This is a genomic window from Streptomyces sp. NPDC058457 (assembly GCF_042720695.1).
Lineage (GTDB): Bacteria > Actinomycetota > Actinomycetes > Streptomycetales > Streptomycetaceae > Streptomyces.
On sequence record NZ_JBHXLU010000027.1, the window covers coordinates 1 to 55,775 of the forward strand.

53 protein-coding genes, 1 tRNA gene, 1 pseudogene and 1 riboswitch (1 of these 56 running past the window's edge) are annotated in these 55,775 nt (G+C 70.5%); of the genes and pseudogenes, 25 read left to right on the forward strand and 30 right to left on the reverse strand.

Annotated features, from left to right (window positions below; all coding sequences use genetic code 11):
- Nucleotides 1-91 precede the first annotated feature (91 nt).
- The 4 genes from ACFWPS_RS22090 to ACFWPS_RS22105 form a co-directional block, all read right to left on the reverse strand.
- Nucleotides 92-445, reverse strand: a complete 354-nt coding sequence (locus tag ACFWPS_RS22090; protein ID WP_383707619.1) for a DUF952 domain-containing protein — start codon at nt 443-445, stop codon at nt 92-94.
- A gap of 9 nt (nt 446-454) precedes the next feature.
- The gene (locus tag ACFWPS_RS22095; protein ID WP_383707621.1) at nt 455-664 is read right to left on the reverse strand and encodes a hypothetical protein; all 210 of its coding nucleotides are present in this window, start codon (nt 662-664) and stop codon (nt 455-457) included.
- A gap of 175 nt (nt 665-839) precedes the next feature.
- Entirely contained in the window at nt 840-1,940 is a 1,101-nt protein-coding gene (locus tag ACFWPS_RS22100; RefSeq protein WP_383707623.1) for a family 2 encapsulin nanocompartment cargo protein polyprenyl transferase, read from the reverse strand.
- A 113-nt stretch (nt 1,941-2,053) separates the two neighbouring features.
- The gene (locus tag ACFWPS_RS22105) at nt 2,054-3,460 is read right to left on the reverse strand and encodes a family 2B encapsulin nanocompartment shell protein (RefSeq protein ID WP_383707625.1); all 1,407 of its coding nucleotides are present in this window, start codon (nt 3,458-3,460) and stop codon (nt 2,054-2,056) included.
- Between the two features lie 318 nt (nt 3,461-3,778).
- On the opposite strand from ACFWPS_RS22105, the gene ACFWPS_RS22110 reads away from it, so the two are divergent.
- Entirely contained in the window at nt 3,779-4,369 is a 591-nt protein-coding gene (locus ACFWPS_RS22110) for an N-acetylmuramoyl-L-alanine amidase (RefSeq protein ID WP_383707627.1), read from the forward strand.
- A gap of 33 nt (nt 4,370-4,402) precedes the next feature.
- Nucleotides 4,403-5,284, forward strand: a complete 882-nt coding sequence (locus ACFWPS_RS22115; RefSeq protein ID WP_383707629.1) for a 1-aminocyclopropane-1-carboxylate deaminase/D-cysteine desulfhydrase — start codon at nt 4,403-4,405, stop codon at nt 5,282-5,284.
- Here ACFWPS_RS22115 and ACFWPS_RS22120 read toward each other — a convergent pair whose 3' ends face one another.
- Nucleotides 5,285-6,004 carry a tetratricopeptide repeat protein gene (locus ACFWPS_RS22120; RefSeq protein WP_383707631.1) on the reverse strand — a complete coding sequence of 240 codons (720 nt, stop codon included), beginning with the start codon at nt 6,002-6,004 and terminating at the stop codon, nt 5,285-5,287. It lies immediately after the preceding gene.
- A 263-nt stretch (nt 6,005-6,267) separates the two neighbouring features.
- On the opposite strand from ACFWPS_RS22120, the pseudogene ACFWPS_RS22125 reads away from it, so the two are divergent.
- A pseudogene (locus tag ACFWPS_RS22125) lies at nt 6,268-6,882 on the forward strand (transposase); the annotation flags it as partial.
- Nucleotides 6,883-6,892: 10 nt separating this feature from the next.
- Here the strand turns inward: ACFWPS_RS22125 and ACFWPS_RS22130 are convergent.
- Nucleotides 6,893-8,488 (reverse strand): Na+/H+ antiporter, encoded by a 1,596-nt coding sequence (locus ACFWPS_RS22130; protein WP_383707633.1) that lies wholly within the window; start codon nt 8,486-8,488, stop codon nt 6,893-6,895.
- A gap of 61 nt (nt 8,489-8,549) precedes the next feature.
- Between ACFWPS_RS22130 and ACFWPS_RS22135 the strand changes: the two genes are divergently transcribed.
- The 3 genes from ACFWPS_RS22135 to ACFWPS_RS22145 all read left to right on the forward strand — a co-directional run bounded on the left by ACFWPS_RS22135 (nt 8,550) and on the right by ACFWPS_RS22145 (nt 10,605).
- Nucleotides 8,550-8,810: a UBP-type zinc finger domain-containing protein gene (locus ACFWPS_RS22135; protein WP_383707784.1), complete on the forward strand. Its 261-nt coding sequence runs from the start codon at nt 8,550-8,552 to the stop codon at nt 8,808-8,810.
- A 272-nt stretch (nt 8,811-9,082) separates the two neighbouring features.
- Complete coding sequence (locus ACFWPS_RS22140; protein WP_004925829.1) at nt 9,083-9,496, forward strand: anti-sigma regulatory factor; 414 nt, start codon at nt 9,083-9,085, stop codon at nt 9,494-9,496.
- The gene (locus ACFWPS_RS22145) at nt 9,493-10,605 is read left to right on the forward strand and encodes an RNA polymerase sigma factor SigF (protein ID WP_383707635.1); all 1,113 of its coding nucleotides are present in this window, start codon (nt 9,493-9,495) and stop codon (nt 10,603-10,605) included. Before ACFWPS_RS22140 ends, ACFWPS_RS22145 begins: the two co-directional genes overlap by 4 nt.
- A gap of 112 nt (nt 10,606-10,717) precedes the next feature.
- On the opposite strand, the gene ACFWPS_RS22150 is transcribed toward ACFWPS_RS22145, so the two are convergent.
- Nucleotides 10,718-11,161, reverse strand: a complete 444-nt coding sequence (locus ACFWPS_RS22150; protein WP_383707637.1) for a hypothetical protein — start codon at nt 11,159-11,161, stop codon at nt 10,718-10,720.
- 137 nt (nt 11,162-11,298) lie between these two features.
- Between ACFWPS_RS22150 and ACFWPS_RS22155 the strand changes: the two genes are divergently transcribed.
- Together ACFWPS_RS22155 and ACFWPS_RS22160 are read left to right on the forward strand one after the other, a co-directional pair.
- The gene (locus ACFWPS_RS22155) at nt 11,299-12,267 is read left to right on the forward strand and encodes a diacylglycerol/lipid kinase family protein (RefSeq protein WP_383707639.1); all 969 of its coding nucleotides are present in this window, start codon (nt 11,299-11,301) and stop codon (nt 12,265-12,267) included.
- Between the two features lie 320 nt (nt 12,268-12,587).
- Nucleotides 12,588-12,845 (forward strand): WhiB family transcriptional regulator, encoded by a 258-nt coding sequence (locus tag ACFWPS_RS22160; RefSeq protein ID WP_010353616.1) that lies wholly within the window; start codon nt 12,588-12,590, stop codon nt 12,843-12,845.
- Between the two features lie 182 nt (nt 12,846-13,027).
- Here the strand turns inward: ACFWPS_RS22160 and ACFWPS_RS22165 are convergent, their stop codons facing one another.
- Nucleotides 13,028-14,503, reverse strand: coding sequence for a sensor histidine kinase (locus ACFWPS_RS22165; RefSeq protein ID WP_383707641.1), 1,476 nt, complete (start codon nt 14,501-14,503; stop codon nt 13,028-13,030).
- Between the two features lie 621 nt (nt 14,504-15,124).
- Between ACFWPS_RS22165 and nagB the strand changes: the two genes are divergently transcribed.
- Together nagB and ACFWPS_RS22175 are read left to right on the forward strand one after the other, a co-directional pair.
- Nucleotides 15,125-15,910, forward strand: a complete 786-nt coding sequence (nagB, locus tag ACFWPS_RS22170; RefSeq protein ID WP_383707643.1) for a glucosamine-6-phosphate deaminase — start codon at nt 15,125-15,127, stop codon at nt 15,908-15,910.
- Between the two features lie 119 nt (nt 15,911-16,029).
- Nucleotides 16,030-16,566, forward strand: a complete 537-nt coding sequence (locus ACFWPS_RS22175; protein ID WP_383707645.1) for a GNAT family N-acetyltransferase — start codon at nt 16,030-16,032, stop codon at nt 16,564-16,566.
- A 36-nt stretch (nt 16,567-16,602) separates the two neighbouring features.
- On the opposite strand, the gene ACFWPS_RS22180 is transcribed toward ACFWPS_RS22175, so the two are convergent.
- From ACFWPS_RS22180 to ACFWPS_RS22195, 4 genes are all read right to left on the reverse strand, one after another.
- Nucleotides 16,603-18,093, reverse strand: coding sequence for a glycoside hydrolase family 3 protein (locus tag ACFWPS_RS22180; RefSeq protein ID WP_383707647.1), 1,491 nt, complete (start codon nt 18,091-18,093; stop codon nt 16,603-16,605).
- Nucleotides 18,094-18,102: 9 nt separating this feature from the next.
- A complete protein-coding gene (locus tag ACFWPS_RS22185; RefSeq protein ID WP_383707649.1) occupies nt 18,103-18,945 on the reverse strand; it encodes a carbohydrate ABC transporter permease in 843 nt (280 codons plus the stop codon).
- Nucleotides 18,942-19,916 (reverse strand): carbohydrate ABC transporter permease, encoded by a 975-nt coding sequence (locus tag ACFWPS_RS22190; RefSeq protein WP_383707651.1) that lies wholly within the window; start codon nt 19,914-19,916, stop codon nt 18,942-18,944. Before ACFWPS_RS22190 ends, ACFWPS_RS22185 begins: the two co-directional genes overlap by 4 nt.
- 226 nt (nt 19,917-20,142) lie before the next feature.
- Nucleotides 20,143-21,429, reverse strand: coding sequence for an extracellular solute-binding protein (locus tag ACFWPS_RS22195; protein WP_383707653.1), 1,287 nt, complete (start codon nt 21,427-21,429; stop codon nt 20,143-20,145).
- Nucleotides 21,430-21,788: 359 nt separating this feature from the next.
- Between ACFWPS_RS22195 and ACFWPS_RS22200 the strand changes: the two genes are divergently transcribed.
- The 6 genes from ACFWPS_RS22200 to ACFWPS_RS22225 all read left to right on the forward strand — a co-directional run bounded on the left by ACFWPS_RS22200 (nt 21,789) and on the right by ACFWPS_RS22225 (nt 28,912).
- Complete coding sequence (locus ACFWPS_RS22200) at nt 21,789-22,553, forward strand: GntR family transcriptional regulator (RefSeq protein ID WP_089098851.1); 765 nt, start codon at nt 21,789-21,791, stop codon at nt 22,551-22,553.
- A 174-nt stretch (nt 22,554-22,727) separates the two neighbouring features.
- Complete coding sequence (locus ACFWPS_RS22205; protein ID WP_383707655.1) at nt 22,728-23,003, forward strand: DUF3311 domain-containing protein; 276 nt, start codon at nt 22,728-22,730, stop codon at nt 23,001-23,003.
- A complete protein-coding gene (gene mctP / locus ACFWPS_RS22210) occupies nt 23,000-24,610 on the forward strand; it encodes a monocarboxylate uptake permease MctP (RefSeq protein WP_383707657.1) in 1,611 nt (536 codons plus the stop codon). Before ACFWPS_RS22205 ends, mctP begins: the two co-directional genes overlap by 4 nt.
- A 110-nt stretch (nt 24,611-24,720) precedes the next feature.
- A complete protein-coding gene (locus ACFWPS_RS22215) occupies nt 24,721-25,227 on the forward strand; it encodes a GNAT family N-acetyltransferase (RefSeq protein ID WP_383707659.1) in 507 nt (168 codons plus the stop codon).
- Between the two features lie 45 nt (nt 25,228-25,272).
- A riboswitch (cobalamin riboswitch) is annotated at nt 25,273-25,405 on the forward strand.
- Between the two features lie 124 nt (nt 25,406-25,529).
- Nucleotides 25,530-27,899, forward strand: a complete 2,370-nt coding sequence (locus tag ACFWPS_RS22220; protein WP_383707661.1) for a ribonucleoside-diphosphate reductase subunit alpha — start codon at nt 25,530-25,532, stop codon at nt 27,897-27,899.
- The gene (locus tag ACFWPS_RS22225; protein WP_383707663.1) at nt 27,899-28,912 is read left to right on the forward strand and encodes a ribonucleotide-diphosphate reductase subunit beta; all 1,014 of its coding nucleotides are present in this window, start codon (nt 27,899-27,901) and stop codon (nt 28,910-28,912) included. The genes ACFWPS_RS22220 and ACFWPS_RS22225 overlap by 1 nt, the downstream gene beginning before the upstream one ends.
- Here the strand turns inward: ACFWPS_RS22225 and ACFWPS_RS22230 are convergent.
- Nucleotides 28,825-29,067, reverse strand: coding sequence for a hypothetical protein (locus ACFWPS_RS22230; protein WP_383707665.1), 243 nt, complete (start codon nt 29,065-29,067; stop codon nt 28,825-28,827). The genes ACFWPS_RS22225 and ACFWPS_RS22230 overlap by 88 nt on opposite strands.
- A 93-nt stretch (nt 29,068-29,160) precedes the next feature.
- Here ACFWPS_RS22230 and ACFWPS_RS22235 point away from each other — a divergent pair, with 93 nt between their 5' ends.
- Complete coding sequence (locus ACFWPS_RS22235; protein ID WP_383707667.1) at nt 29,161-30,126, forward strand: helix-turn-helix domain-containing protein; 966 nt, start codon at nt 29,161-29,163, stop codon at nt 30,124-30,126.
- Between the two features lie 39 nt (nt 30,127-30,165).
- Here ACFWPS_RS22235 and ACFWPS_RS22240 read toward each other — a convergent pair whose 3' ends face one another.
- The 10 genes from ACFWPS_RS22240 to ACFWPS_RS22285 all read right to left on the reverse strand — a co-directional run bounded on the left by ACFWPS_RS22240 (nt 30,166) and on the right by ACFWPS_RS22285 (nt 40,460).
- Nucleotides 30,166-31,545 carry a cytochrome P450 gene (locus ACFWPS_RS22240; protein ID WP_383707669.1) on the reverse strand — a complete coding sequence of 460 codons (1,380 nt, stop codon included), beginning with the start codon at nt 31,543-31,545 and terminating at the stop codon, nt 30,166-30,168.
- Entirely contained in the window at nt 31,542-32,627 is a 1,086-nt protein-coding gene (gene cyc1, locus ACFWPS_RS22245; RefSeq protein WP_383707786.1) for an epi-isozizaene synthase, read from the reverse strand. The genes ACFWPS_RS22240 and cyc1 overlap by 4 nt, the downstream gene beginning before the upstream one ends.
- A gap of 295 nt (nt 32,628-32,922) precedes the next feature.
- Nucleotides 32,923-33,573: a peptide deformylase gene (gene def / locus ACFWPS_RS22250; RefSeq protein ID WP_383707671.1), complete on the reverse strand. Its 651-nt coding sequence runs from the start codon at nt 33,571-33,573 to the stop codon at nt 32,923-32,925.
- 156 nt (nt 33,574-33,729) lie between these two features.
- Entirely contained in the window at nt 33,730-34,710 is a 981-nt protein-coding gene (locus ACFWPS_RS22255) for a hypothetical protein (protein ID WP_361290439.1), read from the reverse strand.
- Nucleotides 34,711-34,824: 114 nt separating this feature from the next.
- A complete protein-coding gene (locus ACFWPS_RS22260; RefSeq protein WP_383707673.1) occupies nt 34,825-36,156 on the reverse strand; it encodes an HD-GYP domain-containing protein in 1,332 nt (443 codons plus the stop codon).
- A complete protein-coding gene (locus ACFWPS_RS22265; RefSeq protein ID WP_383707675.1) occupies nt 36,156-37,601 on the reverse strand; it encodes an HD-GYP domain-containing protein in 1,446 nt (481 codons plus the stop codon). Before ACFWPS_RS22265 ends, ACFWPS_RS22260 begins: the two co-directional genes overlap by 1 nt.
- A gap of 138 nt (nt 37,602-37,739) precedes the next feature.
- The gene (gene rsrA, locus ACFWPS_RS22270; RefSeq protein ID WP_383707677.1) at nt 37,740-38,066 is read right to left on the reverse strand and encodes a mycothiol system anti-sigma-R factor; all 327 of its coding nucleotides are present in this window, start codon (nt 38,064-38,066) and stop codon (nt 37,740-37,742) included.
- Nucleotides 38,063-38,746 (reverse strand): RNA polymerase sigma factor SigR, encoded by a 684-nt coding sequence (sigR, locus tag ACFWPS_RS22275; protein WP_189267612.1) that lies wholly within the window; start codon nt 38,744-38,746, stop codon nt 38,063-38,065. Before sigR ends, rsrA begins: the two co-directional genes overlap by 4 nt.
- Before the next feature lie 256 nt (nt 38,747-39,002).
- Nucleotides 39,003-39,635 (reverse strand): alpha/beta family hydrolase, encoded by a 633-nt coding sequence (locus ACFWPS_RS22280; RefSeq protein WP_383707679.1) that lies wholly within the window; start codon nt 39,633-39,635, stop codon nt 39,003-39,005.
- Between the two features lie 9 nt (nt 39,636-39,644).
- Nucleotides 39,645-40,460 (reverse strand): SOS response-associated peptidase, encoded by an 816-nt coding sequence (locus tag ACFWPS_RS22285; protein ID WP_383707680.1) that lies wholly within the window; start codon nt 40,458-40,460, stop codon nt 39,645-39,647.
- A 51-nt stretch (nt 40,461-40,511) separates the two neighbouring features.
- On the opposite strand from ACFWPS_RS22285, the gene ACFWPS_RS22290 reads away from it, so the two are divergent.
- The 4 genes from ACFWPS_RS22290 (at nt 40,512) to ACFWPS_RS22305 (ending at nt 44,244) form a co-directional block, all read left to right on the forward strand.
- Nucleotides 40,512-41,234 carry a M50 family metallopeptidase gene (locus ACFWPS_RS22290; RefSeq protein ID WP_383707682.1) on the forward strand — a complete coding sequence of 241 codons (723 nt, stop codon included), beginning with the start codon at nt 40,512-40,514 and terminating at the stop codon, nt 41,232-41,234.
- A gap of 259 nt (nt 41,235-41,493) precedes the next feature.
- Nucleotides 41,494-42,822 carry a 3-phosphoshikimate 1-carboxyvinyltransferase gene (gene aroA, locus ACFWPS_RS22295; RefSeq protein WP_383707684.1) on the forward strand — a complete coding sequence of 443 codons (1,329 nt, stop codon included), beginning with the start codon at nt 41,494-41,496 and terminating at the stop codon, nt 42,820-42,822.
- Nucleotides 42,823-42,833: 11 nt separating this feature from the next.
- Nucleotides 42,834-43,844 (forward strand): ribosome small subunit-dependent GTPase A, encoded by a 1,011-nt coding sequence (rsgA, locus tag ACFWPS_RS22300; protein ID WP_383707686.1) that lies wholly within the window; start codon nt 42,834-42,836, stop codon nt 43,842-43,844.
- A 76-nt stretch (nt 43,845-43,920) separates the two neighbouring features.
- Nucleotides 43,921-44,244: a DMT family transporter gene (locus tag ACFWPS_RS22305; protein ID WP_383707688.1), complete on the forward strand. Its 324-nt coding sequence runs from the start codon at nt 43,921-43,923 to the stop codon at nt 44,242-44,244.
- Between the two features lie 27 nt (nt 44,245-44,271).
- Here the strand turns inward: ACFWPS_RS22305 and ACFWPS_RS22310 are convergent, their stop codons facing one another.
- The 3 genes from ACFWPS_RS22310 to ACFWPS_RS22320 are packed head-to-tail and all read right to left on the reverse strand — an operon-like array spanning nt 44,272 to nt 47,980.
- Complete coding sequence (locus ACFWPS_RS22310) at nt 44,272-46,071, reverse strand: dipeptide ABC transporter ATP-binding protein (protein WP_383707690.1); 1,800 nt, start codon at nt 46,069-46,071, stop codon at nt 44,272-44,274.
- A complete protein-coding gene (locus ACFWPS_RS22315; RefSeq protein WP_383707692.1) occupies nt 46,068-46,997 on the reverse strand; it encodes an ABC transporter permease in 930 nt (309 codons plus the stop codon). The genes ACFWPS_RS22310 and ACFWPS_RS22315 overlap by 4 nt, the downstream gene beginning before the upstream one ends.
- Nucleotides 46,994-47,980 carry an ABC transporter permease gene (locus ACFWPS_RS22320; protein ID WP_383707694.1) on the reverse strand — a complete coding sequence of 329 codons (987 nt, stop codon included), beginning with the start codon at nt 47,978-47,980 and terminating at the stop codon, nt 46,994-46,996. The genes ACFWPS_RS22315 and ACFWPS_RS22320 overlap by 4 nt, the downstream gene beginning before the upstream one ends.
- Before the next feature lie 134 nt (nt 47,981-48,114).
- Here ACFWPS_RS22320 and ACFWPS_RS22325 point away from each other — a divergent pair, with 134 nt between their 5' ends.
- Nucleotides 48,115-49,809: an ABC transporter family substrate-binding protein gene (locus tag ACFWPS_RS22325; protein ID WP_383707696.1), complete on the forward strand. Its 1,695-nt coding sequence runs from the start codon at nt 48,115-48,117 to the stop codon at nt 49,807-49,809.
- Here ACFWPS_RS22325 and ACFWPS_RS22330 read toward each other — a convergent pair.
- Entirely contained in the window at nt 49,802-50,422 is a 621-nt protein-coding gene (locus tag ACFWPS_RS22330) for a TetR/AcrR family transcriptional regulator (RefSeq protein WP_383707698.1), read from the reverse strand. The two genes, ACFWPS_RS22325 and ACFWPS_RS22330, sit on opposite strands and share 8 nt — an antisense overlap.
- Before the next feature lie 227 nt (nt 50,423-50,649).
- Between ACFWPS_RS22330 and hisN the strand changes: the two genes are divergently transcribed.
- On the forward strand, nt 50,650-51,450 hold the full coding sequence (gene hisN, locus ACFWPS_RS22335) for a histidinol-phosphatase (protein WP_383707700.1): 801 nt from the start codon (nt 50,650-50,652) through the stop codon (nt 51,448-51,450).
- A 192-nt stretch (nt 51,451-51,642) separates the two neighbouring features.
- Nucleotides 51,643-52,035 carry a cyclic nucleotide-binding/CBS domain-containing protein gene (locus ACFWPS_RS22340; protein ID WP_089098874.1) on the forward strand — a complete coding sequence of 131 codons (393 nt, stop codon included), beginning with the start codon at nt 51,643-51,645 and terminating at the stop codon, nt 52,033-52,035.
- Nucleotides 52,036-52,124: 89 nt separating this feature from the next.
- Here the strand turns inward: ACFWPS_RS22340 and ACFWPS_RS22345 are convergent, their stop codons facing one another.
- Nucleotides 52,125-53,597: a catalase gene (locus tag ACFWPS_RS22345; RefSeq protein ID WP_383707702.1), complete on the reverse strand. Its 1,473-nt coding sequence runs from the start codon at nt 53,595-53,597 to the stop codon at nt 52,125-52,127.
- Between the two features lie 127 nt (nt 53,598-53,724).
- Here ACFWPS_RS22345 and ACFWPS_RS22350 point away from each other — a divergent pair, with 127 nt between their 5' ends.
- On the forward strand, nt 53,725-54,144 hold the full coding sequence (locus ACFWPS_RS22350; RefSeq protein ID WP_089098876.1) for a Fur family transcriptional regulator: 420 nt from the start codon (nt 53,725-53,727) through the stop codon (nt 54,142-54,144).
- A gap of 135 nt (nt 54,145-54,279) precedes the next feature.
- Here the strand turns inward: ACFWPS_RS22350 and ACFWPS_RS22355 are convergent.
- Both ACFWPS_RS22355 and ACFWPS_RS22360 read right to left on the reverse strand, forming a co-directional pair.
- Nucleotides 54,280-54,353, reverse strand: a tRNA-Met gene (locus tag ACFWPS_RS22355).
- 85 nt (nt 54,354-54,438) lie between these two features.
- Nucleotides 54,439-55,775: the 3' portion of a sel1 repeat family protein gene (locus ACFWPS_RS22360; RefSeq protein ID WP_383707704.1), read on the reverse strand. 505 nt of this gene lie beyond the right edge of the window; 1,337 of the gene's 1,842 nt are visible here — the last part of the coding sequence; the start codon falls outside the window, past its right edge; it ends in the stop codon at nt 54,439-54,441.

A 55,775-nucleotide genomic window follows, 5' to 3' on the forward strand; every position in this document is an offset into this window, starting at 1 on the left:
GCGTCCGTGAGCTCGTGTCGCCGCACCATATGGGCCTCCTGCCCGGCAACCCACGAGATCCACCAGCCCACCAAGAGCCATCAGAAACGGCCTAGGCGCCGGGAGCCGGGGGCTGGACCCAGGGCTCCACGTCCACCACGGCCGTGGCCGGTATCGGTCCGTACACGTGCGGGAACTCCTCGCCGCCCGGCTCCGGCGCCTCCCACTTCACCGGGACGCCGACCCGGGCCGGGTCCACGACCAGGACCACCAGCTCGTCCGGGCCGTCGTAGGAGCCGTACAGGAAGGCCGCCACGCGCGGGAGCTGGTCGCGGGTGGAGCAGTGGATGAAGCCCTCCTCCCGGAGGGTGCGGCCGCGGGTGGACATCTCGTAGCCGCCCCGCGCGCGGGCCTCCTCCCACAGGGAGCGTTCGGTGATGTGCAGGATGTTCGGGAGTCCGGTCATGCGCACACGCTACGGTCTCCGCCCGGCCGACCCGGGCGGCGGGGGCCGGGGCGGTGACGCCTCCTGCGGGCCCGGCGGGCCGGTGTGCTCGCCGCAGTGGGGGTTGCGGCAGGGACCGGGTCCCCAGACCGGAACCCAGGCTCCCAGGGTCTTGTGCCGCCGCACCACGCGCTCGACAGCCTGTCCGCAGACCGGACAGACCTGGTCCTGGCTGTCCATGCCCCCAGCGTAGGCCTGGCCCGGCAACCGCGCCCGCCGCCCGGCGGGAATCGGCAGCCCCGGAGGGATGCGGCGGGCCCCGCGCACCGTGGGGATGCGCGGGACCCGTCGGGCCGGAGCCCCCGGAGAACCGTGCGGGGTCAGGAGCCGCGCGGTCCCGGGGACTCCGGGGTCTTCACCTGCTGCGCCGGGTCACGAACTCGGCGAGCGCGAGCAGCCCGCCGGCCCCCTCCGGATCGGGCACGGCACGGGCGAGCTCCTGCATCGCCCGTGCCATCCGGTCGGCCGCCTCGGACTGCGCCCAGTCACGGCCGCCCGCCCGCTCCACAGCCAGTGCGGTACGCGCGATCTCGTCGGCGTCGGCCCGCACATGCGGCTTGGCGTACAGCTCGGCGAGTTCGGCGGCGGCCGGGGTGCCGGAGGTGAGGGCCGCGACGACCGGCAGGGACTTCTTGCGGGCGGCCAGGTCCGCGCCGGCCGGCTTGCCGGTGCGCCGTGGATCACCCCATATCCCGATGACGTCGTCGATCAGCTGGAAGGCCAGCCCGGCCTGACGGCCGAAGCCGTCGAGCGCCGCCACCTCCGCCGCTTCCGCCCCCGCGTACAGCGCGCCCAGGGCGCAGGCACAGCCGAGCAGTGCCCCGGTCTTGGCCTCGGCCATGGTGAGCACCTCGTCGAGGGTGACCTCGTCGGGCGCCCGGTCCTCCATGGCCGTGTCCGTGTGCTGTCCCGCGCACAGTTCGAGGACGCAGTCCGCGAGCCGGGCGGCGGCCGTCCCGGACGCCGGGTGCGGGTCCTCGGCGAGCAGCCTGAGGGCCAGCGCCTGGAGGGCGTCCCCGGCGAGGATCGCGTCGGCGTCGCCGAACACGGTCCACGCGGTGGGCTGGTGCCTGCGGGAGGTGTCCCGGTCCATGACGTCGTCGTGCAGCAGCGTGAAGTTGTGCACCAGCTCCACGGCGGCCGCGGCCCGTACGGCGGCCGCGCGGGCCGCCGGTCCGCCGAGCGCGTCGGCGGCGGCGAGGACCAGCGCGGGCCTGATGGCCTTGCCCGCGTTGCCGTCCGCCGGGGTGCCGTCCGCGTGCTCCCAGCCGAAGTGGTAGCGCGCGATCCGCCCCATCGACACGGGCAACGACGCCACGGCGGTGCGCAGTTCGGGGTCGACGGACGCCCGGACCCGCTCCAGGATCGCCGTCGCCTCGGACCCGTCGAGCGGTTCCGGACTCCCCGACGGCAGCTGCGTGGCACGCTGCTGCCGCTCCGTCACGAACTCGGCCATGGCCTCCCCTTCGCGGAGTGCGCGTACCGTGGCGTCTCCGCCCCGGCTCGGCACGTACCCCGAGGGTGTACCCGCCCCGGAGGGCGGGAACACGGCCACCAAGTGCGGAAACGTCACCTCCAGCGGCCGATCTCGACGTTCTCCAGCACACCGAGGGCGTCCGGAACCAGAACGGCGGCCGAGTAGTAGGCCGTGACCAGGTAACTGATGATCGCCTGCTCGTTGATGCCCATGAAGCGGACCGAGAGGCTCGGCTCGATCTCGTCGGGGATCCCGGACTGCCTCAGGCCGATGACGCCCTGGTCGTTCTCACCGGTACGCATGGCGATGATCGAGGTGGTCCGGGCCTCGGTGACCGGGATCTTGTTGCACGGGTAGATCGGTACTCCGCGCCAGGTCGGGATGCGGTTGCCACCGATCTCGACGGTCTCCGGGACCAGCCCGCGCTTGTTGAGCTCACGGCCGAAGGCGGAGATCGCGCGCGGGTGGGCGAGGAAGAGCTTGGTGCCGCGCCGACGGCTGAGCAGCTCGTCCATGTCGTCCGGGCTGGGCACGCCGTCGTGCGGCTGCAGCCGCTGGTCGTACTCGCAGTTGCTGAGCAGGCCGAACTCCCGGTTGTTGATGAGCTCGTGCTCCTGGCGTTCCTTCAACGCCTCGACGGTGAGCCGCAGCTGATGCTCGGTCTGGTTCATCGGCTGGTTGTAGAGGTCGGCCACGCGGGTGTGGATGCGCAGCACGGTCTGGGCGATGCTCAGTTCGTACTCACGCGGCCGGGCCTCGTAGTCGACGAAGGTGTGCGGGATGTCGGGTTCGCCGCTGTGGCCGGCCGCGAGGGCGACCTCCTTCTCGCCGTACTTGTTGGTGCGCTGCTCGGGGATCGCGCGCAGCTGCTGAAGGTGCTCGCGCAGCGAGTCGGCGCGCTCGGCGACCTGCTCGAAGTCCTGCCGGGACAGGGTCAGCACGGTGCATGCCGTGTCCGCGCGGGCGGTGTACTCCCAGATGGCGTCCGGGTCCAGCAGGCCCTGCTCGCCGAAGTAGGCGCCGTCGGCGAGGACACCGAGCACCGCGTCGTCGCCGTAGGGGCCGGTGCCGATCTTCTCGACGCGGCCGTGGGCCAGCAGATGGACCTCGTCCGCCCCGTTGCCGAACGAGGCGATGACCTCGCCCGGGGCGAAGTCGCGCTGCCGGCAGCGCTGGGCCAGCTCTGCCAGTACCTCGTCGTCCTCGTACGACCGCAGGACGGGCAGCTCGCCCAGCTCCGCGGGGATGACCTCGACGCGGTCGCCGGTCTTCAGGAAGGTGATACGGCCGTCGCCGACCGTGTAGGTGAGTCGCCGGTTCACCCGGTACGTGCCGCCCTGGACATCGACCCAGGGCAGCGTCCGCAGCAGCCAGCGGGAACTGATCTCCTGCATCTGTGGCGCGGACTTGGTCGTGGTGGCCAGGTTCCGCGCTGCCGCCGTGTCCAGAGACTGCTGCGGCTTGCCCTGATCCGTGCGGACCTCTTCGCCTACCGACATAAGGAAATGCCCTCCCATACCTGCGCGGGCGCCGAACTGCCCACGCATCGGTCTCACGGGTCACCCTTTCATCACGGAGCGTGCCTGGACCATTACCCGAAAGAGCGGGAATAGATCATCGGACTACTGGGCATGCCGACACATCCCGCCATCGAACACCCCTCGATATGGCGACTTGTCCGGATCGACTCGCACGAGATCCGAACATGTTCGAGCGAGGCTGGCCCGGAAAGCCCGACTTCTGTAGAAAGCCCAGAAGATCTGGAAGATCCAGATAGTTCAGGTAGGTCAGACAGTTCGGATGCGAAGGAGGCGGTCATGGCCCCACCCATGTCCGCGAGCACTTTCCTCGACGTGCTGCGGGACGAGGGCGTCACGGTCGTCCAGGTCGGCGACTGGAGAGAACACAACCGGAACCACAAGGGCCCCTGGGGGCCCGTCCACGGCGTGATGATCCACCACACGGTGACCCACGGCGCCGAGCGCACGGTCCGGATCTGCTACGACGGCCGCCCCGACCTCCCCGGACCGCTGTGCCACGGCGTCGTCACCAAGGACGGCACGGTCCACCTCGTCGGCTACGGCCGCGCCAACCACGCGGGCCCGGGCGACGACGACGTGCTGCGCGCGGTGATCGCCGAGAAGGCCCTGCCCCCCGACAACGAGGCGAACACCGACGGCAACCGGCACTTCTACGGCTTCGAGTGCGAGAACCTGGGCGACGGCGAGGACCCCTGGCCCGAGGCCCAGCTGGAGGCGATCGAGAAGGTGGCCGCGGCGGTGTGCCGGCAGCACGGCTGGTCGGAGCGGTCGGTGATCGGGCACCTGGAGTGGCAACCGGGAAAGGTGGACCCGCGCGGCTTCTCGATGGCCTGGCTGCGCGAGCGCGTCCGGGACCGGCTGAAGTGAGTCCGCACGGCCGCCCCGGGCGACAATGACGACGTGACCAGCGCCGACATACTCGCCCCCCGGCTCCCCTCCCCGCTCCAGGAGGTGACCGACGACCGGTTCGCCCGCCACGGGGTCCGCCTCCTGCTCAAGCGGGACGACCTGATCCACCCGGAGCTGATCGGCAACAAGTGGCGGAAGCTGGTCCCCAACATCGAGGCGGCGGCCGGCCGTCCGCTCGTCACGTTCGGCGGGGCGTACTCCAACCACCTGCGCGCCACGGCCGCCGCGGGCCGTCTCCTCGGCTTCCCGACGGTGGGTGTGGTGCGGGGCGAGGAACTGGCCGGCCGGCCGCTGAATCCCTCGCTGGCGCGGTGTGCGGCCGACGGGATGCGGCTGCACTTCGTCGACAGGCCGGCGTACCGGCGCAAGGCCGAGCCGGACGTGCTGGCCGGTCTGCTGCGGGCGGCGGGGGCCGAGGGCGCGTACGTGGTGCCGGAGGGCGGCAGCAACGCGGCCGCGGTACGCGGCTGCCGGGACCTCGGCACGGAACTGCGGGGGCGCGCCGACGTGGTGGCGATCGCCTGCGGGACCGGGGGCACCCTGGCCGGGCTGGCGGCCGGACTGGGGGCGGGACAGCGGGCGTTGGGGGTGCCGGTGCTGAGGGGCGGGTTCCTGGCGGGGGAGATACGGCGGTTGCAGGAGGAGGCGTTCGGGGGGCGGCGCGGACAGTGGTCGCTCGACGAGCGGTTCCACTTCGGCGGGTACGGGCGTACGGCACCGGAACTCGACGCCTTCGCGGAGGACTTCGAGGAGCGGCACGGGGTGCGGGTGGAACGCCTGTATGTCGCCAAGCTGCTGTACGGGCTGGCCGAGCTGGCGCGGGAGGGCGGCCTGGGGCGGGGTGTGGACGTGGTGGCGGTGCTGACGGCCTGATCAGCGGGCGGGCCTGGGCGCGAGGAGTTTCTGGTGCTTCTGGGCCTGGCGCTTCCTGTTCATCGCCGTGTAGGTCCCGACCAGGGCGCGGATCGTGTTCTGGATGTCGGGCAGGTCGGTCCCGCGGTGCAGCCGCTGCCGCTTCAGGGTGGCCTGGAGCAACTGGGCCGCCGCGGGATAGGCGCGCTGGGCGTGCAGGGTCATGGCGAGGCTGGTGGCCGCGGCGAGGGTGTCGGGATGGTCGCCGCCCAGCGTGCGGCGGGACCGGGCGAACGTGTCCTCGTCCAGGCGGCGGGCCTCGGCGAGCTCGCCGCGCTCGCGCAGGATGCCGACCAGGGTGAGGACCGTGGCGAGGGTGGCGGGGTGGTCCTCGCCCAGCACCACACGGCGCCGCTCGTAGGTGTCCGCGGCCAGGCGCCGGGATTCGTCGCGCAGGTTGGCGGCGAGAGCTCCCACCACCAGGAGGGTGTGCGGATGGTCGACCCCCAGCACCCGGCGCAGGTGGGTCACGGTGTCCTCGTTGATGCGGCGGGCCTCGGCGTAGCGGCCGGACAGGGTGAGCGCGGTCCCCCGGTGGCCGGCGGACTGCAGCGTGTCGGGGTGGTCCTCGCCGAGGACGCGGCGCCGGCGGTCGAAGGCGTCCTCGCTGATGCGCTCCGCCTCTTCGCGCTCGCCGCCTCCCGCAGTGCGTCCAGGGCGGCCGGTTCCGCCCTGGCCCATGCGCGGTCGGCGCCCGCGTAGCTGATGAAGAACCGCTGCGCGTGCGCGTCGGTGTCGGTCATCGATCCCCCGGGCCACCCTGTCCCCACGTTCCGGCCGCGTCGCTCCGATGATCCCCCGTCGGACCGGCGGCAGGGGGTTGTGAGCAGCTGGTGATCGACGTTGATTGAACGCGTTCTGGCGTGCATGAGTGAGTCTTGGCGGCGCTGGCAGGTGTGCTCTGGGCGGGGAACGTGCATTCTTGCGTCGAATGCGTGACCTTCACCGCCCAGCACCGTGACGCCCAGGTCCGGCACGCCCTGATCCGGCTGCTGCACTGGGCCAGCCGCCACCGTCTCGCCATCGCCGTCGAGGACCTCGACTTCACCGCGGAGAAGACCCGGGAGAAGCACGGCCGCAGGAAGCGGTTCCGCAAGCTCATCTCCGGCCTGCCCGTCAGCAGGCTGCGGGCCCGGCTCGTCGGCATGGCGGCCGAACTCGGCATCCCCGTCATCGCCGTCGACCCCGCCCACACCTCCCGGTGGGGCGCCCAGCACTGGCAGAAACCCCTCACCACCACTACTCGTAAGACCACTCGCCACGACGCAGCTGCCGTGGCGATCGGAAGGCGCGCCCTGGGACACCCGATCCGGCGTCGGACGGCACCGCCCCGCACCCACCAGAGCGATGGGTGCGGGCATCGGACCGTCCAGGCCGGACCAGGCACCCCAGGACGTGAGGGACACCGCCCCCGCATCCCCGGACCACGGACACGATCCGTGCCGCCCGGACGCGGAGCGAACGCGGTCGACCAGAACGCCCACCACCGTCCGGGGCGTTCGGCTGAGCACGAATCCTGGCAACAGGACTCACTCCCGCTCAGTCTCCAGGAACGGTGAACGCGCCGACTCACCCGGCCTCCCGGTACGCGGCGGCCTCCTCCAGGTCCAGCCGGCGCAGCAGGGTGCGCAGCATCTCGTCGTCGATGTAGCGGTGGTCGCGGAGCCGGACGAAGACCGTGCGTTCGGCGCTGATCATCTCGCTGGAGAGGCGGCGGTAGGTGTCGTCGACCGACTCGCCGGTGACGGGGTTGGTCTGGCCGAGGCGTTCCCAGACGGCGTTGCGACGGCGCTCCAGGACCGTGCGGAGGCGGTCGGCGAGCGGTGGCGGGAGTTCGTTGCGGTCGTCGGTGAGGAGTTCGTCGAGGCGGGCCTCGGCCGAGCGGGAGGCCTGGGCCTGGGCGTTGGCCTCGGCGAGGGTCTCGGCCTGCGGGTCGCGGCCGGGGAAGTTCAGCCGGCGGATCAGCGGGGGCAGGGTCAGGCCCTGCACGACCAGTGTGCCGATCACCGTGGTGAAGGTCAGGAACAGGATCAGGTTGCGGTGCGGGAAGGCGCCGCCGCCGTGCACGGTGACCGGGATCGAGAAGGCGATGGCCAGGGAGACCACCCCGCGCATCCCGGCCCAGGAGGTCACCATCGCACCCCTCCAGGTGGGGTTCGACTCCCGTTCCCGGATCCGCGCGGACAGGATCCGGGGCACGAAGGTCCCCGGGTACACCCAGGCGAAACGGGCCGCGACCACCACCAGGAAGACGGCCACCGCGTACCAGGCGGCCTCCGCGCCCGCGTACTGCCCGAGTCCCCTGAGGACGATCGGCAACTGCAGGCCGATCAGGGCGAAGACCGCCGACTCCAGGATGAAGGCGACCATCTTCCAGACCGCCTCCTCCTGGAGGCGGGTGGCGAAGTCGACCTCCCACGCGCGGTGGCCGAGGTAGAGGGCGACGACCACGACGGCGAGGACGCCGGAGGCGTGGAACTGCTCGGCGACGCCGTAGGCGACGAAGGGGATCAGCAGGGAGAGGGTGTTCTGGAGCAGCGGCTCCTTCAGGTGGGTGCGCAGCCAGTGCAGCGGCGCCATCAGGATCAGGCCGACGCCCACCCCGCCAACCGCCGCGAGCAGGAACTCCTCGATGCCGCCGACCCAGGTGGCGCCCTCGCCGACGGCCGCCGCGAGGGCGACCTTGTAGGCGGTGATCGCGGTGGCGTCGTTCAGCAGCGACTCGCCCTGGAGGATCGTCGTGATCCGGGACGGCAGGCCCACCCGCCGCGCGACCGCCGTCGCCGCCACCGCGTCCGGCGGGGCCACCACCGCGCCCAGCACCAGGGCGGCCGGCAGCGGCATGCCCGGGACGATCAGGTAGACCGCCCAGCCGACCACGACGGTCGCGAAGAGCACGTATCCGACCGAGAGCAGCGCGACCGGCCGCATCTGGGCACGCAGGTCGAGATAGGAACTGTCGGACGCCGAGGTGTAGAGGAGCGGGGGCAGCAGCAGCGGCAGGACGACCTCGGGGTCGAGGGTGTAGTCCGGGATGCCGGGGATGTACGACACCACCAGCCCGACGGCCACCAGGAGCAGGGGCGCCGGCACCGGAGTGCGCCGGGCCGCCGCCGCGATCGCGGCGCTCCCCGCCACCAGCAACAGCAGTGGCATCACATCCATGATCTTCGCCCGCCCTCGTTTTTCGCGCGGCCACCCGCACACCCGTCGTAATCTGGCAATCATGAAACAGTGCACGCACCGCGACGCGCTGCCGCACCCGGAACCCGACCCGCTGAACGAGACGTGCCCGGAGTGTCTCGCCAAGGGGTGGCATCCGGTACAGCTGCGGCTCTGTCTGACCTGTGGCCATGTCGCCTGTTGCGACTCGTCGCCGGGAAGACATGCCACAGGCCACCACGAATCGTCCGGCCACCCCATAATGCGGACGTTCGAGCCCGGCGAGGACTGGCGCTGGTGCTTCGTCGACCACGTGCTCGTGTGACACTGCACTACGGCTGCTGAAGACCACAGCGCCGACGGTTCGACGGTTCGACGCCGGGGTACGTCAACCCGGCGCGCGCTCTTCCCAATTGGGCAAGGCAGACCCCTAGACACGGAGCGTATCCACAGGTTTACTGTGAGTGACGCCAGGGGGTTGGGGTCCCGGGGACAGAAAAGTTCGGAGCGCGGTAGCGTCACCGCTGAACAACGTTGTGCGTTACCCCGAGGGGCGACCCTCGGCCCCGAAAAGCTTGTACCACCATGGAGGTGAGGGTGTCCCAGATCGCAGGCGAGCCCGCGACCCAGGACTTCGTGGAAGTCCGGCTGCCGGCTGCGGGTGCCTACCTGTCGGTGCTGCGCACGGCCACGGCCGGTCTCGCCGCCCGCTTGGACTTCACCCTGGACGAAATCGAGGATCTGCGCATCGCGGTTGACGAGGCCTGCGCGATCCTGCTCCAGCAGGCTGTTCCCGGCTCGGTGCTCAGCTGTGTCTTCCGCCTCGTCGACGACTCGCTGGAGGTCACGGTCTCCGCCCCGACCACGGACGGCCACGCCCCCTCGCGCGACACTTTCGCCTGGACCGTGCTCTCGGCCCTGGCGGGCAAGGTCTCGTCGGCCGTCGACGAGGACAAGACCGTGTCGATCAGCCTCTACAAACAGCGCGGCGCGGGACCCGGGCCGGCGTGAGGAACGGGGACGGGCCGGTGCGGGACGAAGAGCGCGGCACACGGGAGCTGCCGGCCGGGGACGAAGGCCCCGAGGCCGGCTCCCGCCGCATGGCTGACGGCATCGACGGCATCCCGGAACAGGCCAGGCCGCACCCGGAGGACGCCTCCGCGCAGGTCGGTCTGGAGGGTGCCGTGCAGAGCGCGCCCCCGGAAGGTCGGAACGGGGTCGCGGCCCCGCACCGAGCCGGGGCGAAGGCTCGTGGAAGGGCGACGGGCGGGACGATGAGCGAGCACGAGCGATACGCCGAGGACCAGGCGCTGGCCGCGGAGGTGGTGCAGGCGACCCAGCACGAGCCTCGGGAGCGCAGCGAACCTCAGGACCGCAGCGGCGCGCGTGCCCTGTTCGTCGAGCTGCGCGGGCTGAAGGACGGCAGCGCCGAGTACGCGGAGCTGCGCAATCGGCTGGTCCGTATGCATCTGCCGCTCGTGGAGCACCTCGCGCGCCGGTTCCGCAACCGCGGCGAGCCGCTCGACGACCTCACCCAGGTCGCCACCATCGGCCTGATCAAGTCGGTGGACCGGTTCGACCCGGACCGGGGCGTGGAGTTCTCGACGTACGCCACCCCGACCGTGGTCGGCGAGATCAAGCGCCACTTCCGCGACAAGGGCTGGGCGGTCCGCGTCCCGCGCCGGCTCCAGGAGCTGCGCCTCGCGCTCACCACCGCCACGGCGGAGCTGTCCCAGCAGCACGGCCGCTCCCCCACGGTCCACGAGCTGGCCGAGAAGCTCGCGATCTCGGAGGAGGAGGTCCTGGAGGGCCTGGAGTCGGCCAACGCCTACTCCACGCTGTCCCTGGACGTCCCCGACACCGACGACGAGTCGCCTGCGGTCGCCGACACCCTCGGCGCGGAGGACGAGGCCCTGGAGGGCGTCGAGTACCGCGAGTCCCTCAAGCCCCTGCTGGAAGACCTCCCGCCCCGAGAGAAGCGGATCCTTCTCCTCCGCTTCTTCGGCAACATGACCCAGTCCCAGATCGCCCAGGAGGTCGGCATCAGCCAGATGCACGTCTCACGGCTGCTGGCGAGGACCCTGGCTCAGCTCCGGGAGAAGTTGCTGGTGGAGGAGTAGGCCCCGCAGCCCTTCTAGGCGCCCCGAACGGAAGCGCCCCGTCAGGGGCGCGGGGCTGTATCAATTTACGGCTCCGCCGCGCGGGCGCGACCAGCCCCCACCGGCCAGCAGGTCAGCTACGACCCGGCCCTTTGATCCCAAGGGCCTGGGTGGTAGCAGAGTTCACCAGCAACACCAGCGAAGCCACAGACACCACCGCCAGCACGATCCCCACCGGAATCGCCAGGCTGTCGGCCTGCAGCAGGTTGTACGCCACCGGCAGCGCCATGATCTGCGTGATCACCGCCGGCCCCCGGCTCCAGCTCTTCCGCAGCAGCAGCCCCCGCGCAGCGATCAGCGGCAGCAGCGCCAGCACGATCAGGGTGACACCCCCGGTGATCGCCTGCCCCCGGTCGTCCGGATCCCCGGTGACCCCGAGCACGGCCAGCCAGACCCCGCCGACGACCAGCGCGAGCCCTTCCAGCCCGGCCAGCGCGGCGGCATACGTCAGCCGTCGCGGACGGGGTCCGTCGATTGCGTCGGCCTTCTCGGCCGTAGGCACATGCTCACTGCTCACGCCGGAAAGGGTAGCCCTCGGCCCCGCGGCGGAACCCGCGCCCCTCGCACCCGAGTGTTGAGACTCACGCCCCTATCTCTTACCGGATCCCTAACTCGGTCTGGGCCCGGTACTTTCCAGTAGGTACGCTGCAATCCATGCGTGCACTTCTCGTGGTCAATCCGGCGGCAACCACCACAAGCGCACGTAGGCGCGACGTCCTCATCCACGCGCTCGCGAGCGAAGTGAAGCTGGAAGCGGTCACCACCGAGTACCGCGGCCACGCCCGCGACCTGGCGCGGCTCGCGGCGGAGAGCGAGGACATCGACCTCGTCGTGGCGCTCGGCGGCGACGGCACGGTCAACGAGGTGGTCAACGGTCTGCTCCACAACGGCCCCGACCCGGACCGGCTGCCCGGCCTCGCGGTGGTCCCCGGCGGCTCCACCAACGTCTTCGCCCGCGCCCTCGGCCTGCCCAACGACCCGGTCGAGGCCACCGGCGACCTGCTGGACGCGCTGCGCGAGAAACGCGAGCGCCTGGTCGGCCTCGGTCTGACCGCCGGCACCCCCGGCACCGAGGACGAGGCGGTCCCGGCCCGCTGGTTCACCTTCAACGCGGGACTCGGCTTCGACGCGGGCGTGGTCGGCAGGGTCGAGCAGCAGCGCGAGCTCGGCAAGAAGTCGACGCACGCGTTGTACGTACGGCAGGTGGTCCGGCAATTCCTCGGCGAACAGCACCGCCGGCACGGAACGATCACACTGGAGCGGGCCGGCGCCGACCCGATCACGGATCTTGTCGTGGCGATAGTCTGCAACACCTCGCCCTGGACGTATCTCGGCAATCGCCCGATGTACACGTCGCCTAAGGCCTCGTTCGATAAAGGCATCGACGTACTCGGTCTCAGCCGCCTGTCGACCGCCGCGGCTGCCCGTTATGGCACGCAGTTGCTCACTTCGTCCCCCGAGCGCGGACCCCATGGCAGGCATGCGGTGTCGCTGCACGACCTGGACCAGTTCACCTTGCATTCGAAGGTCCCCCTCCCCCTTCAGATGGACGGCGACCACCTAGGACTGCGTACGAGCGTGACGTTCACAGGCGTACGCAGTGCACTGCGTGTGATTGTGTGAGCGGAACGGGCCAAAGTCCTTTCACTCGAACGTTTAGGCCAGGATCCACCCCATGGAAGTACGGCTGTGACCCAGTCGACACCGAGGAATCAAAAAAAACTTTCCGGAAGGGGTTGTATCCGTCGCTGAGGTTTGCGAGGCTCTACGTGGCGATCGGGACGGCCCGCAAGACCGGCCTCCACTGATCACCGGAATCCCACTTCAACTCACAGGACCCCTGCCAGGGAACCTGGCGGTCGGCCCTTCACTTGTTGAGGGATTCGTGAAAGCGTTCACATTCACAAGCAACGTGCATGTAATACCAAGGAGAGGTAGCAGCCATGGACTGGCGTCACAACGCCGTTTGCCGCGAGGAAGACCCCGAGCTCTTCTTCCCCATCGGCAACACCGGTCCTGCGCTGCTGCAGATCGAGGAAGCCAAGGCCGTCTGCCGTCGCTGCCCCGTTATGGATCAGTGTCTGCAGTGGGCGCTCGAGTCCGGTCAGGACTCCGGCGTCTGGGGTGGTCTCAGCGAGGACGAGCGTCGCGCGATGAAGCGCCGTGCCGCCCGCAACCGGGCCCGTCAGGCCACCGCCTGACAGTCCCACCCCTGGTGACAGCCTGAGCTTGGCGGCGCGTACAGCGAGTACGCATCTCCCGCCCCCGAGCCGCAGCGCGCAGTACCCCCGATGCGCTTAGAGAACGAGCAGCAACGAGCGAGCAGCCCCGGACCCACCAGGTCCGGGGCTCTTTGCTGTGCACGACACCGCTTCGGGACGGACTACTTCTGCGCCCGCACCGGCAGGTCGAGGATCACCCGGGTCCCCCGCTCCGGTGCCGGCACCATGTCGAACGTGCCGCCCAACTCGCCCTCCACCAGCGTCCGTACGATCTGCAGGCCGAGGTTGCCTGAGCGGTGCGGGTCGAAGCCCTCGGGCAGGCCGACGCCGTCGTCCTGGACGGTGACGAGGAGCCGGGACTCCTTGGTGGTGCCGCCGCGGACCGCCGTGACCTCGACGGTGCCGGTGTCGCCCTCGCGGAAGCCGTGTTCGAGGGCGTTCTGCAGGATTTCGGTGAGAACCATCGACAGCGGGGTGGCGACCTCGGCATCGAGTATCCCGAAGCGGCCGGTGCGCCGGCCGGTGACCTTCCCGGGCGAGATCTCGGCGACCATGGCGAGCACCCGGTCCGCGATCTCGTCGAACTCCACCCGCTCGTCCAGGTTCTGAGACAGCGTCTCATGCACGATGGCGATGGAGCCGACCCGCCGTACGGCCTCCTCCAGGGCCTCCCGGCCGCGGTCCGACTCGATGCGCCGGGCCTGGAGGCGCAACAGCGCGGCGACCGTCTGGAGGTTGTTCTTCACCCGGTGGTGGATCTCCCGGATGGTCGCGTCCTTGGTGATCAACTCCCGCTCCCGGCGCCGCAGTTCGGTGACGTCCCGGAGCAGTACCAGGGCACCGATCCGGGTGCCCTTGGGTTTGAGCGGGATGGCCCGGAACTGGATGACGCCGTCGTCGGACTCGATCTCGAACTCGCGCGGCGCCCAGCCGCTGGCGAGTTTGGTGAGCGCCTCGTCCACCGGCCCCTTGGTCGGGGCGAGTTCGGCGGTGGTCTGGCCCAGGTGGTGGCCGAGCAGGTCGGCGGCGAGGCCGAGGCGGTGGTAGGCGGAGAGGGCGTTCGGGGAGGCGTACTGGACGATGCCGTCGCCGTCCACCCGGATCAGGCCGTCGCCGACGCGCGGTGAGGCGTCCATGTCGACCTGCTGGTTCGGGAAGGGAAACGATCCGGCAGCGATCATCTGCGCCAGGTCGGAGGCGCTCTGGAGGTAGGTGAGCTCCAGGCGGCTCGGGGTGCGCACGGTCAGCAGGTTGGTGTTGCGGGCGATGACCCCGAGGACCCGGCCCTCGCGCCGCACCGGGATGGACTCGACCCGTACGGGGACCTCTTCGCGCCACTCCGGGTCGCCCTCGCGGACGATGCGGCCCTCGTCATGGGCGATGTCCAGCATGGGCCGGCGGCCGCGCGGGACCAGGTGGCCGACCATGTCGTCCTGGTAGGAGGTGGGGCCGGTGTTGGGGCGCATCTGTGCCACCGAGACGTACCGGGTGCCGTCCCGGGTGGGGACCCACAGGACCAGGTCGGCGAAGGAGAGGTCGGAGAGCAGCTGCCACTCCGAGACCAGCAGATGGAGCCACTCGAGGTCGGAGTCGTCGAGGGCGGTGTGCTGGCGGACCAGTTCGTTCATGGAGGGCACGTCTGTGAGCGTACCTGGCGGTATGTGGATGGCCGAAAAACAGCGGGTCCGGGGGAGACAGGGGCCCGGAAACACCCGCGGGCCGCGGCGCCTGGGAGGGACCCTCAACCCTCCCGGCACCGCAGCCCGGAGCAGCAACGGCCACGGGGTGTGCGGTCCCGATCGGCCGAAGGTGAGGATCCGGGGCAGTCAGGGCAGAGAGCTCCGGTTCCTCGGTCCGCCTTCCTGTGCGGGGAAGACGGAAGAGTGCGACTGTGCCGTACGGCTGATGCCGTACTCGTTCAGCCCTCGTACGCAATTGTGGACTAGACCACGGTGTGTGTCCATGCGTTGGAGACTGTTCACAGTTGATGCGGTCGCAGCCTAGCCCGCCGGGATGAGCCGTGGGGGCGGATGGCCAGGGCAATTTTCCCCGACCCGGGGAGGGGGCCGCGGCGGGCCGCGGAAATTTTCCTTAATTCACCCCATCTGACGTATTCACGTAACCTCGCACTTGTCCCCTTTCCCTGCGCCCGGCCCGCGGGGACAGGGACCGGTTCTGTTAGATTGGTCCCATCAGATTGGTCTAAACCACATAGACGTTCCAGACCCTCCAGCCCTCTTCAGAACGGCAGGCCCAGCGTGGAAGTTGTCATCGTTCCGGACGCCGCCGCGGGTGGCGAGCTGATCGCCGAGGCCATGGCCCAGCTGCTCCGGCACAAGCCGGACGCGCTGCTCGGGGTGGCCACGGGCTCGACCCCGCTGCCCATCTACCAGGCGCTCACCGCCAAGGTCCGGGCCGGTGCCGTGGACACCTCGCGGGCGCGCATAGCCCAGCTCGACGAGTACGTGGGGCTGCCGGCCGAGCATCCGGAGTCGTACCGGTCGGTGCTGCGGCGCGAGGTGCTGGAGCCGCTCGGGATCGGGATGGGCGCGTTCCTCGGCCCCGACGGCGCGGCGGAGGACGTACAGGCCGCCTGCAGGGCCTACGACGCGGAGCTGACCCGGGCAGGCGGCGTGGACCTGCAGTTGCTGGGGATCGGGACCGACGGGCACATCGGCTTCAACGAGCCGTGCTCCTCGCTGGCCTCGCGGACCCGGATCAAGACGCTGACCGAGCAGACCCGGGTCGACAACGCGCGGTTCTTCGACGGGGACATCGCGCAGGTGCCGCACCACGTCATCACCCAGGGGATCGGGACGATCCTGGAGGCGCGGCATCTGGTGCTGCTGGCCACGGGTGAGGGGAAGGCCGACGCGGTCGCGGCGACGGTGGAGGGGCCGGTCGCCGCGGTGTGCCCGGCGTCGGCGCTGCAGTTGCATCCGCATGCCACGGTGGTCGTGGACGAGGGTGCCGCGTCGAAGCTGAAGTTCGCGGACTACTTCCGGTACACCTTTTCCAACAAGCCTGGGTGGCAGGGGATTTAGCGGATTCGTCTGCCAGGTTCGGTTCGATTCGGACTGACGGGTTGTGGTGGGTTGCTCGCGCAGTTCCCCGCGCCCCTTTGGGGCGCGGGAGCGCGGGGGCGTCAGATAGGTTGCCCGGCATGACTGTGTTAGGGACCGACGTCTGGCCGGCCGCCCCGATCAAGACCGAGCGGCTCGTGCTGCGTGAGTCCGAGGCCCGGGATCGTGCGGTGGTCATCGAGCTGAACGCCTCGCCGGAGGTGGGCACCTATCTCGGTGGCCCTCGGCCGCGTGCCGAGCTCGAACGCACGGTGCCCGAGGTGCCCGGGCGGCGCCCCGGCTTCTTCGTGGTCGAGCTCGACGGAGCGGCGATCGGCACGGTCCTGCTCGACCCTCAGACCCCCGAGACTCCGGTGCACCGCCGGGAGGCCGGGGAGACCCACCTCGGCTACCTGTTCCTGCCGGACGCGTGGGGACACGGGTACGCCGGCGAGGCATGCGCAGCCGCACTCGACTGGTTTTCCGGTGTGCTTCCCGGTGAGTCGGTGGTGCTCTACACCCAGACCGCCAACGTCCGCTCGATGCGCCTCGCGGCGAAACTCGGCTTCACCGAGCTGGAGCGGTTCGAGGCGTACGGCGCCGAGCAGTGGTTCGGGGTGTGGTCATCGGCCCGGTGACACTGCCCGGCAGACGACCACACCCCGTGGGATGCGCTACGCGGTCACGCCCGCGATGACCTCGGCCGCCGCCACGCCGCACACCCTCGCCGCGCCGTGTGTCGCGATGTGCAGGGCGCCCCGGGGCGCGGCCTGGGGCAGGCCCATCTCCACCACGATCGTGTCGGGCCGGGCCTTGAGCAGGATGTCCAGGGCCCTGGACATCCAGGGGTGCCGGTGTTCGTCGCGTACCACCGCGACGATACGGCGCTCCCCCGCCGCCACGATCGCCGCGTGGCCCGCGTCCTCGCCCGCGAAGCTGCCGGTCTCGGTGCCGGGCAGCAGGCGGGTCAGCTCGGCGGACACGCCCCACGGGGTCTCCGTGCCCACCGCGATGTTGGTCTCGGGGGTGAGGGAGGCGACGAAGAGCGGCTCGGCCGGTGATGTGCAGGGGTCGACGCGCGTCACATGTAGCGCGCGGCGGGCGGCGACGAGGCCGATGTCCGTGAGGGCGGGGTCCGGATGGGCCGCTTCCACCGTGGCCGTCCAGGTCGCCAGCGCCCGCACCCGCTGCGCCGCGTCCGCCAGGCGCTCCTCGGGAAGTTCGCCGGAGCGGACCGCCGCGACCAGGGCGTCGCGCAGCCGTCGTACCGTCTCGTCGTCCGAGAGGCCGCCGCCCACGCAGATCGCGTCGGCTCCGGCGGCGAGCGCCAGGACGGTGCCGTGTTCGATGCCGTAGGTCCCGGCGATGGCCTGCATCTCGATGCCGTCGGTGACGATCAGGCCGTCGTAGCCGAGTTCGCCGCGGAGCAGTTCGGTGAGGACGCGGTGGGACAGCGTTCCGGGCCGGTTCGGGTCCAGGGCGGGGACCAGGATGTGCGCGCTCATCACGGCGCGGGTGCCGGCCGCGATGGCGGCGCGGAAGGGGACCAGCTCGCGGGCGCGCAGGACGTCGGCGGTCACGTCGATGCGGGGCACGGCGAGGTGGGAGTCGACGGCGGTGTCGCCGTGGCCCGGGAAGTGCTTGGTGCAGGCCGCCACCCCGGCTCCCTGGAGGCCGGTGACGTAGGCCGCCGTGTGGCGGGCGACCAGGTCCTGGTCGGCGCCGAAGGAGCGGACGCCGATGACCGGGTTGGCGGAGTTGGAGTTCACGTCCGCGACCGGAGCCCAGCTGAAGTTCACCCCGCAGGCGGCGAGGCGGCGGCCCAGTTCCAGGGCGACCTGCCGGGTCAGCTCCGGGTCGTCGACGGCACCGAGGGCGTTGTTGCCGGGGAAGGAGGAACCGGTGCGCACCTCGAGTCGGGTGACGTCACCGCCCTCCTCGTCGATCGCCACCAGGACGTCGTCCCGCTCGGCGCGCAACTGGGCGGTGAGGGCCGAGAGTTGCTCGGCCGAGATGATGTTGCGGCCGAACACGCCCACGGAGGCGAGGCCTTCGCCGAGCCGGCGCAGCAGCCAGTCGGGGGCGGTGGTGCCGGTGAAGCCCGGCTGGAGGACGGTCAGCGCGTCGCGCGTGAGTGTGTCCGTACCGCTGGCGAATGTCGTCATCGGATGGGGTTATCCCTTCACGGCGCCCGCGGTGAGGCCCGCGGCCATCTTGCGCTGGACGAGGAGGAACAGGGCGACGATCGGCACGGCGAGCATGGTGGCGCCGGCCATCATCGGGGCGTATTCGGTGCCGTGCAGCGTGGTGAAGTTGGCCAGCCAGACGGTTGCCGTCTGGTGGTCCTGGCTGAGCAGCATCAGGGCGTAGAGGTACTCGTTCCAGGCCTGGATGAAGCCGTAGACCGAGGTGGCGACGAGGCCGGGGGCGAGCAGCGGGAAGACCACCCGGACGAAGGCGCCGGTGCGGGAGCAGCCGTCGACCATGGCGGCCTCCTCCAGCTCCTTCGGGATGTTGACGATGAAGCCGCGCAGGGTCCACACCGTGAACGGCAGGATGAACGTCAGGTAGGTGATGATCAGGCCGCTGAGCTTGTCGTACTGGTCCAGGTCGTTGAGGAGCAGGAAGACCGGGATGATCATGGCGACCAGCGGGATCATCTGGACCGCGAGGATGCCGACGATCACGACCTTGCGACCGCGGAAGGCGAACCGGGAGATGGCCAGGGCGGCCAGCAGTCCGATGACCATGCCGATCACCACGACGGAGAGGGACACGATCAGGCTGCGGCCGACCGGGCCCCAGAAGTCGGCGATGTCCAGGGCGCGGCTGAAGTTGGACAGGGTGATGCCGGTGGGCAGCAGGCTCGGGTCCGGGTCGATGGCGTCCTTCGCGGGCTTGAACGCCGTGTTCAGCATCCAGTAGACCGGGAAGCCCGCGACGAGGAACACGAGGAGGCCGAGGAGGTTCCAGCCGGCCTTCGACTTCCTGCGGCCGGGGGTGGTGACGGTGCTCATTCGACCTCTCCGATCTTCAGCATCTGGCGCATGTACACGGCGACGACGCCGAGCAGGAGGACCACGGTGAGCAGGGCGATCGCGGAGCCCTGGCCGTAGTCGTTGACGACGAAGGCGCGGTCGTAGGACCAGGTGGTCAGCAGCTGGAACTCGGCCTCGGGGTGGCCGCCGCGCATCACGAAGACCTGCGGGAAGACGCCCATGTCCCAGATGACCGAGAGCGTCGTGAGCATCACGATGACCGGCTTGAGGATGGGCAGCGTGACGTAGCGGAAGACGCTCCAGGAGCCGGCGCCGTCGAGACGGGCGGCCTCCTCCAGCTCCATGGGAACCTGGGTGAGTCCGGCGCTGAGCGTGATGACCACGAAGGGGACCGCTCCCCAGACCACCAGGAGCATGATCACCGCGAGCCCCTCGGGCCCGCTGGCGAACCAGTTGTGGCCGACCATCTCGACCCCGGGGAGCTTGCTGAGCAGGGCGTTGAGGACGCCGTAGTCGGAGTCGAAGAGCCACTTGAAGACCGTGGTGGCGACGATGACCGGCATGCCCCAGCTGGCCACCAGCGCGATGTTGACCAGCGTCTTCACCCAGCCGGAGACGCGTTGCAGCAGTAGGGCGATGAGCATCCCGACGACCATGGTGAAGATGACGCAGCCGGCCGCGAAGACGATCGTGCGCACCACGACCTGCCAGAACTCGCTGTCGCCGAGCACCTTGGAGAAGTTCCCGAACCCGATCCACTCGGCCGGCTTGAACCCCCACAGCTGGGACTGCCCGAAGTCCTGGAAGGAGAGGGTGACCAGCCGGTAGAGGGGGTAGCCGAGGACGAGCGCCAGGATCAGCAGGCAGGGGGCGAGCAGCAGCCAGGGGACGGCGGGGCCGCCCGAGCGCCGGTTCGCACGTGGTCTTTGCGGGGAGTCCGGTGGAGGTGCCGGCACCTTGGCGGGTGTGGTCGTATCAACGGCACTCATCGTGCGCTCCTCAAACAGATCGAGAGAGGCCCGCAGCAACGCGCCCCTTCAGGGGGCGCGCCCCGCACCCCGTCAGGGGGCGCACCTCGCGCCCCGTCAGGGGCGCGGGGAACTGCGCGACCAGCCACAACGAACCGGCACCAACCCACCAACCCATCGCGGCACCTTCTGACATCACCCACCTGCCGGACCTGACCCCCCGTCGGCCAGGCCCGGCCGCAGGCCGTTACGCGTTGTTGATGACCTTGTCGATCGCCGCGTCGGCCTCCTTGGCCGCCGCCTCGACGCTCTCCTTGCCGGTGCCGATGTTCTGCAGCATCGTCTGCAGCACCTGGGCCTTCTCGACCTGGCCCCAGCCCGGCGCCATCGGCACGAACCAGTTGGACTCGGCCGCCTCGGCCGGCACCGCGGTCGCCGGGTCGTCCTTCAGCGTGGCGAGGTCGGTCTTGTTGTTGGGCAGGTTGCCCTTGGCCATCAGGCCCTTCTGGCCGGAGGGGCCGGTGAACGCGTTGATCCACTCGGCGGCGACGGCCTGCGCCTTGGACTTCACCGGAATGGCGAGGTCGGAGCCGCCCAGGAAGACCGGCATGTTCTTGCCGGACGGGCCGGGCATCACGAAGTTGACGAGGTCGTCCTTCAGCTTGCCGCCGGTCTTGTCGTTCTTCGGGTCGGCCGCGGTCGCGCCCTCCCAGGCGGCACCGAAGATCATGGCCGACTTGCCCTGGCCGTAGACGATGTAGCGGTCGGACTCGTCCTTGGTCTTGTCACCGTGCATGTACTTGTCGATGACGCTCTTGAACTCGGTGAGGCCCTTGATGGACTCGGCCGACTCAAGGTTGCCCTGCCACTTGCCGCCGTTCTCCACCGCGATGGAGCCGCCGGCGTCGTAGACGAAGGACATGGCCGCGTACCAGTCACGGGTGGGCTGGTACCAGGCGCTGAACTTGTCGCCTTCCTTCTTCTGGATCTTGTCCAGGTCGGCGGTCAGCTCGGTGTAGGTCTTCGGCGTGGTCTTGATGCCGGCCGAGGCGGCGATGTCCTTGCGCCAGTTGGCGACGCGGCCACCGGCGTAGTACGGCACGCCGTAGGTCTTGCCGCTGTAGGTCACCGAGGCCTTGAGGCCGTCGAGCCACTGGGCGGAGTTGGTGAACTGGGAGGCGTCGACGGGGGCGAAGGCCCCCTTGACCATGTAGCTGAGCATCTCGGTGTTGCCCATCTCGACCACGTCGGGGGCCTTGTCCGTGGCGAGGACGGCGTCCAGCTTGGTGTTCTTGTCGGGCCAGCCGTAGTACTCGTGCTTGATCTTGATGCCGGGGTGCTTCTTCTCCACGGCGGCGTCGGCGGCCTTCACCAGGTCGGGCCAGTTGTTCTGCGCGTCCACCGTGAGCCAGACGGTCAGCGCCTTGGCGTCCGAGCCCTGGGCCTTGTTGTCGTCCTTGTTGTCACTGCCACACGCCGCGACCGAGAAGACCATGCCCGCGATACCAATCGCGGCTATCAGCTTGCGCTTCACGCCACCCTCCTCAGGGATGCCACAAACCCCCCTGCCTCCCCGCACGAGCGTTGGGCCGGGACCTGGACCAATGGTGTAGACCAGTGCGGGAAGCTTGGCCCAGACCAGTAGGCCTGTCAAGGGTGGTCGAATGAGCTCCGACCAGCCGTTATGCGACCTACATATGCAGGAACCTTTAAGTAAGAACCCCTCGAAAACCCGAAGCGCGGACGAGACAATTCCGGTAGACCACTCCAGCGATGGACTAGACCAGAAGGGCCCGCGACGGTATACAGAAGGGATCACGCAGCGTGCAGGGGAAATCCCGGTACGCTGCCGTGCCACGTGGCGAGCAGTACCAGTAGCCGGGAAGGCGGAGCATGAGCACCGACGTCAGCAGTGCGGAGAACGAGAGCGGGACAGCCGTCCGTACCGCGCGTGTGCCCAAGTACTACCGCCTGAAGAAGCACCTGCTCGAAATGACCGAGACACAGGCCCCCGGCACCCCGGTCCCGCCCGAGCGCACCCTGGCCGCCGAGTTCGACACCTCCCGCACCACCGTCCGCCAGGCCCTCCAGGAGCTGGTCGTCGAGGGCCGCCTGGAACGCATCCAGGGCAAGGGCACCTTCGTCGCCAAGCCCAAGGTCTCCCAGGCGCTCCAGCTCACCTCGTACACCGAGGACATGCGCGCCCAGGGCCTGGAGCCGACCTCGCAACTGCTGGACATCGGCTACATCACCGCCGACGACCGGCTCGCCGGCCTGCTCGACATAACGGCGGGTGGGCGGGTGCTGCGCATCGAGCGGCTGCGCATGGCCAACGGCGAGCCGATGGCGATCGAGACCACGCACCTCAGCGCGAAGCGCTTCCCGGCCCTGCGCCGCTCCCTCGTCAAGTACACGTCCCTGTACACCGCCCTCGCCGAGGTGTACGACGTCCATCTCGCCGAGGCCGAGGAGACCATCGAGACCTCCCTCGCGACCCCGCGCGAGGCCGGCCTGCTCGGCACCGACGTGGGTCTGCCGATGCTGATGCTCTCCCGCCACTCCCTGGACCGCGAGGGCCAGCCGGTGGAATGGGTGCGCTCGGTGTACCGCGGCGACCGCTACAAGTTCGTGGCGCGACTCAAGCGACCCCAGGACTGAGGCCGTTCACACCCCGCCCCTCCTGACGGCTCATCACGCTTCTCCACCAAATCGACATGCCGATATGCGGATGCGGTCTTCCACTGACCTCACGGGTTCGCCATGATTGCCTGCGCATTACACAGGTGAACAACGGTGATCGCCGTGCGGTCAGTGAGGGGACGGAGCCGCGAGATGTCAGATGCGTCCGATGTGACCAAAGCGGCGGTGGTGACGCCTGTGCGCGTCGCCATCGCCCTCTGCCTGATAACGCCCTTCGTGGCGATGCTGTGGGTGGGCTCGTACGCCAAGACGGACCCGGTGTTCATCGGGATCCCGTTCTTCTACTGGTACCAGATGCTGTGGGTGCTGCTCTCCACCGCGCTGACCATGACCGCGTACCAGCTGTGGCAGCGTGACCAGCGCAGCCGCAAGGCCGCCAGCAGCGCGGACGGGGGTGCGGCGAAGTGAAGGACGGTGTGAACGGCGTCGCGCTCGGCGTCTTCATCTTCTTCTTCCTGGCCGTCACGGCCATCGGCTTCCTGGCCGCGCGCTGGCGCAAGGCCGAGAACGAGCACTCGCTCGACGAATGGGGCCTCGGCGGCCGGTCGTTCGGAACCTGGATCACCTGGTTCCTGCTCGGCGGCGACCTGTACACGGCCTACACCTTCGTCGCCGTACCGGCGGCGATCTACGCGGCGGGCGCGGCCGGCTTCTTCGCGGTGCCGTACACGATCCTGGTCTACCCGCTGATCTTCACGTTCCTGCCCCGCCTGTGGTCGGTCTCCCACAAGCACGGCTACGTGACGACCTCGGACTTCGTGCGCGGCCGCTTCGGCTCGCGGGGCCTCTCGCTCGCCGTCGCCCTGACCGGCATCCTGGCAACGATGCCATACATCGCGCTGCAGCTCGTGGGCATCCAGGCGGTGCTCGACGTGATGGGCGTCGGCGGCAGCGACGGCACCAACTGGTTCCTGAAGGACCTCCCGCTCCTCATCGCCTTCGGCGTACTCGCGGCCTACACCTACTCCTCCGGCCTGCGCGCCCCCGCCCTGATCGCGTTCGTGAAGGACGCGCTGATCTACATCGTCATCGCGGTGGCGATCATCTACATCCCGATCAAGCTGGGCGGCTTCGACGACATCTTCGCCAAGGCCGGCGACAAGTTCACGGCAGCGGGAGCGGGCGGCCTCGTCCCGGCCCCGGCCGGCCAGTGGACGTACGCCACGCTGGCGCTGGGCTCCGCGCTGGCCCTGTTCATGTACCCGCACTCGATCACCGCGACGCTCTCCTCCAGGAGCCGTGACGTGATCCGCCGCAACACCACGATCCTGCCGCTGTACTCCCTGATGCTGGGCCTGCTCGCCCTGCTGGGCTTCATGGCCATCGCGGCCGGCGTCAAGGTCACCAACGGCCAGCTGGCCATCCCCCAGCTGTTCGAGAACATGTTCCCGGACTGGTTCGCCGGGGTCGCCTTCGCCGCGATCGGCATCGGCGCCCTGGTCCCCGCGGCCATCATGTCCATCGCGGCCGCGAACCTCTTCACCCGCAACATCTACCGGGACTTCATCAAGCCGGACGCCACGCCGAAGCAGGAGGCCCAGGTCTCCAAGCTGGTGTCCCTGCTGGTGAAGGTCGGCGCGCTGGTCTTCGTCCTCACCATGGACAAGACGGTCGCCATCAACTTCCAGCTCCTCGGCGGCATCTGGATCCTCCAGACCTTCCCCGCCCTGGTCGGCGGCCTGTTCACCCGCTGGTTCCACCGCTGGGCCCTGCTGGCGGGCTGGGCGGTCGGCATGGTCTACGGCACGGCCGCCGCGTACGGCGTGGCCTCCCCCACCCAGCAGCACTTCGGCGGCTCCTCCAAGGAGATCCCCGGCATCGGCGAGATCGGCTACATCGGCCTGACGGCGTTCGTGCTGAACGTCGCGGTCACGGTGGTCCTGACCTTCGCCCTCAAGGCCCTCAAGGCCCCCGAGGGCATCGACCAGACCAGCCCGGAGGACTACACGGCAGACGCCGGCGACCCGGACGTGGAGGTGGAACTCCCGCCAGCCGTTGCAGGTAGCGCCCACTGAAGCGCCCCGTCAGGGGCGCGGGGAACTGCGCGAGCAACCCACCACAACCCGCAGCGGGCCACCGAGAAATTCCACCCTCGGCGGCCCGCTGGTCGTACACACTCACCGGCATGGACATCGTCATCCGGGAAGCCCGTCCCACCGAGTACGAACCCCTCGGTGAAATCACCGCCCAGGCCTACCTCCGGGACGGCCTCCTGGACTTCGGCGAGAGCGACTCGTATCTCACCGAACTCAAGGACGTGGCAAAGCGGGCAGCCGCGGCCACCGTTCTCGTCGCCGTCCACGGCACCACCCTCCTCGGCGGTGTCACCTTCGTCCCCGGCCCCGGCCCGATGGCCGACCTCGCCACCCCCGGAGAGGCCGAGATCCGCATGCTCGCCGTCGGCCGGGCCGCCCGCGGCCAGGGCGCCGGCGAGGCCCTCGCACGCACCTGCATCGACCGCGCACGGACCGTCCAGGGCTGCACGGCCGTCGTCCTGTCGACCCAGCGAAGCATGCACACCGCCCACCGCATCTACGAACGCCTGGGTTTCGTCCGCACACCCGACCGGGACTGGAATCCCGTGCCGCACCTGGACGACATCACTCTCCTCACCTACGAGTTGACACTCTGACACCGCCGCGACACAACATCTGGGGGTGACACGACAACCCGGCACTAGATGTATGCTCATGCTCGCTGTCGCCGCAGGGGAATCCGGTGCGAATCCGGAACTGTCCCGCAACGGTGTACTTGTGCATGTTCGTGCACAGGAGTCAGTCCGAGGACCTGCCGACAGCACGCCCAGCCACCCGGCGAGGGCGTTCTGACGTCCGGGCCTCGTGGAGTGGGCCGGGGTCTCGACGCGTGCCCACGTGCGCTCGTGCTGCCCTCTGCCCTCCGCCAGGCCCCGAGCCCAGCGAGGGAGAGCCCCACGTGACCATCGCGCCAGCCGAACCGGCTTCAGCGACCAGCTCTGTGGAATCCGTGGCAGACGACGGTCCCGGTACCGCGCTGCTGCGGACCCTGACCGAGCTGACCGCCGACCTCCCCGACGCCGACCCCGGCCGGGTCGCCGCCGCCGCGTTGCGCGGCCGGTCGGCGCGGGCCGACGAGGCGGAGTTGCGCGAGCTGGCCACCGAGGCCGCCGCCGGTCTCATCTCCGAGGACCCCGCCTACTCCAGGCTCGCCGCCCGGCTGCTGACGATCTCCGTCCGTGCCGAGGCCGCCTCGCAGGGCGTTACGTCCTTCACCGAGTCCGTCGCCGTGGGGCACCGGGAGGGGCTCATCGCCGACCGCACCGCCGAGTTCGTACGGCTGCACGCCCGGCGCCTCGACACGCTCGTCGACCCGGCCGCCGACGACCGCTTCGGCTACTTCGGCCTGCGCACCCTGCACAGCCGGTACCTGCTCCGGCACCCGATCACCCGCAAGGTCATCGAGACCCCCCAGCACTTCCTGCTCCGGGTCGCCGCCGGTCTCGCCGAGGACGACACCGCCAGGTCGGTGGACGAAGTAGCCGCGCTCCACGGCCTGATGAGCCGCCTCGACTACCTCCCGTCCTCCCCCACCCTCTTCAACTCCGGCACCCGGCACCCCCAGATGTCGTCCTGCTACCTCCTCGACTCCCCCAAGGACGAGCTGGACTCCATCTACGACCGCTACCACCAGGTCGCCCGGCTCTCGAAGCACGCCGGCGGCATCGGGCTTTCGTACAGCCGCATCCGCTCCCGCGGGTCCCTCATCCGCGGCACCAACGGGCACTCCAACGGCATCGTGCCGTTCCTGAAGACCCTCGACGCCTCGGTCGCCGCCGTGAACCAGGGCGGCCGGCGCAAGGGCGCGGCCGCGGTCTACCTGGAGACCTGGCACTCCGACATCGAGGAGTTCCTGGAGCTGCGCGACAACACCGGTGAGGACGCCCGCCGTACGCACAACCTGAACCTCGCGCACTGGGTGCCGGACGAGTTCATGCGCCGGGTGAACGCCGACGAGCCGTGGTCGCTGTTCTCCCCCGCCGACGTGCCGGAGCTGGTGGACCTGTGGGGCGCCGAGTTCGACGCGGCCTACCGGGCGGCGGAGGACAAGGGCCTCGCGCGCAAGACCATCCCGGCCCGTGACCTGTACGGCCGGATGATGCGTACCCTCGCGCAGACCGGCAACGGCTGGATGACCTTCAAGGACGCGGCCAACCGCACCGCGAACCAGACGGCCCTGCCCGGTCACGTCATCCACTCCTCCAACCTCTGCACGGAGATCCTGGAGGTCACGGACGACGGCGAGACGGCGGTCTGCAACCTCGGTTCGGTCAACCTCGGAGCCTTCGTCGACACGGCGAGCGGTGACATCGACTGGGAGCGGCTGGACGAGACCGTCCGCACCGCCGTCACCTTCCTCGACCGGGTCGTCGACATCAACTTCTACCCGACCGAGCAGGCGGGCCGCTCGAACGCCAGGTGGCGGCCGGTCGGCCTCGGCGCCATGGGCCTCCAGGACGTCTTCTTCAAACTGCGCCTGCCCTTCGACTCCCCCGAGGCCAAGGCCCTCTCCACCCGGATCGCCGAGCGGATCATGCTCGCGGCGTACGAGGCCTCCGCCGACCTCGCCGAGCGCAGCGGCCCGCTGCCGGCCTGGGAGAAGACCCGTACCGCGCGGGGTGTGCTGCACCCCGACCACTACGACGTCGAGTTCACCTGGCCGGAGCGCTGGGCGGCGCTGCGCGCGCGGATCGCCACGACCGGCCTGCGCAACAGCCTGCTGCTCGCCATCGCGCCGACGGCCACCATCGCGTCCATCGCCGGTGTCTACGAGTGCATCGAGCCGCAGGTCTCGAACCTCTTCAAGCGCGAGACGCTCTCCGGTGAGTTCCTCCAGGTCAACTCCTACCTGGTGCAGGACCTCAAGGACCTCGGCGTCTGGGACGCCCGCACCCGCGAGGCGCTGCGCGAGGCCAACGGCTCTGTGCAGGACTTCGTCTGGATCCCGGAGGACGTACGGCGGCTCTACCGCACGGCGTGGGAGATCCCGCAGCGCGGACTGATCGACATGGCCGCCGCCCGGACCCCGTACCTGGACCAGGCCCAGTCCCTGAACCTCTTCCTGGAGACGCCGACCATCGGCAAGCTCTCCTCGATGTACGCGTACGCCTGGAAGTCGGGCCTGAAGACGACGTACTACCTGCGCTCGCGCCCGGCGACCCGGATCGCCCGCGCGGCCCAGGCCACCCTCCCCGTGCAGCAGACGGCTCCCGAGGACGCCGTCGCCTGCTCCCTGGAAAACCCCGAGTCCTGCGAGGCCTGCCAGTGATGTCCGCCCGTAACCAGAATCTCCTCGACCCCGGCTTCGAGCTGACCCTCCGCCCCATGCGCTACCCGGACTTCTACGAGCGCTACCGGGACGCCATCAAGAACACCTGGACCGTGGAGGAGGTCGACCTCCACTCGGACGTGGCCGACCTCGCGAAGCTCACGCCCGCCGAGCAGCACATGATCGGCCGTCTGGTCGCCTTCTTCGCGACAGGCGACTCGATCGTGGCGAACAACCTGGTGCTGACGCTGTACAAGCACATCAACTCCCCGGAGGCGCGCCTGTATCTGTCGCGCCAGCTCTTCGAGGAGGCCGTGCACGTCCAGTTCTACCTGACCCTGCTGGACACCTACCTCCCCGACCCGGACGACCGCACCGCCGCGTTCGCCGCCGTGGAGAACATCCCCTCCATCCGCGAGAAGGCCGAGTTCTGCTTCAGGTGGATGGACTCGGTGGACAACCTGGACCGCCTGGAGTCCAAGGCCGACCGCCGCCGCTTCCTGCTCAACCTCATCTGCTTCGCCGCGTGCATCGAGGGCCTGTTCTTCTACGGTGCCTTCGCGTACGTCTACTGGTTCCGCAGCCGGGGGCTGCTGCACGGTCTCGCCACCGGCACCAACTGGGTGTTCCGTGACGAGACGATGCACATGAGCTTCGCGTTCGACGTCGTGGACACCGTCCGCAAGGAGGAGCCGGAGCTCTTCGACGACGAGCTCCGGCAGCAGGTCACCGACATGCTGCGGGAGGCCGTGGAGGCGGAACTGCAGTTCGGCCGGGACCTGTGCGGTGAGGGTCTGCCGGGCATGAACACCGACTCGATGCGCCAGTACCTGGAGTGCGTCGCCGACCAGCGGCTCGGCCGCCTGGGCTTCGCCCCGGTCTACGGCTCGGAGAACCCGTTCTCCTTCATGGAGCTCCAGGGCGTTCAGGAGCTGACGAACTTCTTCGAGCGCCGCCCGTCCGCGTACCAGGTGGCGGTCGAGGGCACCGTCGACCTGGACGAGGACTTCTGAGCCTCCCGCTCCCCGCGGTCCTCATGGGCCTCCCTGATCTGCCGGTCGATGCGCCGGTCGCGCACGATGCCGAGCAGGGACGGGAGGGCCATGAGGACCAGGATGCCGAGGACCAGGACCATTCCGATGAGACCTTCGATCTGGTTTCCGTTCATGGACACCACTGTGGCTCTCCAGACTCCTTACCGTCAGTGGCAGCACTGCCACACACCCTCGAATTACTGCCAGCGGCGAGGCACACTGGCAGCATGCTGACGAACGTGGCCACGGTGCTCCTCGACGGTGTGCACCCCTTCGAGCTCGGAGTGGTCTGCGAGGTCTTCGGCCTCGACCGCTCCGACGAGGGGCTGCCGGTGTACGACTTCGCGGTGGTCTCGGCGGAGGGGCCGGCACTCGGCACCCACGTGCCGGGCCTCACCGTCTCCACGCCGTACGGTCTGGACCGGCTGGAAGAGGCCGATCTGATCGCCGTTCCGGCCTCGGACACCAATCTCGCCCGGGACTACCCGCCCGAGCTGCTCGCCGCGCTGCGCCGGGCGGTGGACCGGGGGGCCAGGGTGCTCAGCGTCTGCTCCGGCGTCTTCGTGCTCGGCGCGGCCGGGCTGCTGGACGGGCGCCGGTGTGCCGTGCACTGGCGGCACGCGGACCTGCTGGCCCGCCGCTTCCCGCGGACCCGGGTGGAGCCGGACGTGCTGTACGTCGACGAGGACCCGGTGATCACCTCGGCGGGTACCTCGGCCGGCATCGACGCCTGTCTGCACATCGTGCGCAAGGAGCAGGGCCCGGAGGTCGCCGCGAAGATCGCCCGGCGGATGGTGGTGCCCCCGCACCGGGACGGCGGCCAGGCCCAGTACATCGAGCGTCCGCTGCCGGAGGGTCCCTGCGACACGGTCGGCGGGGTGCTGGCCTGGATGACGGAGCACCTCGACGAGGAGGTCACCGTCGAGCAGCTGGCCGCCCGCGCCCTGATGGCCCCGCGCACCTTCGCCCGCCGCTTCCAGCAGGAGACCGGCACCACGCCGTACCGCTGGATCCTGCGGCAACGGGTGCTGCTGGCACAGGAGTTGCTGGAGGGGACGGACGAGACGATGGACGCCATCGCGGGCCGTACCGGCTTCGGGACGGCGGCCGCGCTGCGGCACCAGTTCGTGCGGTCGCTGGGTACGACGCCGAACGCCTACCGGCGCGCGTTCCGGGGCCCTGAGGCCGCCTGAGCGCGCGCCGGTATCAGGCGTGACCCGCCGGTCGGCAGGTCACCAGGGCACGGGTGCGAGCAGCAGCCGGTGCGGGCGCAGGGTGATGCCCACCCGGGTCGTGTCGTTCGATCCTGCGACCTGTTCGAAGCGGTACCTGGCGCACAGGGCCGCCGTGATCAGGCTGAGCTGGGTCATGGAGAAGTGGTCGCTGGGGCACTTGCGGTTGCCGACGCTGAAGGGGCTCATGGCGTATTTGGGCACGTCCCCCGCCCGCTCCGGCAGCCAGCGGTCCGGGTCGAAGTCGAGGTGCCCGGCGTACGAGTGCGGGTCGCGCTGGATGGCGTAGGGGCTGTAGACGATGTCGGCCCCGGCCGGAATGCGATAGCCGCCGAGCTCGGTGTCGGCCTTGGCGCGCCGCGTCAATATCCATACGGCGGGCCGCAAACGCATCGCCTCGACGACGACATTGTTGGTGTACGTGAGCCGGCGAACGTGCTCAAAACCAACCGGCTGACCGCCCGTCACCGATTCGACCTCGGTCCGTACCTTCTCGGCGTGTTCCGGGTGTTCGGCGAGCACCTGGAGCAGCCACATGATCGTGGAGGCGACTGTTTCGCTGCCGGGGGTGAGTATCGCCACCACCTGGTCGTGGATCTCCTGTTCCCCGATGGGATCGCCATTCTCGTCCTTCGCCGCGAGCAATGCCGTCAGCAAATCGTCCGGCTTTTGACCAGATGCCCGGCGCTCGGCGACGATCTCGGCGACGAGGAGATGCAAATCGGCCAGCGCCCGGTTGAATTCGCGGTTGGCCGGCAACGGCAGCCGGTACAGCGGGCCGAGTGGTACGACCATCCGCCGGTACATACCGCGGAAGACGCTTGCGAGGTCGACGCTGAGGCGCTCGGCGCGCTCGTCCATGTACTCGCCGCGCAGCAGGCAGCGGGCGGCGATGCGGACGGCGACCCGGAAGGACTCCGCGGTGCAGTCGACAGTGGCGCCGGGCTGCCAGCGCTCGGTCAGCGCGTGCGCCTCCTCTTCCATGACCGGCCCGTAGTCCGGGATCGCGGAGAGGTTGAACGCGGGCTGGATGGTGCGGCGCTGGCGCCGGTGGCGGGGGCCGTTGGCGGTGGCCACGCCCTCCTTGCCGAGCAGTCCCTCCAGCGACTCCCACAGCGGGCCGGCGATGACGAAGTCGGGGTTCAGGGCGAGGGCGCCGGTGAGCTCCGGGGTGGTGACGGCGTACACCTCCTTGGGGCCGAGCCTGAGGCGCACCATGTCGCCGTGGGCGCGCAGTCCGGACATGAAGGCGAGCGGGTCGCGGACCAGCCGCCAGCCGTGTCCGAGGACCGGCACACCGCCGCCGGCGAGGGGCGGTACGCGCAGTTGACTGTGTTCGGAACCCTCCGCGGTCGCGGGGTTCACGGACTCGACGGTCATTTCTCACCTGCCGCTTCGTTGTTGACGTACGGGGGCGTGGACCGGTCGTCCCAGCTGTCGACCATGTAACGGCCGGATTCGTGGTGGAACCAGTAGACGGAGCTGAACCAGTTCCGCATATTGCCGACGGAGGCCGTGACGGCGGCGCCGAGTTCTTTTCCGCGCACGGTGCCGTCGTCGAGCCGATCGGCGAACCGCAGCGCGGTCCGCTCGGCGACCAGGAATTCGCGAATGCATTCCTCGACGCGTCGCCTGACTTCCTCGACGGCCTGTTCCAGGCTCATTCCCTCATGGGTGACGAGACTGATTCCGAGATTGTGCACCTCGTCGCCCGCTATTTCCTTCGGCAGCGAGCACAGGTCGTTGTACCAGGCGGCGAATTCCTGACTGAGCAGCGCCGGCCTGCGGTACGCCGGGTTCTTCCTTACCTCGTCCGGGAGTTCGGTCCCGGACGCCGTCTCCAGCAGATCAGTCCATATCCAGTGGGCGAAGGTGAGGCGCCGCAGGGCCAGGTATTCCTCGACTCCGGGAACATATCCCGACCTACGGTTGCGGAACTCGCGGTCGTAGGCCTCGACCACCGCGTGGAAGTGCCGGGCGAAGCGCTGGTTCCAGGTCACCGGCAGGAACGAGTACAGCCGCGCGACGCTGTCCGCGAACCCCGCGACCAGGGTGTCGGGGTGGTGCAGGTGGTGCAGGGGGGCATCGAGGGCCGCGTGCAGCCGGAACCGCAGCCGCCGCCAGTCGGCCGGCCTGCGGTGCACGACGTCACGGTCGTGGCGGTCGTCCCAGACGAAGAACCAGGCGCTGTAGTCGCATATCGCCTGGATGACCTCGTCGGACGCACCCAGGTAGTACCCCGCCATGAGGTCCGTGTAGCAAAGGCCGTCGGCATATTCCTGTACCTTGTCGGCCGGCATCAGCCGCTTTTCCAGCAGCCAGAGACGGGTCTTCTCCTGTAGGTGCGGCCAATACGGATGCAGTTGCCGGGGAAACTCGGCCTCGATCACCGGGAGGGCGAGTTGCGGTGGAACCGCGACCGCCGTCGGCGTCGATGTGGTGCTGCGTGGGAAAGCATGCACGAACAAACCCCTCTCAGCCGAGCCAGGTGCGCACGCCCCTCCCGCTGTGCCGGGCGTGCGCCGTTGCGTATCCCCGCAGTTCCCATTCAGCACCACAACTGACCAGTCTGGGAACGGATTTGCTTCACTCACTACCCCACAGTGCCGAGAATCTCCCCTTGTGTGACTGATTAAGGATCGTTAGGGGTGCACAAAGGATCGAATGTGCGACGCACAGACGAGCGAGTCTGGCCGAACATGACGAACGCCTGGTCGGAGGAGTCCCGACCAGGCGTCACAGCTGCCCTTCTCCGTCTCAGTCGTTGGCGACCACGGGGTAGCGTGGCTCGTTCTCGGCCATCTGTCGCAGCGCGTCCTTGCGCTCGCGCTTGGAGAGCCGGTCGATGTAGAGGTAGCCGTACAGGTGATCGGTCTCGTGCTGCAAACACCGAGCGAAGTAGCCGGTGCCGCGCACCTTGATCGGGTTGCCCTTCTCGTCCTGCCCGGTGACCTCGGCGTAGTCGGGCCGGGCGAGCGGGGCGTAGGCGGTGGGCACCGACAGGCACCCTTCGTTGCTGTCGTCCAGCCGCCGCTTGTCCGCCGGCAGGTCGACCAGCTTCGGGTTGCAGACGACACCCACGTGCCGGGCGCCCGCGTCGTCCTGGCAGTCGTAGACGAAGACCTTCAGGTCGACGCCGATCTGGTTGGCGGCGAGGCCGACACCCTCGGCGGTCCGCTGACTCGCGAACATGTCGGCGACGAGCTGCTCCAGCTCCGCCCCGAACTCGGTGACGTCCTTGCACTCCTTGTGCAGCACCGGGTTCCCGACGACGGTGATGGGCCGCGAGGTCCCCCGCTCACGCCAGGCGTTCTCGCGCTCCTCGGTCCCCTCGGTGTCGACGACGAAGCCCTCGTCATCCACGGGGAGCACGCCCACGTGCTGCTGATCGGTGTCCTGCTGGGCCATGACCGACGTAAGCCTTCCTAGGTAAAACGGGGGTGATGTTGCTGATACAGGGTACGTGGACTGCCCTGTCTTTTAGGGGCGCGGGACTGTGTGCGATATGCGGCTCCGCCGCGTGGGCGCGAGCAACCGCACACGGCCCGCAGTGATCCACCGGCCTCAGCAGACCTCTTCCAAATCCCGCCAGTCCCGAGAGTCAGGGCTGTCCGCGACCCACCCGTCCAGCAACCCCCTCACCAGCGAGGCCGGCGCAGCCACCCCGCACTCCCGCTCCGGCACCCACAGCTGCCCGTCCGTCCGATGCCCGAGCGGCCCCGGATGCCCCGGCTCACTGTGGTCGTGGGGATCGAGATGCACCCCGTCCCCCTCGTCGGACGGCATCCGCGACTCCGAGCACATCCGGCACAGCAACCGCACCGAAGAGGACCAGTCCTCCGCCGCGAACCCGGCATCACCGGCCAGCTGCTCCAACGCGTCCCGGTCCGCCTCGGTCGCCGCCTCCAGCAGCACCACCCACGTCGGCACCGGCGACGGCGCCCACAGCTCGATCTCGTCGAAGACGGGGTACGCGTGCCCGGTCGCCGTGGTCCGCTCGCCGTGCGGCACCCCGTCGTGGAGGACGACCTCGCCCCAGCGCCGCCCGGACGAGGGAAGCGGAATGGACTGCACCTCGATCCGGGCGGGGTCCAGCCGCCGCCCCCACACCACCTCGGCCTCCCCCTCCGGGGACAGCCGCACGGCGGCACTGCCCAGGTCCATGCCGTCCGGCTCACCGGACGCGGTGGCGCCTCCCGGCACCCGCAGCCCGTACGCCTGCCAGGCCCGCCGGGCCAGCGGCCAGTCCTGCAGCGCGGTCGCCGCGATGCCCACGTTCCACCAGTCGGGCGCCCCGGTCTCCCGGTCGAGGAGGGCCACCGCGCGCAGTCCGGCCGCGCGTGCCTGCTCCCAGTCGTGCCGGAACTTGTGCAGCAGGGCGAGGTTGAACCAGGACTCCGACAGCCAGGGCTCCAGGTCGGCGGCACGTGTCAGCAGCTCGCCCGCGTCCTCGTACCGGCCGTCACCGATCAGCGTGAACGCGCGGTCGGTGGCCTGCCGCCAGGAGGCGGAGGGCCGGTGCCGTCCCTTGCCGAAGATCCTCACGATTCCCGCCTGCCAGTTCCATTTCCGCACCTTGGGCTGGCTTGTGCCCCCGGACATCACCCTCTCCCTCGCATCCAACCACGTACGACGGGAGGGCCGCTCATTACCCATGGGTTACCCAGCCGCGCGCAAGGTCAGACAGTCCCTGGAGAGCACGCGGGCCAGCGACTCCACGACCTCGGGAGCGTAGTCCCCGGCAGTGGCCAGGCGTAACTCCTCCAGCGCCGTCAACGGCCCGCCGGGCCCGGAATCCCGGGTCTTCTCCTCGTACGCGTTGACGGCCCGCACGATCCGCGCGGCGACCGGCTGCTCCCGGTACGGGTCGGCCTGCCGCTCCACGACCACGGCGACCGCCGCGTCCACCCCGGTCTGCCGTACGACGGCTCCGCCGAGCAGGGCTATCCGTCGCTGCTCCGCCGTCGGCAGCCCGGCGGTGGCCCCGGCGGGCACCGGGTCGACGAGACTGAGCTGGCCGATGTCGTGCATCAGCGCCGCGTACTCCAGCACGGTGAGCTCCGCTTGGGACAGCCCCAGGTCCCGCCCGACGGCCTGGCTCAGCGTGGCCACCCGGCGGGCGTGCCCGGCCGGGGTGTACCCCGCTATCTCGGTGGCGCGGGCGAGGGAGGCGATGGTCTGCCGGTAGGTGGCCCGGACGGCCGCGTACCGCCGCAGCGACAGCTGGGTGAGGAGCAGGGGCAGACAGAAGACGGGCAGCGCCCACAGCCCCACGACGGCGACGGCCAGCGCCATCACCGCTCCGGTGGCGCAGACGGCGGACCCGATGCCGAGCAGCCCGCGCAGCTCGTCGCGCAGCAGCGGCCCGAACGGCCACCCCGTGCGGGAGTGGGCCTGCCCGGCGGCGAGCACGGCGTCGCACAGCGCGGTGAGCACGAGCAGCGCGACCAGCAGCAGCGCGTACGCCGGTCCGCCCCACTGCTCCAACACGCCCCTGCTGTAGAGGGGTTGGAAGCAGACGGCGGCGAAGCCGACGGTGAGGACGCGGCGGGCGAGGTGGTCGAGGGTGGGCCGTCGCCCACTGGCTATGTGCGGGACGTTCCCCAGCAGCGAGGCCGCGCAGACGACGGTGACGACCTGGAAGGCCCCGTCGTGGGTGGCCATCCCGGCATCGGCGCCGAGCAGGGCGTACGCGAGCCCGCCGGCGGCCCCGAGCGGGGCGGCCTCCCGCACCTCGGCGCCGGTCCACCGGGCCCACTCCCCGACGCCGACGAGCACGCCGAAGGCGACGGCGACACCGCGGTCGTCGAGGCCCTGCCAGAGGGTGCCGGCGAGACAGCCGAGGGCGAGGAGCAGGGCGGCGAGACGGATGCACCCGAGCGCGGCGGGACGACGGAAGCCGAGTCCCGGGGCCGGACCGGCGGAGCCACCGCCCGTCTGTGCGGAGCCGCCGCCGGCCTGTCCCGGGGCGAACGCCGGCTCACCGGGCATCACAGGGCACCCCGCCCGACGCTTTCGCGGTCACCGCCCGGCGGACCGGAGACGGCCCGGTCGGACGGATCGGCCTGGTGGGACGGATCGGCCTGGTCGGTCGGCTCAGCCTGGTCGGTCGGCTCGGTCGGCTCGGTCGGGTCGGGCGGCTCGGTCGGGTCGGGCGGCTCGGTCGGGTCGGTCGGGTCGGTCGGGTGGACGTCCGCGGTGACCGCGGGGTGCCAGCCTTGTCTGGCCAGCGCTCGCGCCAGGGCGTCGACGACCCCCGCGTCGAAGTGCCGTCCGGCGCACCGCCGTAACTCCGTCACCGCGGCGGCCACCGGCCGGGCCCGGCTGTAGGAGCGGGTCGACGTCATCGCGTCGAAGGCGTCGGCGACGGCGACCACGCGGGCGGATTCCGGGATCTGGGTGCCCACCAGTCCGTAGGGGTAGCCGCTGCCGTCGATGCGCTCGTGGTGGTGGAGGATCGCCGCGCGGGCCTCGCCGAGGAAGGAGATCCCGCGCACCATCTCGTGGCCGTACTCGGGGTGCAGTTCGATGATCCGCCGTTCCTCCGGGGTGAGCGGCCCGTTCTTGCGGAGCAGCCGGGTGGGCACGCCCAGCTTTCCCACGTCGTGGAGGATGCCGGCGAAACGGAGCACCTCCACCCGGTCGTCGTCCATGCCCAGCTCGCGCGCGATCATCACGGAGGCCTGTCCGACCCGCTCGCTGTGCCCGCGGGTGTACCCGTCCTTGATGTCGACGGCCTGGACGAGCGCCCGGATGGTGGCCTGGTGGGCGGCGCGCTCCCGGTGGTACTGGGCGAACACCCACCAGGACACGCACATCGGCAGCAGGACGAGCAGCGCGGCGACGGGACCGTAGGGGCTGCGCCAGAGCACGGCCATCATCAGCCCGGCCAGCCCGTGCACCCCGACCGGGGCGAGGGAGCGGGACAGCAGACCGCGCCAGGCCCGGCGTACCGGGACTCTCTCGGCCACGGTGAGGATCCCGCCGTCCAGCACGGCGAGAACCGCGCAGAAGGCCAGCACGGCCGCGCCGCAGGGCAGCAGCGCGTACGGGAAGTCGGAGTCCACCACCGCGTCCCGCCCGCCCAGCGCCCAGTGCACGCGCCCCGCGCCCCACACGGCGAGCGCCAGCTCGGCGGCCCGCCAGGTCCGGCGCAGCGCCTGCGGCCGTTGCTCCGCGCGTGAGAGCAACGCACCCGGCAGCGGTACGAGCGCCGCGGCCGGCGGAGGCAGCAGGAAGGCGGCGGCGAGCAGCACCGGGTAGAAGGTGCCGCCGAGACGGCGCCGTACGACGTGTTCGCAGGCCGCGTACAGCGCAGCGAGGAGCGCGACGGCCCACCACGGCGTATGTACGCCCGGCAGGGGCAGTACACAGAGCAGTGCGGCGAGGGCGACACAGGTCACGTACGCCCGCACCCGTGCCGGAACCGCCTCCATCTCGCCCCTCCCCCGACCATGCCTGTCCAGGCTCCGGAGCCTAGGGCGGGAGCTGGAGGGTCCGGGGGCTTATGACCGGAGGATTAGCACGTTCGGGTGACGGGACACCGGGGCGGGAACGGCTCGGCGCCGCCGCGGTCAACTCTCCGGCGCGACCGGAGTGACCTGTACGGCCGGGGCAACGGTGACGTCGTGTTCCGGGACGGTCTGGCCCGAGCGGATCAGATCCAGCCGCCCGAGCACCTTGGCCCGCAGGTCGCTGGGCACGTCGTCATGCCCGCAGCACCGCTTGACCAGCTTCTTCACGGCCTGCTCCAGCCCGTACTTCTCCAGGCAGGGGGAGCACTCGTCGAAGTGCTGCCTGAACTTGACGCGATCGACGTCCGGCATCTCACTGTCGAGAAACTCGTACAGATGATCGAGTACCTCACTGCAGTCCGTCTCGTGCGGCTCTCCGCAGCTCATGAGCCCGAGCCTTTCGCTTCGTTCGACTCTCCGGCACCGGCCGGGACGAGCCCGCGCTCACGCGCGTAGTCCTCCAGCATGCCGCGCAGTTGACGGCGGCCCCGGTGCAGCCGGGACATCACCGTACCGATGGGTGTCCCCATGATGTCCGCGATCTCCTTGTACGCAAAGCCCTCTACGTCGGCGAGATAGACGGCGATGCGGAATTCCTCGGGGATCGCCTGCAGCGCTTCCTTCACGTCCGAGTCGGGCAGGTGGTCGAGCGCCTGCGACTCCGCGGAGCGCAGACCGGTCGACATGTGCGACTCGGCGCGGGCGAGCTGCCAGTCCTCGATCTCCTCGGCCGCGGAGCGCTGGGGTTCGCGCTGCTTCTTGCGGTACGAGTTGATGAAGGTGTTGGTGAGAATGCGGTACAGCCAGGCCTTGAGGTTGGTGCCCTCGCGGAACTGGTGGAAGGACGCGTACGCCTTGGCGTAGGTCTCCTGCACCAGGTCCTCGGCGTCGGCCGGGTTGCGGGTCATGCGCAGCGCGGCCGAGTACATCTGGTCGAGGAATTCGAGCGCGTCCCGTTCGAAGCGCGCGGTGCGCTCCGAGGTCGACTCCGCGCTGACGCCCTGGCCCTCGGGCAGCTCCGCCTGGCCGTTGTCGGTCCCTGCGTCGGTACCGGTGACCGGACCCACCTCCTCAAGTTCCCGGGCAGGACCGAAACCGATCCCACTCGTCTCGGAGGATAGAACACGACCCGTGCCTGCCGCCGCTCGAATAGGAGCGGTCTTGGCCGCGTGCAGCACCGACCAGTCCAGGTCAACGCGGCTGTCGCGGCTCGGGCAGATGGTCGAACCCATGCGGCGGACTTCCTCTCCTTCGGCGTCGGCGCTGGTGCCCCAGCACTTCTGTCCGCCTCAACAGTGGTCCTTCGCACAACATTCCCGGGCGTTACCCGAGTGCCGCGGTCCACGCGACGACCGCGTCCGTGATGATAGTCACTGCCCTTTCCTGTCCGATCTCCGCGCGTTTGGGCACCGCGAACCCGTGATCGGCGCCCGGCACCTCGACGAGTTCGTACTCCCCGTCCGGGAACTCGGCCGGCTTCCCGAACGGATCGTTCCCGCCCTGCACGACCAGCGTGGGCACCCCGGCGCCCAGCAGCTCCTCGGCCCGTGATTTCTCCGGCCTGCCCGGCGGATGCAGCGGAAAGCCGAGCGCGAGGACGGCGGCCGCCCCCAGCTCGGTCGCCGTACGGCAGGCGACCCGGGCTCCGGCGCTGCGCCCGCCCGACACCACCGGCAGCCCCGGCGCGGCCAGCGCGGGCCACACCCCCCGCCAGCCGGCGTCGAGCGTCTTCGGCGCGGGCGCGACCTTCTTCCCGGCGACCCGCCAGGGCTGCTCGACGAGCGCGACGGTCACGCCGTGCTCCGGCAGGACCGCTGCGATCGCCTGCAGGTCCCGCGCCTCGATGCCCCCGCCCGCCCCATGGCTGACCGCGAGCACCAGGCGCGCCTTCTCCGCCTCGTACCAGGTGATGCGGGCGTCCCCCGCCTCCGTACCGACGATCTTCGCTGTGGTCACACCAGAAGGCTAGAAGAGCGTGCCCTCCTCGGGCCCCTCCAGCTCCTTCAGCAACTCCGGGCCGTTGTTGCGGACGCTGCTGACCGCCGTGGAGACCGGGTAGGCCCGCATCAGGCCCTCCGGCGGCGGGGCGAGCAGCGAGCGCAGGTCCTCGACGTCCGTCCGGGCCGGGTCGAGCCAGGCGTCCCAGCGGTCCGGGGTCAGCATCAGCGGCATCCGGGGGTGGATGTCGGACAGCGAACTCGGCCCCTCGGCGGGCGCCACCGCCAGCGGCCCGGTCTCCGCCTCGGTGGTGATCACCGAGCACGTCGCCCACCAGGCCAGCGGATGCTCGTCGGGCAGCGTACGGTCCCGCCAGAACTCGTACAGCCCGGCCATCGCGAACACCGAGCCGTCGGCCGGGAGCACGAAGTACGGCTGCTTGCGCGGCCGCTTCTTCTTCCCCTCGACCTCCAGGTCCCGCTCCTCCTTCGCCGTGACCCACTCGTAGTAGCCGTCGGCGGGCAGGATGCAGCGGCGGGCGGCGAAGGCGCGCCGGTACGACGGCTTCTCGTGCACGGTCTCGGCCCGCGCGTTGATCATCCGGGCGCCGCCCTCGGGCGACTTGGCCCAGGAGGGCACCAGCCCCCACTTGAGCCTGCGCAGCTGGCGAACCGGACGGCGGTCGTCGGCGTCTTTCAACGGACGGTCGAGAACGGCGTAGACCTCCTTGGTCGGAGCCACGTTGTAGTCGGGCTCCAGGGTCTCCTCGGGCTCCCACTTGTCTATTTCAAAGACTCCTGCGAGATCCTCGGGCCTACGACTGGATGCATACCGTCCGCACATACGTGCAACACTGCCAGACTCCGCCTGACCAGAGGGAGCAACCGCCGCACCATGGACAGCATCGCCGCCCTCGCGCTGCCCGACCTCTGGGACCGTCTGACGGGCACCCAGTCCGACCCCGATCTGTGGGTGGTGCTCGCGACCCTGGCCGCCGCGCTCGCGGTGGTCGTCCCGCACAACCTGTGGCGGATATCCCGCAACGCCATCACGATCGCCCACGAGGGCGGCCACGGTCTGACCGCCCTGCTCACCGGCCGCCAGCTCACCGGCATCCGGCTGCACTCCGACACCAGCGGCCTCACGCTCAGCCGGGGCAAGCCGCACGGCATCGGCATGATCCTCACGGCGGTGGCGGGCTACACCGCTCCCCCGCTGCTCGGCCTGGGCGGCGCGGCCCTCCTCGGCGCCGGCCGCATCACCCTCCTGCTCTGGCTCGCCACCGCCCTGCTCGTCGTCATGCTGGTGATGATCCGCAACGCGTACGGCGTCCTGACGGTGTTCCTGACGGGCGGCACCTTCCTGCTGGTGTCCTGGCTGGCCGGCCCCCAGGTACAGGCGGCGTTCGCGTACGCCGTGGTGTGGTTCCTGCTGCTGGGCGGAGTCCGCCCGGCCTTCGAACTCCAGGCGAAGCGATCCCGCGGCGGCGCCGGCGACTCGGACGCGGACCAACTGTCGAGGCTGACCCATCTCCCGGCGGGCGTATGGCTGTTCCTGTTCCACACGGTGTCGCTGTGCTCACTGATCGGCGGCGGCAGGTGGCTCCTGGGGATGTGAGCAGCACTTCACAGCCGACGGCACCACAGCGGGCCTGAGGGGCGCGGGGCTGTATTCGATTTGCGGCTCCGCCGCGCGGGCGCGACCAGCACATCGCAGCCGACGGCACCACAGCCGCCCCAAAGGGGCGCGGGGAACTGCGCGATCAGCCCCCACGGCGCCGCACCCGACCACCGGCCTCTCCGCGAAGCGGCGCCGCACCCGCCCACCGGCCGGCCGCCCACCGGCCGTCACCGCCCCCTGCCACTAAAGTGACCCCATGGCCGCAAACCCCACCGCACCAACCGCCCTCTGGCCCGCCCCTCACGCGCGCGGAGCCGTCGACGCCACGGTTCACGTGCCGGGGTCCAAGTCGGTCACCAACCGCGCCCTCGTCCTCGCCGCCCTCGCCTCCGAACCCGGATGGCTGCGCCGCCCCCTCCGCTCCCGCGACACCCTGCTGATGGCCGGCGCCCTGCGCGCGATGGGCGTCGGCATCGATGAGGGCGTGGGCCCCGACGGCTCCGGCGAGGCCTGGCGGGTGCTCCCCGCAGGGCTCCGCGGCCCCGCCACCGTCGACGTCGGCAACGCCGGCACGGTGATGCGCTTCCTCCCGCCGGTCGCCACCCTCGCCGCAGGCGACATCCGCTTCGACGGCGACCCCCGCTCCTACGAGCGCCCCCTGCACGGCGTGATCGACGCCCTGCGCGTCCTCGGCGCCCGGATCGACGACGACGGCCGGGGCGCGCTCCCGCTGACCGTGCACGGCGGCGGCGCGCTGGACGGCGGCCCGGTGTCCATCGACGCCTCGTCCTCCTCCCAGTTCGTGTCGGCCCTCCTGCTCTCCGGCCCGCGCTTCAACCAGGGCGTCGAGGTCCGCCACACCGGCCGGAGCCTCCCCTCCCTCCCCCACATCCGGATGACCGTCGACATGCTGCGCGCGGTCGGCGCCCAGGTGGACACCCCGGAGTCGGGCGGCGAGCCGAACGTCTGGCGGGTCACCCCGGGCGCCCTGCTCGGCCGGGACCTCACCGTCGAGCCGGACCTCTCGAACGCCCAGCCGTTCCTCGCCGCGGCCCTGGTGACGGGCGGCAGGGTGCTGATCCCGGACTGGCCGTCCCGGACGACCCAGCCGGGCGACCGGCTGCGCGAGATCTTCACCGAGATGGGTGGTTCCTGCGAACTGGCCGAGTACGGCCTGGAGTTCACCGGCTCGGGCCGGATCCACGGCATCGATGTCGACCTCGGTGACGTCGGCGAGCTGACCCCCGGCATCGCGGCGGTCGCCGCCCTCGCGGACACCCCCTCCACGTTGCGCGGGGTCTCCCACCTCCGGCTGCACGAGACGGACCGGCTGGCCGCGCTCACCAAGGAGATCAACGAGCTCGGCGGTGACGTCACCGAGACCGCCGACGGGCTGCGCATCCGCCCGCGCAGGCTGCACGGCGGTGTCTTCCACACCTACGAGGACCACCGCATGGCGACGGCCGGCGCGATCATCGGCCTGGCCGTGCCCGACGTGCAGATCGAGAACGTGGCGACGACGGCGAAGACCCTGCCGGACTTCCCCGACCTGTGGACCGGGATGCTCGGGAGCGACGGGGCCTAGGGGCGTACGAGATGCGCCGCTATGGCAAGCACACCGACGAGGACGACATCCGCAGCCGTCCCAACCGCAAGGGCACCCGGCCCCGGACGAACATCCGCCCCGCACACGAGGACGCCGCCGAGGGCATGGTCCTCACCGTGGACCGGGGCCGTCTGACCTGCCTGGTCGAGGACCGTACGGTCCTGGCGATGAAGGCCCGTGAGCTGGGCCGCAAGGCCGCGGTGGTCGGCGACCGGGTGGCCCTGGTCGGTGACATGTCAGGCAAGAAGGACACCCTCGCCCGTATCGTGCGCATCGAGGACCGCACGTCCCTGCTCCGCCGTACCGCCGATGACGACGACCCGTTCGAGCGGGTGGTCGTCGCCAACGCCGACCAGCTGGCGATCGTCACGGCCCTGGCCGACCCGGAACCCCGCCCCCGGCTCATCGACCGCTGTCTGGTCGCGGCCTACGACGGCGGCCTCACCCCGCTGCTGGTCCTGACCAAGTCGGACCTGGCCCCGCCGGACAAGCTCCTGGAGCTGTACGGCGACCTGGATATCCCGTACGTGGTCACGAGCCGCGAGGAACTGGCGACGGGCGACGCGGCCGGCCGGGTCCGGGAGCTTCTCGACGGCAAGATCACGGCGTTCGTCGGTCATTCGGGCGTCGGCAAGACCACGCTGGTGAACGCCCTGGTCCCGGAGGACCGGCGCCGTACGACCGGACACGTGAACGCGGTGACGGGCCGGGGCCGGCACACCACGACCTCCGCTCTCGCCCTGCCCCTGTCCGACGACGAGGGCTGGGTCATCGACACCCCGGGCATCCGTTCCTTCGGCCTGGCCCACATCGACCCGTCCCGGGTGATCCACGCGTTCCCCGACCTTGAGCCCGGCACGGAGAACTGCCCGCGCGCGTGCAGCCACGACGAGCCGGACTGCGCACTGGACGCGTGGGTCGCCGAGGGACATGCGGACCCGGCCCGCCTGTACTCGCTGCGCCGGCTGCTGGCGACGCGGGAGCGCAAGGAAGGCGACTGACCACCGGGGTGTTTGTCATGGCCCGAGTTCGGTAAGTGCATAATCGCACCGAGCTGGACATACGGGAGGACAGCACATGGCGTGGCTGCTGGTGATCGTGGCCGGGATCCTGGAGACCGGCTTCGCCGTGTGCCTCAAGCTCTCCCACGGCTTCACCCGGCTGTGGCCGACGGTGGCCTTCGCGTCCTTCGCCCTGGGCAGCTTCGGCCTGCTGACCCTCTCCCTGAGGAAGCTGGACGTGGGCCCGGCGTACGCGGTGTGGACCGGCATCGGCGCGGCGGGCACGGCGATCTACGGCATGGTCTTCCTGGGCGACCTGGTCTCGACGCTGAAGCTCGTCTCGATCAGCCTGGTGATCGTGGGAGTGATCGGCCTGCAGCTTTCGGGCTCGTCCCACTGAGCGGCGGCGGACCGGGCGCGCCCGGCGTCACACGACCGAGCGCACCCGGGGAAAGTGGCAGGCGACCCCGTCCCCCTCGAACACCGGCACGTCGACGGCGCATCTCCTGCGCTCCTCCTCGGCCAGCTCCGCGTACAACGGACACCGCCCCCGGAACCGGCACCCCTCGTATCTGCGCGTAGGGCTCGGCGGGTCCCCCGCCAGCAGGATCCGCGTCCGCTTCCGCTCCAGCTCCGGATCGGGCAGCGGCACGGCCGACAGCAGGGCCTGGGTGTACGGATGCCGGGGCGCCGCGAACACCTCGTCCACCGGCCCGGCCTCGACCGTACGGCCGAGGTACACCACGCTCACCCGGTCGGCGATGTTCCGCACCACCGACAGGTCGTGCGAGACGAACAGATACGCCAGCCCCAGCTCGTCCTGCAGCCGCCGCAGCAGGTCCAGCACCCCCGCCTGGACGGAGACGTCCAGCGCGGACACCGGCTCGTCCAGCACGAGCAGCTCCGGCTCCACGGACAGCGCGCGGGCGATGCCGATCCGCTGCCGCTGCCCGCCGGAGAACTCGTGCGGGTACCGCTCCGCGTCCGCCGGATCGAGCCCGACCTGCGTCAGCAGCTTCCGCACCCGCCGTCCGGCCGCGGCCCGGCCGGCCCCCTGGGTGCGCAGCGGCTCCGCGACGATGTCCCCCACCGGCATCCGGGGATCGAGCGAGGCCATCGGGTCCTGGAAGACGATCTGGATCCGCCTCCGCAGCGCCCTGGCCTCCGCCCTGCCCAGGCTGCCCGGGTCCTGCCCGAACAACTCGATCGAGCCGCCCTCCGGCCGGGCCGGTTCCAGCAGTTCGAAGAGGGTCGTGGACTTCCCGGACCCCGACTCGCCGACCAGCGCGAGCGTCTCGCCCCGCCGCACCTCCAGATCGACGCCGTCCACGGCGTACACGGTGCCGACGCGGCGCCGGAAGGCGGTGCCCTTGAGGACGGGGAAGGTGCGGGCCAGGCCACGCACCCTGAGCACCGGCTCCCCGCCGCCCGGCCGGGGCCGGCGCGGCGCGTCGAGGCGGGGCACCGCCGCCAGGAGCTCCCGGGTGTACGGCTCCCGGGGCCGCCGGAAGACGTCGTCCACCGCGCCCTGTTCGACGACCCGCCCGTCGCGCATCACGGCCACCCGGTCGGCCGTCCCGGCGATGACCCCGAGGTCGTGGCTGACCAGCAGCAGGGCCGCTCCGGTCGCCTGCCGGGCGGTTCGCAGCACGTCCAGGACCTGGGCCTGGATGGTGACGTCGAGGGCGGTGGTCGGTTCGTCGGCGAGGATCAGGTCGGGGTCGTTGGCCATCGCCATGGCGATCATCGCGCGCTGGCGCATGCCGCCGGAGAACTCGTGCGGGAACGACCTTGCGCGCAGGGCGGGCTCCGGGATCCCGACCAGGTCGAGGAGTTCGACGGCACGCTCGGCCGCCCGCTCCCGGGACACGTCCTGGTGCGCGCGTACGGCCTCGGCGATCTGGTCGCCGATCCGGTAGACGGGCGTGAACGCGGAGAGCGGATCCTGGAAGACCATGGAGACGCGCCGGCCACGGATCCGGGTCAGTTCCCGCTCGGGGAGGCCGAGAAGTTCGGTTCCGTCCAGTCGTACGGAGCCGCGCACGGCCGCGTTGCCGGGCAGCAGTCCGAGGACGGCCAGGGCGGTCGCGGACTTCCCGGACCCCGACTCCCCGACGAGACCGAGGACTTCGCCCCGGCGGAGGGTGAGGCCGACCCCGCGCACCGCCGGGCGTCCGTCGAAGTCGACGTCGAGACCGGCCACTTCGAGCAGGGGCGTGGTGCTCATCGGGTTCCTCCCCGGGCGGTCGGGTCCAGTGCGTCCCGCAGGCCGTCGCCCACCAGGTTCACGGCCAGCACGAACAGCACCAGCAGCCCGGCGGCGAAGAAGAACATCCAGGGATACGTCACCGCCGCGCTCGTCCCGGAGGCGATCAGGGTACCCAGGGACACGTCGGGCGGCTGGACGCCGAAGCCGAAGTAGGACAGCGCGGTCTCGCTCATCACGGCGCCGCCGACCTGGATGGTCGCGTCGATGATGAGGAAGGAGGCGACGTTGGGCAGGATGTGCCGCCAGATGATCCGGAAGGGGCCGACGCCCATGAAGCGGGCGGCGCGCACGAACTCACGCTCCTTCAGGGACAGGGTCATGGACCGCACCACCCGTGCGGTGATCATCCAGCCGAAGACGGCGAGCAGCCCGACGAAGGCGATCCAGCCGCCGGAGCGCAGTCTGGGCGAGATGATCGCGATGACCAGGAAGGCCGGGAAGACCAGCAGCAGGTCGACGAGGAACATCAGCAGCCGGTCGGTCCAGCCCCCGAAGTAGCCCGCCGAGGCGCCGACCAGCGAGGCGAGGCCGGTGGCGAGCACGGCCACCAGCAACCCGATGACCAGGGACTTCTGGAGTCCGCGCACGGTCTGGGCGAACACGTCCTGGCCGATACGGTTCGTCCCCCACCAGTGGTCGGCGCTGGGCGCGGCGCGCAGCGCGGTGTAGTCGATGTGGCTGTACGACCACGGGGTGACGTACGGGCCGGCGAAGGCCAGCAGGAAGAGCAGCAGCAGGACGACGGCGCCGGCGAGGGCGGTGCGGTCGTGCAGGAAGCGGCGCAGGACGACGGTGCCCCGGCCGACCGGGGCCTTGTCCGGCACCGCCTGTTCGGGGCCCTCCGGTTCGAGTCCCTCCGGGGGTGTTTCGAGAGCGGTGCTCATGACGCCTGCCGGATACGCGGGTCGAGGGCGGCGTGCAGCAGGTCGGCGAGGAAGCCGGACAGGAGCACGGTGACGGCGGCGAAGACGTTGACGGCGACGACCGAGTTGACGTCGTTCTTGCCGATGGAGTCCACGAACCACTCGCCCATGCCGTGCCAGCCGAAGATCGTCTCGGTGAAGGTGGCGCCGGTGAACAGGGCGAGGAAGCCGTAGGAGAAGTAGGTCGACATGGGGATGAGGGCGGTGCGCAGGCCGTGCTTGAGCAGCACCGTCCGCCGCCCCAGCCCCTTCGCCCGCGCGGTGCGCAGATAGTCGGAGCCGAGGACGTCGAGCATGGTGTTGCGCTGGTAGCGGCTGTAGCTCGCGACGGCGAAGAGGGCGACGGAGAGGGTGGGCAGCAGGAGGTGCACGGAGCGGTCCTTGAGGATCGTCCAGAAACCGCCGGTCAGGCCGGGGCTCTTCTCCCCCGTGAACTGGATGAGGTCGGTGCCGGTGCTCTGGTTGAACCAGATCGCGCCGGTCTTGAGCAGGATGGCCAGCAGGAACACGGGCGTGGAGAGCAGCGCGAAGGAGGCGACGGTGACCGCGCGGTCGCTGAGCCGGTACTGCCGGACGGCCGTCCAGGCGCCGGCGAGGACGCCCGCGACCGTGCCGAGGACGGTGCCGGCGAGCAGCAGCCGCAGGCTGACGCCGATCCGGCGGCCGAACTCGGCGTTGACGGACGTGCCGTCGATGGTCTGCCCGAGGTCGCCGCGCACCGCTCTGCCCGCCCAGTGCAGGAAACGGAAGAGCAGCGGGTCGTGGTCGTTGACGCCGATCTCGGTCAGGTGGTGGTTCACCGAGGCCGCGGGGATCGGCGGCTGCCGCCCGGCGTAGTACGCGCGGGGGTCGAGCGCGAGGGACGCCAGCAGGTAGGACAGGCAGACGGCGGCCAGCAGCAGCACGGCGTAGTAGCCGAGGCGTTTGGCCAGGTAGGCAGGCACAGAAGAAATGGTGTAGTCCTCCTGTTGCCAAATCATGAAGAGAACATGTCAGAAATCCGGGAGGCCTCCCCCGGCGGTCGCGGCCCGTTCTACGTTCGGCGCATCCACTCCGCCTCTCCGCGAAGGACCCCCACATGCGCCCGCCCCTGCGCTCCACCACCGCCACCGCCTGGTTCGCCGCCACCGCGGCGACGGCGTTGCTGGTGACCGGCTGCGGCTCCTCGGACGACGGCAAACCCGTCGCGCAGAAGAGCGCGGCCCCGGCCGGCAGTCAGCAGATCAACGCCCACCCGCTGAGCGACATCAAGCAGGGCGGCACCCTCAAGCTGCCCATCTCGCAGTGGATCGCCGACTTCAACCGCTACACCGCCAACGGCAACCAGGGCGACGCCGCCAGCATCAACGAGCTGGTCGAACCCGACCTGTTCGACGCGGACGCGCAGGGCGACAGCCACCTCAACAAGAACTTCCTGGTCTCCGCCGAGGTCACCTCGACCAGCCCGCAGACGGTCGTCTACACGCTCAACCCGAAGGCCAGATGGTCCGACGGAAAGTCCCTGGGCTGGCGCGACTTCAAGGCCGTATGGCAGGCGCAGAACGGGAGGAACAAGGCGTACGAGGCCGCCGACACCTCCGGATACGAGCAGATCACCGAGGTCGCCCAGGGCGCCGACGCCCACCAGGTCAAGGTCGTCTTCGCCAGTCCGTACGCCGACTGGCAACGGCTGTTCGACCCGCTGCTGCCGGCCGCCGCGATCGACACACCCGACAAGTTCAACAAGGGCTGGACCGAGGAGATCCCGGTCACCGGCAACGCCTTCAAGATCTCGTCGTACGACAGGACGGCCCAGACGATCACTGCGGTTCCGGATCCGAACTGGTGGGGAACGAAGCCCAAGCTGGACTCGATCGTCTTCCGTGCGCTCGACTACACGGCCTGGACCGACGCCTACCTCAACAAGGAGATCGACTACGCCTCCGCGATCCTCCCCGAGGACTACAAGCGGCTCGACAAGGCGGCCGGCACCGACGTCCGGGTCGGCGCCCGCTGGGACGAGGTGCACATCGAGATCAACGGCGCGCACGGGCCGCTCAAGGACGTCCGGGTCCGCCAGGCCCTCCAGCACGCCATCGACCGCAAGGCCATCGCCACCGCCTTCGGCAAGGACCTGCCGGTCGAACTGAGGACGTACGGCAACCACTTCTTCATGCCCAACCAGGCCGGCTACCAGGACAACTCCGGCGGCTACGCCACGTACGACCTGAAGAAGGCGGGCGAACTGCTGGACGCGGCGGGCTGGAAGCTCCAGGGCGACAAGCGCGTCAAGTCCGGCAGGCAGCTCACCCTCGGCTACACGCTCAGCGCCGGCTCCACCTCGGCGCAGGTCGACCAGTCGGAGCTGGTGCAGGCGCAGTTGGCGCAGGCCGGCATCAAGGTCGACATCCAGAAGGTGCCGAGCGACGACTACTTCTCCAAGTACGTCACCATCGGCAACTTCGACCTGACCAGTTTCCGCTGGGTCGACCAGACGTTCCGCTCCCAGGCGTACCCGATCTACCGGCAGCCGTCGGGCAAGAACCTCTACCAGAACTACGGCTCGGTGGGCTCGCCGGAGATCGACGCGCTGCTGAAGAAGGCGGGCGAGACCACCGACACGGCCGCCGCGAACAAGCTGTACAACGAGGCCGACGCGAAGATCTGGGCGCTGGGCCACTCCATCCCGCTCTACCAGCGTCCGCAGGTGCTGGCGGTCCGCTCCGACCTGGCGAACTTCGGCGCGACCGGACTGGCCTCCGACGACTACACGAAGGTGGGCTGGCTCAAATAGCCCGGTCGTGCACGGGCTGCCGGTGGAGGGCGCCGCGGACCAGGTCCGCCACCGCGCCGTCCACCGGGGGCGCGGCCACACAGGACAGGGCGAGCCGGACGGCCAGTTCGCAGGAGCGGGCCAGCTCGCCGTCCGACCTGGCCGCGCCGGTCCCGGAGAGCACGGCCACCGCCCGGTCCCGCACGATCTGCACGAAGTCGCCGGGTGAGGGCAGCGGCCCGTCCGCCCGGCGCTGCGCGGGCACCGCGGAGGAGGACGGCACGGCGGAGAGCGTCGGCGCGGGCAGGCGCTCGCTCCAGCAGCCGGTAAGCATGGCTCGTACGAGCGCGTTCTCGCGGGCCGTGGAGGTCATCCACTCGGCGGTCGCGGTGAGCCGCTCGCGCGCCTCGGCATGGCTTCCCAACGCCCGTTCGACCCCGGCGAGATACCCGTCGGCCTCCCGGCGCACCAGCGCCCTCGCCAGGCCTTCCTTGCTGCCGAACTCGTTGTACAGCGTCTGCCGGGACACCCCGGCCGCGGCTGCCACGTCGACCATCCGCACGGCAGCCCACGGCCGGCGCGCAAGCGCGGCGTACGCGGCGTCCAGAAGGGATTCCCGGGCTGCAGGCATCATCGCCTCCCTGGGGCGAGCGACTCTGCGCCCAGATTTGACGCGCACGAATCCACTGTCAAGGGTTCGCGAAGGCATCGGGGGGCGCCCTTCGGCCAACACACGCGGGCGTGCCACGAGCGGGCCATGGGCGCACCGCAGCCGTACCGAGGTCACCGCCCGATCACTTACCGGCATCACCCGCCCTCCCCTTGTAGCCCCGCGCCGCCCCGGCAGATACCGTTCGTCACATGCCGGACTACCGTGATGACCTGCGTCTCGCCCATGTGCTCGCGGACGCGGCCGACGCCACGACCATGGACCGCTTCAAGGCCCTCGACCTCAAGGTCGAGACCAAGCCGGACATGACCCCGGTGAGCGAGGCGGACAAGGCCGCCGAGGAGCTGATCCGCGGCCAGTTGCAGCGCGCCCGCCCGCGGGACGCGGTGCTCGGCGAGGAGTACGGCATCGAGGGCACCGGCCCACGCCGCTGGGTGATCGACCCGATCGACGGCACCAAGAACTACGTGCGCGGCGTCCCGGTCTGGGCGACCCTGATCTCCCTGATGGAGGTGGCCGAGGGCGGCTACCAGCCGGTCGTGGGCGTGGTCTCCGCACCCGCGCTGGGCCGCCGCTGGTGGGCCGCGAAGGGGCACGGCGCCTTCACCGGCCGCAGCCTGTCCTCGGCGAGCCGCCTGCACGTCTCCAAGGTCTCGAAGCTGGCCGACGCGTCCTTCGCGTACTCCTCGCTGGGTGGCTGGGAGGAGCGGGGACACCTGAACGGGTTCCTGGACCTCACCCGCGACGTGTGGCGCACGCGCGCGTACGGCGACTTCTGGCCGTACATGATGGTCGCCGAGGGGTCCGTGGACATCTGTGCCGAGCCGGAGCTGTCCCTGTGGGACATGGCGGCCAACGCGATCGTGGTGACGGAGGCCGGCGGCACCTTCACCGGCCTCGACGGCCGTCCCGGCCCGCACAGTGGCAACGCGGCCGCGTCCAACGGTCTGCTCCACGACGAGTTGCTGTCGTACCTCGCCCAGCGTTACTGAAACAGTCTTCTGAGGCACAACGGGGCTGAACGGGGTTACTGACCGCAGCACATATGAGCGCGTGCGCCCTCAATTGGATGCGCACACCCCCTTGTTGACCCTCGCTTTACCTGCCACCCTGAGAGAACCCTCACTTGTGCATTTGTGAATCGCCGCACTATCCCGGCGGTTCCCTAGGAGGTGGCACCTTTCATGCTCGTCCGTGACGCCATGAGCACGGTGGTCCTCACCGTCGGCCCCGCCCACACCCTCCGCCAGGCAGCCGCCCTGATGTCCGCGCGCCGCGTGGGCGCGGCGATCGTCCACGACCCGGACGCCGGCGGCATCGGAATCCTCACCGAACGCGACATCCTCAACTCCGTGGGCCTCGGCCAGAACCCGGACACGGAGCCCATCCACGCCCACACCACCAACGACGTCGTGTTCGCCACCCCGACCTGGACGCTGGAGGAGGCGGCCCGGGCGATGGCCCACGGCGGTTTCCGCCATCTGATCGTCCTGGACGGCGGCGAACCGGCCGGCATCGTCTCGGTCCGCGACATCATCCGCTGCTGGGCCCCGGCCCGCGCACCGCAGCCCGTGTAGCGGCCCCCCGGGCATGCCGAACGGGCCGGACCCCGACCTCCCGGGGATCCGGCCCGCCCGCCCACGACAAGCGGTCCAGTACTGGAATGTCAGCCGCGCAGGGCCTGGACCGCGGCCTCCAGCCGCTTGCCGAAGTCTCCGTCGGCCTGACGGAAGTTGCCGATCGCGCGCTCGGCGATGTCGTCGCGCGACACCTTGGCGATGAAGCCGGCCAGGTTCTCGATCAGCCGCTCCTGCTCGTCCGCGGACATCAGGCGGTAGAGGTTGCCCGCCTGCACGAAGTCGTCGTCCTCGGCGTGCACGGGTGCGGGGTGGTTGCCGGTGCCGCCGGCGAGACCGTCGTACGGCTGCCACAGCGGACGATCGGTCTGCGCCGGTCCGCCGAAGCTGTTCGGCTCGTAGTTCCTCGCGCCGCCGTGCCGGCCGTCGTACAGGGAGCCGTCGCGGGAGTAGGTGCGCGCCTCGACGGCGTGCGGGCGGTTGACCGGCAGGTGGTCGGCGTTGATGCCGACGCGGTAGCGGTGCGCGTCGCCGTAGGCGAAGAGGCGGCCCTGGAGCATCTTGTCGGGGGACGGGCCGATGCCGGGCACGAAGTGCGCCGGGGAGAAGATCGACTGCTCGACCTCCGCGAAGACGTTCTGCGGGTTGCGGTTCAGCTCCAGCCTGCCGATCTCGATCGGCGGGTAGTCCGCGTGCGGCCACACCTTGGTGAGGTCGAACGGGTTGAAGCGGTAGGCCGCCGCGTCCGCCGCCGGCATGATCTGCACCTGCACGGTCCAGGTCGGGAAGTCCCCGCGCTCGATGGACTCGCGCAGGTCGCGCTGGTGGCTGTCCGGGTCCGCACCGGCGAGCCTGTCGGCCTCCGCCTGGGTGAGGTTCCTGATCCCCTGGTCGGTCTTGAAGTGGTACTTGACCCAGAAGACCTCGCCGGCCGCGTTGTTCCACTGGTAGGTGTGCGAGCCGTAGCCGTTCATGTGGCGGTACGACGCCGGGATGCCCCGGTCGCCGAACAGCCAGGTCACCTGGTGCGTGGCCTCGGGGCTGAGCCCCCAGAAGTCCCAGACGTTGTCCGCCTCCTGGCTGCCCGTGTACGGGTCGCGCTTCTGGGTGTGGATGAAGTCGGGGAACTTGATGGCGTCCTTGATGAAGAACACCGGGGTGTTGTTGCCGACGAGGTCGTAGTTGCCCTCCTCGGTGTAGAACTTCAGCGCCCAGCCGCGCGGGTCGCGCACGGCGTCGGCGGAACCGAGGTTGCCGGCCACGGTCGAGAGGCGCAGGAATGTCTCGGTCTGCTTGCCGACCTCGGAGAGGAAGGCGGCGCGCGTGTACGGCGTGACGTCGGCGGTCACCGTGAAGGTGCCGTAGGCGCCCGCACCGCGCGCATGCACCACACGCTCCGGGATGCGCTCACGGTTGAAGTGGGCGAGCTTCTCCAGCAGGAGCTGGTCCTGGACCAGGACCGCACCGCCGATGCCCGCGGTCTCACTGTTCTGGTTGTCGGCCACCGGCGCCCCCGCCTCCGTGGTCAACGACCCCTGCGTCACACCTGTCTCCTGCGCCATTTCACACCATTCCTGTCACTTTGCTGACCCCGAACTCGATCCTACATTGGACTTAGTCCAAGTCAAGCAGAGCTCCAAAGTCACACCTGTTCGGAAAAAGGAGCCCCCTGCTGTTAGGCTGAATGCCATGAGTGACCTTCTGGAACGGCTGCGTGGACGCGGATGGCGGATGACCGCGCAGCGACGCGTCGTGGCCGAGGTCCTGGACGGCGAGCACGTCCACATGACGGCCGACGAGGTGCACGCCAAGGCCGTCGTCAAGCTGCCCGAGATCTCCCGGGCGACCGTCTACAACACGCTGGGCGAGCTGGTCTCGCTCGGTGAGGTCATCGAGGTCTCGACGGACAAGCGCGCCAAGCGGTACGACCCGAACGCGCACCGGCCGCACCATCACCTGGTCTGCGCCCGCTGCGGCTCGATCCGCGACGTCCACCCGACCGGCAACCCGATGGCCGACCTTCCCGCCTCGGAGCGCTTCGGCTTCACGGTCTCCGACGTCGAGGTGACGTACCGCGGCCTGTGCCCGGACTGCGCGGCAGCCGTCTGACGAACGTTCCGCAAGGCCCCGGCACTCGTGACGAACGAGCGCCGGGGCCTTTGCCGTATCCGCCCGGCCTCCGGGGCACCCGCATAAAAACCGAGGGCCGGAATCCGTTTCCGGACTCCGGCCCTCGGCCTTCAGTAGCGGGGACAGGATTTGAACCTGCGACCTCTGGGTTATGAGCCCAGCGAGCTACCGAGCTGCTCCACCCCGCGTCGATGAACTGAACACTACGTGAGGGATGCGGACGGAAGCAAATCAATACCGGTGCCCCCTCCTGACCTGCGGAAACGCATCGGCCTACGCCGACAGTTCCTCCCGCAGCGCGTCCCGGAGCCGCCCCGCCCGCTCGGTCACCTCCGCCGGACCGAGCGCCACCGCCCGGTCGGCCCACCGCTGCCCCTCCGCCAGCTCGCCACGACGCGCGTAGACCAGGGCGAGCCGCAACGCCGCCCGCCCGTGCCCCGCGTCGGCGGCCCGCTCCCACCACACGGCCGCCTCCGGCTCGCTCCCCTCCCGGGCCAGCAGCAGCCCGAGGTTGAACGCACCGTTGCGCGACCCGGCCTCGGCCGCCGCCCGGTACCAGCGGGCCGCCTCCACCACGTCCCCGCGCGCCGCGGCCAGCATCCCGACCCGCACCTGGGCCCGCCGGTGCCCCTGCGAGGCGGCCCGCTCGTACCACTCCTCGCACTCGGTCTTCACGTTCAGGGACGACTCCCCGAGCTCGTGCTCGGACACCGCCGGCCGGCGCGCGTCGAGGACGGCCGCGAGCCGGTAGGCCGCCTCGGCACTGCCCCCGCCCGCCGCGCACCGCAGATGGCGCTCGGCGGTGGCCTCGTCGCCCTCGCGCAGCCGCGCGATGCCCACCTGCAGAGCCGCCTCCGTGTGCCCGGCGGCGGCCGCCTGCTCGTAGCAGCGCAGCGCGATCCGGTCCTCGCCCCGCCCGGCGTACAGGATCCCCAGGTTGAACGCGGCGTCCACGCTCCCCGCCTCCGCGGCCTTGGAGAACCACGGCTCGGCGCCGCTCGTGTCTCCGACCTGGAGCAGCAGGATGGCGAGCGCGTTCGCAGCCTCGCGGTGCCCCGCGTACGCGGCCCGCCGGTACCACTGCTCGGCCTGTGCGGTCCGCCCCTGCTCGGCGCAGAGCAGCCCGAGGTTGTACGCCCCGTTGTCGTCGCCGGCGTCCATGGCCGCCCGGTACCAGCGCTCGGCGGTCTGTGTCTCGCCGCGCTCGGCGTGCAGCGCGCCGAGCGCGTTCGCCGCGTTGCCGTCGCCGTCCTGTGCGGCCCGCAGCCACCACACGGCGGCGCTCTCGGTGTCCCCGGCGTCGCGCAGCAGGAAGCCGAGCGCGCAGGCGGCCCGGGCCTCGCCGTCCTTGGCGGAGGTCAGGTACCAGCGCCCGGCCTCCTTGAGCTCGCCGCGCCGCTCCAGGATCGCGCCCAGGTGCAGCGCGGCCCTCCGGTGTCCGCGCGCGGCGGCCTGCCGGTACCACTGCTCGGCCTCGTCGGCCTCCGGAGCCCCGGCCGGGGTCTCCGTGTCGACACCGTTGTCGGACCCGGTCTCGCCCTCGTCCGCGGCCGCCCTGCGGTCGAGCGCGCGCGCCAGCCGGTACGCTGCCTCCCGGTGCCCCCGCTCGG

Coding starts and splice junctions, on each gene's coding strand:
- ACFWPS_RS22090 (WP_383707619.1), bottom strand. CDS start 445: ATGACCGGACTCCCGAACATCCTGCACATCACCGAACGCTCCCTGTGG.
- ACFWPS_RS22095 (WP_383707621.1), bottom strand. CDS start 664: ATGGACAGCCAGGACCAGGTCTGTCCGGTCTGCGGACAGGCTGTCGAG.
- ACFWPS_RS22100 (WP_383707623.1), bottom strand. CDS start 1,940: ATGGCCGAGTTCGTGACGGAGCGGCAGCAGCGTGCCACGCAGCTGCCG.
- ACFWPS_RS22105 (WP_383707625.1), bottom strand. CDS start 3,460: ATGTCGGTAGGCGAAGAGGTCCGCACGGATCAGGGCAAGCCGCAGCAG.
- ACFWPS_RS22110 (WP_383707627.1), top strand. CDS start 3,779: ATGGCCCCACCCATGTCCGCGAGCACTTTCCTCGACGTGCTGCGGGAC.
- ACFWPS_RS22120 (WP_383707631.1), bottom strand. CDS start 6,004: ATGGGCCAGGGCGGAACCGGCCGCCCTGGACGCACTGCGGGAGGCGGC.
- ACFWPS_RS22130 (WP_383707633.1), bottom strand. CDS start 8,488: ATGGATGTGATGCCACTGCTGTTGCTGGTGGCGGGGAGCGCCGCGATC.
- ACFWPS_RS22135 (WP_383707784.1), top strand. CDS start 8,550: ATGAAACAGTGCACGCACCGCGACGCGCTGCCGCACCCGGAACCCGAC.
- ACFWPS_RS22155 (WP_383707639.1), top strand. CDS start 11,299: ATGCGTGCACTTCTCGTGGTCAATCCGGCGGCAACCACCACAAGCGCA.
- ACFWPS_RS22160 (WP_010353616.1), top strand. CDS start 12,588: ATGGACTGGCGTCACAACGCCGTTTGCCGCGAGGAAGACCCCGAGCTC.
- ACFWPS_RS22175 (WP_383707645.1), top strand. CDS start 16,030: ATGACTGTGTTAGGGACCGACGTCTGGCCGGCCGCCCCGATCAAGACC.
- ACFWPS_RS22180 (WP_383707647.1), bottom strand. CDS start 18,093: ATGACGACATTCGCCAGCGGTACGGACACACTCACGCGCGACGCGCTG.
- ACFWPS_RS22185 (WP_383707649.1), bottom strand. CDS start 18,945: ATGAGCACCGTCACCACCCCCGGCCGCAGGAAGTCGAAGGCCGGCTGG.
- ACFWPS_RS22190 (WP_383707651.1), bottom strand. CDS start 19,916: ATGAGTGCCGTTGATACGACCACACCCGCCAAGGTGCCGGCACCTCCA.
- ACFWPS_RS22200 (WP_089098851.1), top strand. CDS start 21,789: ATGAGCACCGACGTCAGCAGTGCGGAGAACGAGAGCGGGACAGCCGTC.
- ACFWPS_RS22205 (WP_383707655.1), top strand. CDS start 22,728: ATGTCAGATGCGTCCGATGTGACCAAAGCGGCGGTGGTGACGCCTGTG.
- ACFWPS_RS22215 (WP_383707659.1), top strand. CDS start 24,721: ATGGACATCGTCATCCGGGAAGCCCGTCCCACCGAGTACGAACCCCTC.
- ACFWPS_RS22225 (WP_383707663.1), top strand. CDS start 27,899: ATGTCCGCCCGTAACCAGAATCTCCTCGACCCCGGCTTCGAGCTGACC.
- ACFWPS_RS22230 (WP_383707665.1), bottom strand. CDS start 29,067: ATGAACGGAAACCAGATCGAAGGTCTCATCGGAATGGTCCTGGTCCTC.
- ACFWPS_RS22235 (WP_383707667.1), top strand. CDS start 29,161: ATGCTGACGAACGTGGCCACGGTGCTCCTCGACGGTGTGCACCCCTTC.
- ACFWPS_RS22240 (WP_383707669.1), bottom strand. CDS start 31,545: ATGACCGTCGAGTCCGTGAACCCCGCGACCGCGGAGGGTTCCGAACAC.
- def (WP_383707671.1), bottom strand. CDS start 33,573: ATGGCCCAGCAGGACACCGATCAGCAGCACGTGGGCGTGCTCCCCGTG.
- ACFWPS_RS22260 (WP_383707673.1), bottom strand. CDS start 36,156: ATGCCCGGTGAGCCGGCGTTCGCCCCGGGACAGGCCGGCGGCGGCTCC.
- ACFWPS_RS22265 (WP_383707675.1), bottom strand. CDS start 37,601: ATGGAGGCGGTTCCGGCACGGGTGCGGGCGTACGTGACCTGTGTCGCC.
- rsrA (WP_383707677.1), bottom strand. CDS start 38,066: ATGAGCTGCGGAGAGCCGCACGAGACGGACTGCAGTGAGGTACTCGAT.
- ACFWPS_RS22285 (WP_383707680.1), bottom strand. CDS start 40,460: ATGTGCGGACGGTATGCATCCAGTCGTAGGCCCGAGGATCTCGCAGGA.
- ACFWPS_RS22290 (WP_383707682.1), top strand. CDS start 40,512: ATGGACAGCATCGCCGCCCTCGCGCTGCCCGACCTCTGGGACCGTCTG.
- aroA (WP_383707684.1), top strand. CDS start 41,494: ATGGCCGCAAACCCCACCGCACCAACCGCCCTCTGGCCCGCCCCTCAC.
- rsgA (WP_383707686.1), top strand. CDS start 42,834: ATGCGCCGCTATGGCAAGCACACCGACGAGGACGACATCCGCAGCCGT.
- ACFWPS_RS22305 (WP_383707688.1), top strand. CDS start 43,921: ATGGCGTGGCTGCTGGTGATCGTGGCCGGGATCCTGGAGACCGGCTTC.
- ACFWPS_RS22310 (WP_383707690.1), bottom strand. CDS start 46,071: ATGAGCACCACGCCCCTGCTCGAAGTGGCCGGTCTCGACGTCGACTTC.
- ACFWPS_RS22315 (WP_383707692.1), bottom strand. CDS start 46,997: ATGAGCACCGCTCTCGAAACACCCCCGGAGGGACTCGAACCGGAGGGC.
- ACFWPS_RS22325 (WP_383707696.1), top strand. CDS start 48,115: ATGCGCCCGCCCCTGCGCTCCACCACCGCCACCGCCTGGTTCGCCGCC.
- ACFWPS_RS22330 (WP_383707698.1), bottom strand. CDS start 50,422: ATGATGCCTGCAGCCCGGGAATCCCTTCTGGACGCCGCGTACGCCGCG.
- hisN (WP_383707700.1), top strand. CDS start 50,650: ATGCCGGACTACCGTGATGACCTGCGTCTCGCCCATGTGCTCGCGGAC.
- ACFWPS_RS22340 (WP_089098874.1), top strand. CDS start 51,643: ATGCTCGTCCGTGACGCCATGAGCACGGTGGTCCTCACCGTCGGCCCC.
- ACFWPS_RS22345 (WP_383707702.1), bottom strand. CDS start 53,597: ATGGCGCAGGAGACAGGTGTGACGCAGGGGTCGTTGACCACGGAGGCG.
- ACFWPS_RS22350 (WP_089098876.1), top strand. CDS start 53,725: ATGAGTGACCTTCTGGAACGGCTGCGTGGACGCGGATGGCGGATGACC.